This window comes from Enhygromyxa salina, from assembly GCF_000737335.2.
GTDB lineage: Bacteria > Myxococcota_A > Polyangia > Nannocystales > Nannocystaceae > Plesiocystis > Plesiocystis salina_C.
Map to the genome: position 1 here is coordinate 1 of NZ_JMCC02000042.1, position 57,671 is coordinate 57,671.

41 protein-coding genes and 1 tRNA gene (1 of these 42 running past the window's edge) are annotated in these 57,671 nt (G+C 67.3%); 16 read left to right on the top strand and 26 right to left on the bottom strand.

Features of this window, described 5'->3' with window-relative positions:
• Positions 1-1,372: 1,372 nt before the first annotated feature.
• The gene (locus DB30_RS17040) at positions 1,373-2,062 is read right to left on the bottom strand and encodes a cupin domain-containing protein (RefSeq protein ID WP_052550169.1); all 690 of its coding nucleotides are present in this window, start codon (positions 2,060-2,062) and stop codon (positions 1,373-1,375) included.
• Between the two features lie 447 nt (positions 2,063-2,509).
• Complete coding sequence (locus tag DB30_RS17045) at positions 2,510-2,854, bottom strand: hypothetical protein (protein WP_052550171.1); 345 nt, start codon at positions 2,852-2,854, stop codon at positions 2,510-2,512.
• Positions 2,855-2,945: 91 nt separating this feature from the next.
• On the opposite strand from DB30_RS17045, the gene DB30_RS17050 reads away from it, so the two are divergent.
• Positions 2,946-3,200, top strand: coding sequence for a hypothetical protein (locus DB30_RS17050; RefSeq protein ID WP_146659301.1), 255 nt, complete (start codon positions 2,946-2,948; stop codon positions 3,198-3,200).
• A gap of 334 nt (positions 3,201-3,534) precedes the next feature.
• On the opposite strand, the gene DB30_RS17055 is transcribed toward DB30_RS17050, so the two are convergent.
• The 8 genes from DB30_RS17055 to DB30_RS17090 form a co-directional block, all read right to left on the bottom strand.
• Positions 3,535-4,485: an STAS domain-containing protein gene (locus DB30_RS17055; RefSeq protein ID WP_052550175.1), complete on the bottom strand. Its 951-nt coding sequence runs from the start codon at positions 4,483-4,485 to the stop codon at positions 3,535-3,537.
• Positions 4,486-5,018: 533 nt separating this feature from the next.
• The gene (locus DB30_RS17060; RefSeq protein WP_052550177.1) at positions 5,019-6,365 is read right to left on the bottom strand and encodes a DUF4215 domain-containing protein; all 1,347 of its coding nucleotides are present in this window, start codon (positions 6,363-6,365) and stop codon (positions 5,019-5,021) included.
• A gap of 203 nt (positions 6,366-6,568) precedes the next feature.
• Positions 6,569-7,264, bottom strand: a complete 696-nt coding sequence (gene arsH / locus DB30_RS17065; RefSeq protein ID WP_052550266.1) for an arsenical resistance protein ArsH — start codon at positions 7,262-7,264, stop codon at positions 6,569-6,571.
• A 63-nt stretch (positions 7,265-7,327) separates the two neighbouring features.
• Positions 7,328-11,182 carry a VIT domain-containing protein gene (locus DB30_RS17070; RefSeq protein WP_052550180.1) on the bottom strand — a complete coding sequence of 1,285 codons (3,855 nt, stop codon included), beginning with the start codon at positions 11,180-11,182 and terminating at the stop codon, positions 7,328-7,330.
• A 44-nt stretch (positions 11,183-11,226) separates the two neighbouring features.
• Positions 11,227-11,826: a response regulator gene (locus DB30_RS17075; RefSeq protein WP_052550182.1), complete on the bottom strand. Its 600-nt coding sequence runs from the start codon at positions 11,824-11,826 to the stop codon at positions 11,227-11,229.
• Positions 11,827-12,359: 533 nt separating this feature from the next.
• Positions 12,360-12,959, bottom strand: coding sequence for a response regulator (locus DB30_RS17080; protein WP_052550184.1), 600 nt, complete (start codon positions 12,957-12,959; stop codon positions 12,360-12,362).
• A gap of 118 nt (positions 12,960-13,077) precedes the next feature.
• Positions 13,078-13,151 (bottom strand) — tRNA-Pro (locus tag DB30_RS17085).
• A gap of 154 nt (positions 13,152-13,305) precedes the next feature.
• Positions 13,306-14,508, bottom strand: coding sequence for an FHA domain-containing serine/threonine-protein kinase (locus tag DB30_RS17090; protein ID WP_052550186.1), 1,203 nt, complete (start codon positions 14,506-14,508; stop codon positions 13,306-13,308).
• A gap of 55 nt (positions 14,509-14,563) precedes the next feature.
• Here DB30_RS17090 and DB30_RS17095 point away from each other — a divergent pair, with 55 nt between their 5' ends.
• Both DB30_RS17095 and ald read left to right on the top strand, forming a co-directional pair.
• Complete coding sequence (locus DB30_RS17095; protein WP_146659304.1) at positions 14,564-15,349, top strand: HAD hydrolase family protein; 786 nt, start codon at positions 14,564-14,566, stop codon at positions 15,347-15,349.
• 78 nt (positions 15,350-15,427) lie between these two features.
• Complete coding sequence (gene ald, locus DB30_RS17100; protein ID WP_052550190.1) at positions 15,428-16,540, top strand: alanine dehydrogenase; 1,113 nt, start codon at positions 15,428-15,430, stop codon at positions 16,538-16,540.
• Between the two features lie 75 nt (positions 16,541-16,615).
• On the opposite strand, the gene DB30_RS17105 is transcribed toward ald, so the two are convergent.
• From DB30_RS17105 to DB30_RS17115, 3 genes are read right to left on the bottom strand one after another with little or no spacing between them, the layout of a single operon-like run.
• Positions 16,616-17,632, bottom strand: coding sequence for a hypothetical protein (locus DB30_RS17105; RefSeq protein ID WP_052550192.1), 1,017 nt, complete (start codon positions 17,630-17,632; stop codon positions 16,616-16,618).
• 7 nt (positions 17,633-17,639) lie between these two features.
• Positions 17,640-18,467 (bottom strand): hypothetical protein, encoded by an 828-nt coding sequence (locus DB30_RS17110; protein WP_052550194.1) that lies wholly within the window; start codon positions 18,465-18,467, stop codon positions 17,640-17,642.
• A complete protein-coding gene (locus DB30_RS17115) occupies positions 18,464-19,342 on the bottom strand; it encodes a multinuclear nonheme iron-dependent oxidase (RefSeq protein ID WP_052550195.1) in 879 nt (292 codons plus the stop codon). The genes DB30_RS17110 and DB30_RS17115 overlap by 4 nt, the downstream gene beginning before the upstream one ends.
• An 89-nt stretch (positions 19,343-19,431) precedes the next feature.
• On the opposite strand from DB30_RS17115, the gene DB30_RS17120 reads away from it, so the two are divergent.
• Complete coding sequence (locus DB30_RS17120) at positions 19,432-20,688, top strand: radical SAM family protein (protein ID WP_052550197.1); 1,257 nt, start codon at positions 19,432-19,434, stop codon at positions 20,686-20,688.
• Between the two features lie 8 nt (positions 20,689-20,696).
• On the opposite strand, the gene DB30_RS17125 is transcribed toward DB30_RS17120, so the two are convergent.
• Both DB30_RS17125 and DB30_RS17130 read right to left on the bottom strand, forming a co-directional pair.
• A complete protein-coding gene (locus DB30_RS17125; RefSeq protein WP_052550199.1) occupies positions 20,697-21,656 on the bottom strand; it encodes a tetratricopeptide repeat protein in 960 nt (319 codons plus the stop codon).
• A gap of 85 nt (positions 21,657-21,741) precedes the next feature.
• Positions 21,742-22,722 (bottom strand): hypothetical protein, encoded by a 981-nt coding sequence (locus DB30_RS17130; RefSeq protein WP_146659307.1) that lies wholly within the window; start codon positions 22,720-22,722, stop codon positions 21,742-21,744.
• A 193-nt stretch (positions 22,723-22,915) separates the two neighbouring features.
• Here DB30_RS17130 and DB30_RS17135 point away from each other — a divergent pair, with 193 nt between their 5' ends.
• The gene (locus DB30_RS17135; RefSeq protein WP_052550203.1) at positions 22,916-24,499 is read left to right on the top strand and encodes an NAD(P)/FAD-dependent oxidoreductase; all 1,584 of its coding nucleotides are present in this window, start codon (positions 22,916-22,918) and stop codon (positions 24,497-24,499) included.
• A gap of 73 nt (positions 24,500-24,572) precedes the next feature.
• Here DB30_RS17135 and DB30_RS17140 read toward each other — a convergent pair whose 3' ends face one another.
• From DB30_RS17140 to DB30_RS17160, 5 genes are all read right to left on the bottom strand, one after another.
• On the bottom strand, positions 24,573-25,358 hold the full coding sequence (locus DB30_RS17140; protein WP_052550205.1) for a hypothetical protein: 786 nt from the start codon (positions 25,356-25,358) through the stop codon (positions 24,573-24,575).
• 216 nt (positions 25,359-25,574) lie between these two features.
• Positions 25,575-26,285, bottom strand: a complete 711-nt coding sequence (locus DB30_RS17145; RefSeq protein WP_052550207.1) for a response regulator transcription factor — start codon at positions 26,283-26,285, stop codon at positions 25,575-25,577.
• On the bottom strand, positions 26,282-26,851 hold the full coding sequence (locus DB30_RS17150) for a hypothetical protein (RefSeq protein WP_052550208.1): 570 nt from the start codon (positions 26,849-26,851) through the stop codon (positions 26,282-26,284). Before DB30_RS17150 ends, DB30_RS17145 begins: the two co-directional genes overlap by 4 nt.
• The gene (locus DB30_RS17155) at positions 26,848-27,582 is read right to left on the bottom strand and encodes a hypothetical protein (protein ID WP_146659311.1); all 735 of its coding nucleotides are present in this window, start codon (positions 27,580-27,582) and stop codon (positions 26,848-26,850) included. Before DB30_RS17155 ends, DB30_RS17150 begins: the two co-directional genes overlap by 4 nt.
• Before the next feature lie 89 nt (positions 27,583-27,671).
• Positions 27,672-29,231, bottom strand: coding sequence for a serine/threonine-protein kinase (locus DB30_RS17160; RefSeq protein ID WP_146659313.1), 1,560 nt, complete (start codon positions 29,229-29,231; stop codon positions 27,672-27,674).
• A 339-nt stretch (positions 29,232-29,570) separates the two neighbouring features.
• Here DB30_RS17160 and DB30_RS17165 point away from each other — a divergent pair, with 339 nt between their 5' ends.
• The 4 genes from DB30_RS17165 to DB30_RS17180 all read left to right on the top strand — a co-directional run bounded on the left by DB30_RS17165 (position 29,571) and on the right by DB30_RS17180 (position 37,612).
• On the top strand, positions 29,571-30,209 hold the full coding sequence (locus tag DB30_RS17165; protein ID WP_146659315.1) for a peptidoglycan-binding domain-containing protein: 639 nt from the start codon (positions 29,571-29,573) through the stop codon (positions 30,207-30,209).
• A 9-nt stretch (positions 30,210-30,218) separates the two neighbouring features.
• Entirely contained in the window at positions 30,219-34,952 is a 4,734-nt protein-coding gene (locus DB30_RS17170) for a hypothetical protein (RefSeq protein WP_052550216.1), read from the top strand.
• 72 nt (positions 34,953-35,024) lie between these two features.
• Positions 35,025-36,248 (top strand): adenosine deaminase, encoded by a 1,224-nt coding sequence (add, locus tag DB30_RS17175; RefSeq protein WP_052550218.1) that lies wholly within the window; start codon positions 35,025-35,027, stop codon positions 36,246-36,248.
• A gap of 38 nt (positions 36,249-36,286) precedes the next feature.
• The gene (locus DB30_RS17180; protein ID WP_153258350.1) at positions 36,287-37,612 is read left to right on the top strand and encodes a TolB-like translocation protein; all 1,326 of its coding nucleotides are present in this window, start codon (positions 36,287-36,289) and stop codon (positions 37,610-37,612) included.
• Between the two features lie 45 nt (positions 37,613-37,657).
• Here the strand turns inward: DB30_RS17180 and DB30_RS17185 are convergent, their stop codons facing one another.
• From DB30_RS17185 to DB30_RS17195, 3 genes are all read right to left on the bottom strand, one after another.
• Entirely contained in the window at positions 37,658-38,203 is a 546-nt protein-coding gene (locus DB30_RS17185; RefSeq protein WP_052550222.1) for a hypothetical protein, read from the bottom strand.
• A gap of 81 nt (positions 38,204-38,284) precedes the next feature.
• Entirely contained in the window at positions 38,285-40,078 is a 1,794-nt protein-coding gene (locus DB30_RS17190; protein WP_205633007.1) for a DUF2330 domain-containing protein, read from the bottom strand.
• Between the two features lie 122 nt (positions 40,079-40,200).
• Positions 40,201-41,958, bottom strand: coding sequence for a DUF2330 domain-containing protein (locus tag DB30_RS17195; RefSeq protein WP_052550227.1), 1,758 nt, complete (start codon positions 41,956-41,958; stop codon positions 40,201-40,203).
• A gap of 244 nt (positions 41,959-42,202) precedes the next feature.
• On the opposite strand from DB30_RS17195, the gene DB30_RS17200 reads away from it, so the two are divergent.
• The 7 genes from DB30_RS17200 (at position 42,203) to DB30_RS17230 (ending at position 56,043) form a co-directional block, all read left to right on the top strand.
• Entirely contained in the window at positions 42,203-43,414 is a 1,212-nt protein-coding gene (locus tag DB30_RS17200; RefSeq protein ID WP_165703815.1) for an efflux RND transporter periplasmic adaptor subunit, read from the top strand.
• Positions 43,415-43,432: 18 nt separating this feature from the next.
• A complete protein-coding gene (locus DB30_RS17205) occupies positions 43,433-47,158 on the top strand; it encodes an efflux RND transporter permease subunit (protein WP_052550232.1) in 3,726 nt (1,241 codons plus the stop codon).
• 1 nt (position 47,159) lies between these two features.
• Positions 47,160-50,339 carry an efflux RND transporter permease subunit gene (locus DB30_RS17210; protein ID WP_052550234.1) on the top strand — a complete coding sequence of 1,060 codons (3,180 nt, stop codon included), beginning with the start codon at positions 47,160-47,162 and terminating at the stop codon, positions 50,337-50,339.
• Positions 50,340-50,510: 171 nt separating this feature from the next.
• Positions 50,511-51,332, top strand: a complete 822-nt coding sequence (locus DB30_RS17215; RefSeq protein ID WP_146659320.1) for a TlpA family protein disulfide reductase — start codon at positions 50,511-50,513, stop codon at positions 51,330-51,332.
• A 215-nt stretch (positions 51,333-51,547) separates the two neighbouring features.
• Positions 51,548-54,646: a TonB-dependent receptor gene (locus DB30_RS17220; protein WP_165703816.1), complete on the top strand. Its 3,099-nt coding sequence runs from the start codon at positions 51,548-51,550 to the stop codon at positions 54,644-54,646.
• 15 nt (positions 54,647-54,661) lie between these two features.
• A complete protein-coding gene (locus DB30_RS17225) occupies positions 54,662-55,399 on the top strand; it encodes a hypothetical protein (RefSeq protein WP_146659324.1) in 738 nt (245 codons plus the stop codon).
• Between the two features lie 347 nt (positions 55,400-55,746).
• Positions 55,747-56,043, top strand: a complete 297-nt coding sequence (locus DB30_RS17230) for a hypothetical protein (protein ID WP_146659326.1) — start codon at positions 55,747-55,749, stop codon at positions 56,041-56,043.
• A gap of 80 nt (positions 56,044-56,123) precedes the next feature.
• Here DB30_RS17230 and DB30_RS17235 read toward each other — a convergent pair whose 3' ends face one another.
• The 3 genes in view from DB30_RS17235 to DB30_RS17245 are tightly spaced (at most 1 nt apart) and all read right to left on the bottom strand, a layout consistent with a single transcriptional unit that may run on beyond the window.
• Positions 56,124-56,303 carry a hypothetical protein gene (locus tag DB30_RS17235; protein WP_052550244.1) on the bottom strand — a complete coding sequence of 60 codons (180 nt, stop codon included), beginning with the start codon at positions 56,301-56,303 and terminating at the stop codon, positions 56,124-56,126.
• Positions 56,300-56,614, bottom strand: a complete 315-nt coding sequence (locus tag DB30_RS41500; RefSeq protein WP_052550246.1) for a DUF2934 domain-containing protein — start codon at positions 56,612-56,614, stop codon at positions 56,300-56,302. The genes DB30_RS17235 and DB30_RS41500 overlap by 4 nt, the downstream gene beginning before the upstream one ends.
• Before the next feature lies 1 nt (position 56,615).
• Positions 56,616-57,671, bottom strand: partial view of a PEP/pyruvate-binding domain-containing protein gene (locus DB30_RS17245; RefSeq protein WP_052550249.1) — the 3' portion only. 957 nt of this gene lie beyond the right edge of the window; 1,056 of the gene's 2,013 nt are visible here — the last part of the coding sequence; its start codon lies beyond the right edge, outside the window; it ends in the stop codon at positions 56,616-56,618.

Here is a 57,671-nt window from a genome sequence, read left to right on the forward strand (position 1 = left end):
AGGGAGCTAGCGAATCTCGAGAATGACACCATGCGTCAGCGTGACACGCGCGATGCCCGCATGTCAAGCGGAGCTGGAGTGGAGACGAGCGCGACGCGGCGGGCCATACCCGCCAGCGCCAACGGCCGATCATCGACTTGCTGGGCTGGTGTCCCCCCAAGTAGAAGAGGCGTCAGCGATCACGTCCACGCCGAAAATGTTGCGCCAGCTTGCGGCGGAGCCAGTTGAGCATGCGCCCGCGTGTGTGCTGCTCCGAAAGCCGGCATCGATCACGACCAACCGACGGAGGCCCTCGTCGTGTGCAGTCTCAGATCCACACCCTTTCCTGGTTCAACTCGAATGGGGTGCCCACCGCCGCGGGGTGTTCCGCCGTTCAATTTGGATGGGGTGCCGACCGCCGCGGGGTGTTCCGCCGTTGAGTTCGAATGGGGTGCCCACTACCGCGGGGTCTTCCGCCGTTGTGTGCGAATGGGGTGCCCACTGCTGCGGGGGCTTCCGCCGTTCAATTTGAATGGGGTCCGCACTGCCGCGGGGTGTTCCGCCGTTCAATTTGAATGGGGTGCCCACTGCCGCGGGGTGTTCCGCGGTTCAATTCGAATGGGGTGCCCACCGCCGCGGGGTGTTCCGCCGTTCAATTTGAATGGGGTGCGCACCGCCGCGGGGTCTTCCGCGGTTCAATTCGAATGGGGTGCCCACCGCCGCGGGGTCTTCCGGCGTTCAATTCGAATGGGCTGCCCACCGCCGCTGGGAGTTCCGAGCTTCGATCTTCTGGGCCCGCCGCGGACACCAGCTCGCCGGTGGTTGCAGGCAGCCGTCGCCGGTACAGCGAGAGGCTACGACGGCCGACCCACCGCCGTGGTGCGCCCGTCCGATGCGAACGTAGCGTCTCCGCTGGCCGATCTGCGACCTGGAGGGGGCTTCGTTCGCGGATGTCGCGCCACCCGGAGGACAGACGACGACTACGATCGCGGACTTTCCGCCGCCCTCGGGACAGCCGCAAGCTACATCGTCGCATGTCGAAGGGGCCGACCCGACGGCCCGTACATACGTTCGCGGACTTCCCGCCGACCCAAGAGCACCCGCGAGCTACGTCGTCGTAGGTTGCGGGTGCCTCCCGGGCAGCCGGCGCGTACCCCCGCGTACTTCCTGCCGAGGTCGGGGCAGCCGGGGCCTACCCTCGCGTATCGGGGTCGCCGGCCATGGGCGTTACTCCGGACCGCCAGAACGTGCAGGGACCCCAGTCACCCCGCAGCAGCGCAGCCGCCGTGCGCCATCCGCCATCCGCCGCAACGACGAGTTCGTGCCTTTTCCTGGGACCGCAGCGCCCAATCCATCGGGAGGTTCGCGGCAGCAGGGTTCCAAGACCCACGGCCTATGTGGGCCCGGCCTCGAGCAGCAATTGCTTGGCGCCCGCCAAAATCCTGGACTGCTCGGCATACATGTCCCAGCCCCACGTGCGCACCGGGAAGGGATCATTGTCATGCCCGCAATCGGGGCACTTGCGGAGCGCAGGGTCTTCGTTGAATTCCCGCAGCAGCTCAGGCAGGGCCGCCGCAGACATGAACGGATGGTCGAGCTCGGTCGCCTCGGGCGGCGACGCGCCGTCGAACTCGCCCTTGAAGATCTGCGTGCGGCACTTGGCGCAGATCATCGAGAACGCCTCGGGCTGAGGGCCCTCGTCGAGCTGGCGCTGCGTGACCGTGAACAACACGAAGCTGCCCGGCGCGGTCTGATCTTTGAGGAAGCCGTTGACCCCGTGGACGCGACCGCCGTTGTAGAGCTGGCCGGTCTTCAGCGTCGCGCCCTCGGCCACGAACGCGATGATGATCTCGTCAACGCTATTGTGGTGGTAGAACTGCCCGTAGTCCTTGCCGGTCTCGCCGATGAACAGCGCGCCGGTTGGCACGATCGCGCCAGGGTGCAGGTACGGAAACAGCGGCGCCAGCGTGGTGTTGGCCTGCTGCATGTGGTTGAGCAGGTTGGCGTGCAGCGGCGGCCGGTCGGCGCGCGGTGGCGGGATGACGAGCTCGCGGGGTTGGGTGGGCTTGGCTTCGTTGTCCATGGAACGCGTCTCCAACCCTCGATCGGATTGCTCTGCTCGTCATTATCGGGACTTTGGGACCGCCAGGTCAACGACAGAACGCAAAGCGGCCCAGGGAGCGGGGCCCGCCGCCTCCGCTGCTCAAGTACTCGAAATCACTCAGGTTTGGATCTCAGCTCCGCTCGGTGTCCAGAATATCTCCAGAAATTTTTGGTGTCTTGTGTTCGGGACGCTGCTCTTCGAGCTCACCCGAGGTGGGCGCCCGCTGCTCGAGGGCACAGCAGCGATGCGAGCGCGCATACAAGTACCGACCAGGCCACCGCCTTCACCGCCACGTTCGAGGTGATGACCGGAAGCGGCACAACGGTCTTGCGAACAGGCGCACGAGTTGCGCACGACCGCCACCCTTGCATGGTCCACTACGGACTTCACAATAGGTCCATGTTCACTCCAGCACTCACCGTCCTGCTATTTGTAGGCCAGCCCGTCGAGGTAGGCCTGCCTCCATCCAATCCCTTTGTGATCGACCATGTCGAGGTCGAGGTCGACGGCGAAGGCGCCGAGGTCATTGCCTTTGACGAGGGCGGCAACGTGATCGCATCCCTCGCTACATTGAATAGTGCCGAGGGCGTTACCTTCGTGGGTGACTTTGATGACGGCTTCGTCGTCGTTACCCAATACACTTCTGGCGAAGTTGTCGTTGACACCAACCTGTCGCTGCCAGACATCGAGGAGCGCCTCGGAGCCCTCGACGAGGAGCTCAGTGACGCAGGGTGGTCGCCCGGACCCCAATGTGCAGTTGCACAGAGGCATACGATGTCCCTGTTACGTGCCCCTAGATCGACACCTCGACCGCCTTTTGGGAAGTTCCGCGCTGCGAGAGGCCATCGGCAAGGAGAGTTCAATGTCCATTCAAGAGTCAACCTGGAGGCGATTGACGATCGCCGCGATCCTGCTGTTGGGCGCCGCAAATACATACGAACTTGCCGTGATGGGGCACTACACGCAGTCCGTTCTATTTGGCGCGCTGTTCCCAATCTTGGCCTTGGTCGATTACCAGCGTCACCGCGATGTTCCCGCGAAGAATCAGGACCGGCAGCTGATGACGCTGATGATCGCGTTGGTCGGATACGGGACCTTGCTGGCGACCCACTCTTGACGGCCCGACGACACACTCCTTCCTCGCTTCGCGCCAGGGACGCCAGGCCCGGCGCCTCAAACCATCAAATTCACTGCGGCAGGCCGGCATACTGCGAGCGCCGACCGACAACGGCAGGAGCGGCCCCAGATTCAAACTGATTGGCGCTCTAGGCCCGAATCAAGCGCTGCGCGCTCGACTCGGGCCTACTATGTCTTCAAGGGGGCTTTCGAAAGCCCCTCGCTTCGGCGGCGGAGCCCCCTTCGCTCACCCCAAACGCTCGCCTGTCGGCTCGTACTAGCCCCAAATCATTCACCTTTTCCAATTCAGCGCTTGATTTGGGTCTAGGAGCCCGTCAGCCACGCGGCAGGCTGCGCTTGCTGACCACGGCGGGCAGCGCAGCCGCGAGCGTCCGATAGATCCGCAGCACGCCAAAGTCGACCTCGAGGCCAACGAGGATCTGCGCGACCTTCGGCGACACCCCCGAGACCACGCACTCACAACCGAGCAACCCGACGGCTCGGACCATCTTCGCAAGGTGATAGGCCGTCGTGGCGTCGACATCTTGGACGCTGGTCAGATCGAGGATGACGACGCGGGACTTGGATGTCGCTACCCGCTCGAGCAAGGCCTCGGTCACCCGCTCCGACCGCACCTCGTTGAGCAGGCCGATCAGCGTGACCGCGAGCACCCCGTCCCAGACCTGCAAGATCGGCGCGCCGAGGTCGTCGATGACCGCGAGCTGCTGCCGGATCAACTCCTCGGTACGGATGCTCTCGGTGATGTCCATGATGTAGCCGTAGAAGTGACTCGCCGCGCCGGCGTCGTCACGCAGCACCACGGTGTAGTCGCGAACCCACAGGACCTCGCCATCTTGGCGACGGATCCGGTACGGGAGGTGCTCGAACCACTCGGCGCTCACGCTGTTGTCGGCGACCTCTTGCCCAACGCGGCCAACATCCTCGGCGAGGATCAAGCTGGCGTAGGGCAAGCGCCCCGAGGCAAACTCTTCCACCGGGTAGCCCGTCAGCGCCTCGACGTTGGGCGAGACAAACTCGACGGGCCACCCCTCGGTGTTGCGCCAGCGAAACATCACGACGGGGCCCCGCGCGAACAGAGCGGTGTCGGCTGGGCCACCGGATCCCGGGCGGACCTGGTTGCGCGCGGCGTTGCCGGCGAGCCGGTTCAGACCCGCCGCGATCTTGGCGAGCTGGTCGTCGCTGGCGACCACCAGCGCTTCGACGGCCTGGCCCTGGGCGAGCCCGTCAATGAACGACGCGATCTGGTCCAACGTCTCGTCAGCCATGAGTGTGCACCGTATCCGATTCGTTGCTGCGTGAACCCCGGCAATTGCGTAGAGTCTGGAGTCGCGGCAGTACAGCGTTACAGCCGACCTGTTCACCGCGTGTCGACCACTCGTTCCTGCACTGCTACGAGTCGTGAGTGTCATCCCGTGAGTGTGCCCGCGCGTGTGCATCCAACCGGAAATGCGGACACCGGGTGAGGTCGTTGGCTCGACTGCGCCAATAACCAGCTCCGGGTACTGACGCGCAGCCTGTAGCCGCTACGGCCACGGTTGCGGTCCGGCATGACCCATCCAGCGCGCGACTCCTCGCTGCGGCTAACCGTGCACTTTCTTCCGCTTCCATCCACTCGTGCTCGATGGTGTGTACATCAAAGTGGACGTTCAGCCGCAGCGAGGAGTCGCCCTCGTCGTGTTGCATTGCGTCGCGCCGCCTCGCTTGGCCTCTTCGCCGAGGGCTTGCGCCCTCGACGAAAATTCCGGTGCGATGCGACACGATGCATTGCACCCCGGGCTGCTGGCTCAGCTGACGCCGCTCAGCAGCCGCCGACGTTGTTGTCGGACGGCTTGCGCCACGAGCAGTTGTTGAGGCACGCGTCGGTCTCGTCGGCGTTGCCGTCGTCGCACTGCTCCTCGGGGTCATCGACAACGCCGTTTCCGCAGTTGGGGTTGTGCGCGCAGCACAGCGCTTGGACATGCTGCTCGTTGCAGCCATAGCCGGTCGCGCAGGACTCGCGCGAGCTGCCGTAGCCGCAGTTGAGCGCGAGGTCCGTCTCCAGGGTGCCCGGGTTTCCGTACGGCCCCACGGTGTAGTGACCTGCGCCGCTGCCCGAGCGGCAGAAGATCTCGCCAACGACGATGGTCTGGTTGCTCACCGCGTAGTTCCAGTTGGCGTTGCGGTTGTGGTGCTGCAAGGGCGAGCACAGCTCCCAGCCGACCGGACACAGCGTCTCCATGTCCTGCTCGCAGGTCGCGTTGTTCGGGTCGTCGCACACGACAGCGTCGCCGCCCGGGCTGAGCGAGAGCTGAGCGGCGCCGTTTTGACAGGTCGCGTCGAGCGTCTCTTCTTGGCACATCGAGTCGCAGCCGTCGTCGTCTTCGTTGTTGCCGTCGTCGCACTCCTCGACGCCCTCTTGCACGAAGCCGTCGCCACACGTCGCGCTGATGCACGCGCCCACGCACTCGTCGGTGTCGACCATGTTGCCGTCGTCACACTCTTCGTTGCCCTCCCACACGAAGCTGTCGCCGCAGGTCGCGGCCTCGCACGCGCTCGTGCAGTCGTCGGTGTCGATGTCGTTGCCGTCGTCGCACACCTCGTTGCCTTCCCACACGAAGCTGTCGCCGCAGGCCGCGTTCAGGCACATGGAGGTGCAGTCGTCGGTGTCGATGTCGTTGCCGTCGTCGCAGACTTCCATGCCCTGCAGCACGCCGTCGCCGCACGACTCGAGCATGCACCCGGCGTTGCAGCCGTCGCCATCCTCGTTGTTGCCGTCGTCGCAACCCTCGACGCCCTCGTTGAGGAAGCCGTCGCCGCAGACGTTGTTGACGCAGGCGGAGGTGCAGGCGTCGTTGTCGTTCGGGTTGCCGTCGTCGCACTCCTCGTCGCCGCCGACGACACCATCGCCACACACGCCGTCGCCGTCGCCATCGCCATCGCCGTCACCATCGCCGTCGCCGTCGCCGTCGCCGTCACCATCGCCGGGATCGCCGTCGCCGTCGCCGTCACCATCGCCGTCGCCATCGCCATCACCATCGCCGTCACCGTCACCGGTCGAGGTCTCGGTGGTGGTGGTGCCTTCCGTGCTCGGGGCGTCGTCGGTGCAGGCAACCGCGAACGCGAACGCGAATCCAAGCGCAGGTAGTTTGAGTGCGTGTCGTTTCATGCGTCCATGATCCCGCAATCGATCGTTTCGTCACAGATCAATGACTGCGCGCGAGCGCGCTCCGACCAGCAGGATTATGATGTTGAGCGGGGTTCGATTTGGTGTCGAGGGGCACGCGACGCGGTGGACGTGAACAGCCGTCATTCGTTGTGCTGGTGGCACAAATCCAAGGCGTCACGCGAGCCCGTGCGCTTGACCAGCGCTCAGACGCCCAACCCCTTGGTCAGCGCGCCCTGGGCTCGTAGCTGCTTTTGCTCGCTGTAGCGGGTGCTCAATGTTGGCACACGATCACGGATGAGCAGCGTCACGCGAAACAACTCCTCGAGCACGTCGACCACGCGATCCCGGAATGACGACGGCTTCATCCGACCGTCGTCGTCAAACTCTTGCCACGCCTTGGCGACGGAGCTTTGGTTGGGGATCGTGAACATCCGCATCCAGCGGCCAAGGATGCGCAGTTGGTTGACGGCGTTGAACGACTGCGAGCCGCCGCAGACCTGCATGACGGCGAGCGCCCGACCTTGTGAGGGACGCACCGCGCCATCTTCGAGGGGGATCCAGTCGATCTGATTCTTGAACGCCGCGGCGACGCTGCCGTGTTGTTCGGGCGAGATCCACACGTGGGCCTCGGACCACAGCGAGAGCGCGCGCAGCCGCACGACCTCGGGGTGATCGTTGGAGCTGCGGTCGAACACGGGCAGGCCGTGGGGATCGAAGATCCGGACCTCTGCACCAAACGCCGTCAGCACCCGCTCGCACTCGAGCGCGAGCTTGCGACTGAAGCTGACGTCGCGCAGGGAGCCGTAGAGGATCAACACCCGCGGTGGGTGGGTCGACACAGGCCGCTCGAGCTGCTCGAGCACCGATTGGACGCTGTGTTGGGGGAGGTCTTGCTCGATCGTGTCCGCGGTCACGGGCCGGAAGCTAGCGAACAATGCAGCGTCCGTCTCGTGCCAGTATGGTCACGGCCAGCGGGCCAGCGCGACCCGCTGGGTGCCCGGATCCAGGCGCAGCGCGAAGCTGTCCTTGGCGCCGACGGCCTTGACGGTCATGCGCGCGCGGACAGTGTCCTCGCTGCGGCGATCGGGGCGGGTGACCTCGATGAACACGGTGCCGGTGACCTTGCGCATCGTCAGGATCTGCACGATCTCGTCGCCCTCGCGTTGCTCGCGGATCAGCACGCCCTGCGGTCGCAAGCCCGAGAGTCGCTGACCGCGGCGATCCACGAACGCGATCTCGAGTCGCTCACCTGCGCGCGCTGGCCAGCGCAGCTCCGCGCGAAGCTCGGGGTTGCCGTGCAGGCCCTGCTTGGCTGGGCGAACACCTTCGCTGATCGTGCGCGCGGCCTGGTCGAGGGTCTTGATGCCCTTGCTGTCGAGCACGCGCTGGCGGGCGTTGCTCAGCGCGAGGCGGGCGTCGTCTTGCCGGCCGGACTCGACCAGGCACTCGACCAGCGCCGCGGCGTGCTGACCGTCGCTGGGATCGATGCTGACCAGCGCGCGACGGTGCGAGCAAGCGCGCTCGAGGTCACCCGTGAAGGTCAGCGCGTCGGCCATTCGTGCGTGGAGCTTGGTCGAGAAGGGATCGACCTCGATCGCGCTGGCGTACGCGCGCCCGGCCAGGGGATCACCCGCTGCGGCCAGCATGTCGGCGTGGGCCAGCAGCGCGGGGGCATGGTCGGGATCGGCGACAGCCCACGCGGCGGCGAAGGCCAGCGCGTTGGGATCGCCGTCGCGCGCGGCCTCGCGAACCAGCTTGCGGTGGGCTTGGCGATCCGCGGGGTTGCGATCGCGGGCGGCCTGCAGCTCGACGATCCGAGCGCGCTCGCTTGCGCTTGGGCCCGAAGCGGCCCGCACTTGCATGCTGGGACGCCAGTGGCGTCCGCGGTCGCGCGGGGCGTCTTGCCATTCACCGCCACCGCCGCCGCCGCTGCCGCTCCAACCGCCGTTGAAGGGGTCCTCGTCCGCCGCGATCTTGTTGGCGGGCGAGGGCGCCGGCTTGGGCTTGGAGGACTTCTTGGGCGACGGCTCGGGGGCGAACCCGCCGGCTGCCCGGCCGCTGCCGCCGTCCCCAAAGTCGCCGCCGCCGATCGACCCTTCGAACTCCTCCGCTTCGTCTTCGTCTTCGTCGTCCTCGGCGAACGCGGATGGCTCGCGAGACCTGCGTTCGGCGGGGGCCGAGGGCGCGAGCGGATCGAACTCGTCTTTGCTTGGCTGCCCGCCGGAGGAGTTCGATTTCGACGCCTCCTTTTCCGCGGCCTCGCTCGTCGTCGCGTCGGCGATCGTGTTGGGCGCTGCGCCGCTCGGGACCGCGGTCGCGGCCGCCGAGTCGATCACACCGTCCCAGCCGTGCTTGGCTTCGGCCTGGCGGGCGACGTTGAACTCCCGATACATGCGGTCGTTCTCGAGCACGAGCAGGGCGGTGAAGCGCGACAGCACGTTGAACTCGCGCGAGAGCTCGACGATGCGATCGCGGGCGTCCGCGCCCTCGGTCTGGGTCAGGTGGGTGATCTCTTGCTGGGCCCACGTCCGCGGCAGGTGGGCGTGAATACCCGACGCGCCGCTCTTGGAGTACTCGGCGTCGAGCATGACCTGGAAGCGCTCGTCGACCACGCCAGCTGGCCCGCGACCGTGCAGGCGGACGTCGCCACGCAGCTGCGAGGCCGCGCCGTCGGCGAGCTTGCCGAACACCGTGAGCGAGTCGCCCGGCCGCAGCGCGGGGATCGAGCGGGGGTACACATCGGTCAGCCCGCTGGGCAGATCCAGCGCGAGGTCGCGGGCAACGGGCACCTGCGCGCGCAGCCGCAGCTCGCGGGCCAGCGCGTCGAGATCGTCGCGGGCGTCGGCCTGCAGCAGGTCGCCGCCGCTCTGCCGGACCAGGCTGTCGAGCACCAGCAAGTCGGAGCGGGCGCCCAAGGCCACTGCCTGGATCCGCAGGGAGCCCAGCTGCTCGCGGGCGAGCTCGCCGAGCTCGTCGGGGGTCAGCGCGCCGGAGGTTGGGGTCCCGTCGCCAAAGTACACGACCACGCGCTCGACCTCGCCGGCCTCGCCTGTCAGGGCATCGTCGGCGCGCTCGAGCATGTTGCCAAGGTCGCTCGCGCCGGCCAGCGACTGCGCGTCCAAGAAGCGATCGAGCGCGGCCTCGGATCCGCGGGCCCGCTGCAGCTCACCGCCCAGTTGATCGCAGGCGCTGTCGCACGCCAGGACCGTGAACCGGTCGTCAGGCTCGAGGGTCGAGATCATCGCCTTGGTCATGCCCTTGGCCGCGGCCCACAGCTCGGGGGTGGTGCCATGGCTGCGGTCGAGCACGAACGCGTAGTGGACGGGGCGGGGATCCGCGGCGAGCTCGAGCTTGGGCTCGAGGGTGAGCATGAAGTAGCCCTGGCCGTCGCGGTCGCGGTGGGTGGCGGCCTGGACTCGCTGTTGCTCGGCTGGCAGCGGAATGTCGACGCCCAGCTCGTGGGTGGGCAGGTACTCGCGCTCGCGCATGGACAGGCGCAGGCCGCCGCCGCGCGCTTGGGTGCGGGCGAGCTCGGCCATCGGCGTGGCGACTTGGGCCAGAGACTCCGCGTCGAGGCTGGTCCCGTCGATCTCGACGTCAAACTCGAAGTCACCGATCTCGGTCGCCGTGGCCCCGGAGCCGCCCATGGGGTAGCGGTAGCGAAGGGCGTCGCCAACGGCGGGGAGCACCTGCGTGTAGGCGATCTTGATCCGCCGCTCACCCTTGCCTGGGATCGGGAAGATGTTGAGCTTGAACACCCCGCCGGCCTCCCACTGCAAGAGCGCCGGATCGCGGGGCACGGTCGCGTCGACGATCTGCCGGAAGATCTGCCGCGCGCGCTGCTTCTCGAGCATCTCGCCGCGCATCCAGGTGTCGCCGACCAGCAGCTGAAGATCCGAGATCGAGGCGTCGGCCGGCAGCGGGAATTGATAGATGCCCTCCAGGGTCTGGCTCGAGTCGTTGTGGAACGCCTGCTCGATCTCGGTGCGCGCGATCCGGCCCGAGATCGAGACGCTGACCCGCTGCTCGGTCAGACGAAGCGACTGTCGCTCCACGCTCGAGCCAGCCCGCCGCGCGACCAAGCTGCCGACCCCGCGCGGGACATCGCTGGCGAGCTGGGCGCTCTGCTCGAAGGCCGAAGCCCACGCAGCCTGTTGGAGGGGGGCCAAGCTCAGGGTGGGCTCGACCGCCGCGGCGAGGATCTGCGGATCGGGCGGGGTCTGTGGCCGGGTGCTGGGGGTGGTCGGCGTCGAGATGCTCGCGCCCGGGCTCAGCGGGATCTCGCGCCCATCCGTGAACAGCAGCGCCCGACCCTGGATGACCCCAAAGTGGCGGGTCTCGTCGGTCGCGTGGAGCTCGGCCTCTCCACGCTCGACCACCAAGCGATCGTTCGCCGCCCGAACCTCGATCGGTCCTTTGTCATCGGCGAGGACCACCAACCGACCTTGGGTCAGCTCGACGTTGGCGCTGCCGTCTTTGGCGAACCCGAGCCGGCTGTCCTCGTCGAGGCGCAGGCGCTGGCCGCTGCTGAGCTCGAGCTCGACCCGGGTCCCGCGAGGCAACGTGATCCATTGGCCAGCGTGGATCGTCGCGCCCTCACCCATGAACGCGCCTTCGGGCAGATCCGGCGACTGCACCCCCCGCAGCCCGTGGATCTTGGCGACGGTGGCCACCGCCACGTCGCGGGTCGCCGCTTGCTCGGCGCTCCAATTGGCTTCGCCCTCGGCTGCGGCCTGATCGGGGGCGGGTTGGTGACAGGCCCCGATCAAGGGCAGCGCGAGGGCGAACAGCGGCAGAGACAGGTGGGTAGCGCGCACGCGCGGGCAAACGCAGCCGCTCGAAGCGGCCTTTCAGGCCCGGTCTAGAAGTCCCCGAACAGCTCGGAGATGCGCACGTCGAGCGAGTTGGCGATCTTGAACAGCGACGAGACCGAGGCCGACGACTCCGCCCGCTCGATCTGGCTGAGCAGCGAGACCGACAGCCCGGCGCGCTTGTGCATCTGCTTGAGTGTGAGCTGCTTCTTGCGCCGCTCTTCACGGATCCGCGCCCCGATCGTGATGTGCAGCTCGTCTTCGCGGCGGACCACGATGCCCTTCTTGCGGGCGACCCGGGCGATGGTCTCGCGCATGTCTTCGCCCGAGAAGGGCTTTTGCATGTACGCCGAGACATCGAGGTTGATCGCATCGGTCGCGGACTCGAGGCTCGGGTACGCGGTCAGGATGATCGCCGCGATGTCCTTGTCGACCTTGCGGATCTTCTCGAGCAGCTCGAGCCCGTTGATGCCGGGCATCTTCAGGTCGAGGATCAAGATGTGGAAGGTCTCTTGGGTCTTGAGCTTCTCGAGCCCCGCCTGAGGATCGTTGATCGCCACGACCTCGCAGCCGTCAGGGGTCAAGAGCTCCTGCAAGTACTCGCAGACCTTGACGTCATCGTCGATGATGAGGACGCGGAGTCGGGACACATCTGCATGATGAAGCTTTCTTTAGACCCCCACAAGCATCATGGACTTCGCCACGCACGGCCCCTGCGCGACCGGTGCCTCACCGCACTCGCTCGATGCCTGGCCAATTTGTGCGCCGCCGCATGATCTCTCCCCAAAACGGTGCTCGAAGGCTCCGCTCGCCGAGTCCCGCACGCTCCGCTGCGCCAGAGACGACCCAAGATCGAGGCGCGGTCTCGCCCCAGGCGCCCGCGGCACCCGAAGCCACGCGGCCGGTATGTGGGCGCAGCGAGTGACCGCGAAGTGCGAAGGGGTCTGTGGGGGTCTAAACCCGCAGAAGCCCCCTTGGAGGGGGCCACACATGCCGCCGCGAACAGCCAGCCCATTGGGAGCGAGCGAAGCGAGTGACCGCGAAGTGCGAAGGGGTCTGTGGGGGTCTAAACCCGCAGAAGCCCCCTTGGAGGGGGCCACACATGCCGCCGCGAACAGCCAGCCCATTGGGAGCGAGCGAAGCGAGTGACCGCGAAGTGCGAAGGCGGCCGGGGGGGTCTAAATCAAAAATCGCCGAAGAGTTCGACGATGCGGACGTCGAGCGCGTTGGCGATCTTGTACAGCGAAGACACCGAAGCCGACGACTCCGCCCGCTCGATCTGGCTGAGCAGCGACACCGAGAGGTTCGTCCGCCGCCCCATCTGCTTGAGGGTCAGCTCTCGCTTCTTGCGGACCTCGCGGATCCGGGCGCCGATCGTGATGTGCAGCTCGTCCTCACGGCGGACGACGATGCCCTTCTTGCGGGCGACCCGAGCGATCGTCTCGCGCATCTCGTCGCCCGAGAAGGGCTTTTGCATGTACGCCGAGACATCCAGGTTGATCGCGTCGGTCGCCGACTCGAGGCTGGGATACGCGGTCAAGATGATCGCGGCGATGTCCTTGTTGAACTTGCGGATCTGCTCGAGCAGCTCGATGCCTTCGACGCCGGGCATCTTTAGATCGAGGATCAAGATGTGGAAGGTCTCTTGCGCCTTCAGACGCTCGAAGCCAGCGTGCGGGTCCGTCTCTGACACCACCTCGCAGCCATCGGCGGTCAGCAGCTCACGCAAGAACTCGCAGACGTTGGCATCGTCGTCGATCGTGAGGACGCGTAGCCGTGACACGTTCGCAGCATGCCAGGTTTTGGATCTGCGTGCAGGTCAATGCGCCGCTGACGGCGACCTCGCGGCGCGATCCAGAACATAAAAAAATGGGGGCCCGCCTGGCGAGCCCCCTTTGTTGTCGGGGCGAGAGGATTCGAACCTCCGACCTTTCGGTCCCGAACCGAACGCGCTACCAGGCTGCGCTACGCCCCGGAATGGAGCGGGTAGGTAGCATCGCCCCGAACCGTTGTCAAAGGGCCTGCGCGGGTATTTGCAGGCCGCTCGGCGGGTTGTGTTGGCAGCGCAGGATCGAGGGCGCGGCGATCCCGGAGGCTGGGGTTTCAGGTCGAGCTGGGACCCGGCCAGCTCAGAACGCGATGCCCAGCCGGTAGTCACCGACGCAGAACTCGTCGTGGGTCGTGAGCTCGACGGGCTTGTGAATGGGCTGATCGTTGAGCTGCACGCTGCCGTCGCCGGTGATCGGCCGCAGCTGCGGGCGGTTGGGGATCCCGCTCCACTCGACGACGGCGTGCACGCGCAGCACGCTGTCGTGGCGCAGCTTGATCTCGCAGCGCTCGCCGCTGCCGATCCGGTACGAGCCGGGCAAGAACACCCGGTCGACGGGCCGGGACTCACCGGGGTGGAGGATCCGCAGGTTGGCCGCGACCGAGACCGACATGTCGCGATGCAGCACGTGGCCCAGGATGTTGGCGAGCGCGCTGGCGTCGGGTGGACGCGCGGCGGGATCTTTGTCGAGCGAGCGCATGATCCCGCGGACCAACGGGCCGGGCAGGTCGGCGCAGCCCGGCTGCTGTTCGAGCGGGACGATCGGCGACTCCGAGTGACACTTGAGCCACATCAAGGGCTGCTTGCTGAACTCCGCCTTGATCTGCCCGAGCGATCGCTCGCGGTGAAACGGCGAGCAGCCGCTGAGCAGCTCGTAGAGGATCATGCCGATGCTGTAGACGTCGCTGGCGGGCGACAGCTCGCGGGTCTTGAGCTGCTCGGGCTGGCTGTAGTGCGGGGTGCCCACGACCATGTGGGCCTTGGTCGCGTTGACACCGACGACCGGCGAGCCATCCCACGAGCGCGCGAGCCCAAAGTCGAGCAGGCGGATGTGGCCCGAAGTCTCCACGAAGATGTTCTCGGGCTTGACGTCGCGGTGGACGATGCCCTTGGCGTGGGCTTCGGCGAGACCCAGGCAGACTTGGTGCACGAGGCTGACGGCCTGCGGCGGCGGGAGCGGTGACGCGAAGTCGTGCCACTCGTCGAGCGGCTGGCCCTCCAGGAAGTCCATCAACATGTAGATGTGGCCGTCGGGGCGCAGGCCACAGTCGAAGCTCTTGACCACGTGCGGGTTGCTCAGCGATCGCAAGATGGTGATCTCACGCAACGCACGCTGAGCTTGGTCGCCGGCGGTGACCGGCTCCTTGGTCAGCTTGAGCGCCATGGGCTGTTCGTAGCCCGGCACGATGACCTTGTAGACGCACGCAAACGCGCCCTTGCCGAGCACGCTCAGGATCTGGATGTTTCCGGCGTAGACGTCGCCGGGCTGCAGCTCGAGCGGCATCGTGGTACAGCGCTCGCTGACCCAGGGTCAGCCGTCGGACGGTAACACGAGTCGCATGCCAAGCCCACGAGATGAGCAGATTCGCGATCCACGTCCGCTGACAGAGCTCCGGCCCGAGCGCCTCGCAACGCTGCGGGTCATCGCCACGGACGTCGACGGGACACTGACCCGCGCGGGCAAGCTTGGGTCGGATCTGCTGGAAGCGCTCGCGCAGCTGAGCGCAGCTGGGTTTCGCGTGATCCCGATCAGCGGTCGGCCGGCCGGCGAGGTCATGGGGCTGTGTCGCTACCTGCCGGGGGTGAGCTTCGGGGTGGCAGAGAACGGGCTGCTGGAGATCGAGCCCGATCACGCGCCGCGCTGGCTCGGCGAGGTACCCGATGTCGAGCGGCTGCGCGTCGTGGGTGAGCACATGAACCAGGCTCACGGCGCGGGGTTGCGCCTGACTGGGGATGCCTTTTGTCGGCTTGGGGACGTCGCGTATGAGCGCGATGGCCGCGACGAGACCGAGCTGCTCCGGCTGCGCGAGCTGGCCGAGGCCGAGGGCGTGCACCTGATCTGGTCGAACGTGCATGTACACCTGGCTGCGCAGCGACCCGACAAGGGCGCGGGGCTGCTGCGGCTGCTGAACCAGCGCGGGATCGATCCGCTGAGCGTGGTGACGGTGGGTGACGCACCGAATGACGGCGGGCTGTTCGAGGCGGATCGCTTCGGGCTGACAGTCGGGACCGCGGACGTGGTCGCGCAGCGGCGGTGGTTCTCGGCGCTGCCAGAATTCACAACGGCCGAGCGCGAGGTCGATGGGTTCCTCGCGCTCTCGGGCTGGCTGTGCGGTCGGGGGTAGGCGCAGGGGCTTGCACGCTACTTGCCGCACACCCGCGGAGGCTTCTCGCGTGGCGTTTCATCCTATAGTGCGCGCACGATGAAGATCGGCGTCCCGAAGGAGATCAAGAACCACGAGTACCGCGTCGGTATGCAGCCCGCGGGTGTCCGCGCGCTCGTCAACGCTGGCCATGAGGTCGTCGTCGAGCACCTTGCCGGTGACGGCAGCGGGTTCACGGACGAGGCCTTCGAGGGGTCCGGGGCGCGCATCGTTGCGACCGCCGCGGAAGCCTGGGGCGCCGACATGGTCGTGAAGGTGAAAGAGCCGCTGCCCGAGGAGTACGGGTATTTTCGGCCAGGGTTGATCCTCTACACCTATCTGCACCTGGCCGCGGTCCCGCGACTCACCAAAGAGTTGATGGCCAACAAGGTCCGGGGGATCGCGTACGAGACGATCACCGATGACGTGGGTGGGCTGCCGCTGCTGCGTCCGATGAGCGAGATCGCTGGGCGCATGGCGCCGCAGGTTGGGGCCTGGTCGCTCGAGCGGGCGAACGGTGGGCGTGGGTTGTTGCTTGGCGGCGTGCCGGGGACCCGGCGCGGGCGGGTGACCGTGATCGGTGGCGGCATCGTTGGAACCGCGGCGGCTCGGATCGCGATTGGGCTCGGGGCCCAGGTGACCGTGCTCGACGTGTCGCAGGCGCGGATGGGCTACCTCGAGGATGTGTTTGGCAACAACCTCGAGACCTTGTTCTCAAACCCAGAGAACATCGAGAAGAAGGTGCTGACGGCGGACCTGGTGATCGGGGCGGTGTTGGTGCCTGGGGCGGCGGCGCCAAAGCTGGTCAGCGAGGAGCTGGTCCAGGGGATGAAGCCAGGGTCGGTGATCGTGGACGTGGCGGTGGACCAGGGCGGGTGCATTGCAACCTGTCGGGCCACGACCCATCAGGAGCCAACCTATGTGGCGCATGGGGTGGTGCATTACTGCGTCGCGAACATGCCGGGGGCGGTGCCGCGGACGAGCACCTACGCGCTGACGAACGCGACCTTGGCGTACGCGCTGCAGATTGCGAACAAGGGGGTCGAGGAGGCCGTGCGTGGATCCTTGCACTTGGCTCGCGGGGTCAATACTTGGGATGGGGCTTGTACGGTGGAAGGCGTCGCTTCGGCGGTTGGGGTCGACTTCACGACCTTGGAGTCGCTGATCAACTGATTCGCTGCGCCGGGTTCGTTCGTGGTGGCTCGTCGCGCTGGCGAGGCACCGCGGGCGTATCTGCGTGCAGGAAGCTCAGTTGCGCGAGTAGCTGAACCGATAGGTCAGCGGCACCGGCAGGCGATCAGAGGTGATCTTGTGGTGGACGGTCAGCTTCTTGCGGTCCGCCGAGAGCACGTAGACAATTGTCCGGGCCCCGCCCCGGCCCTCCATGTGTTGGATCAGCTTGCCGTTCTTCCAGCGGAGCCGGACTTGCAGCTTGCCGCCTTCGATGTCGGTTGACTTGGCCGTGCCGCCGTCGATCACACAGCTCGCGTTGAAGCCGGACTCGAAGGTCGTGGTGACCTTGTCGCCAGCGACGACGATGTTGACGGTGCCCTCTACGGGGTTGGTCGCTGCCAGGCGCTTGCGCGCGAGCCCACGAATGGCGCCGTTGAGCGCGTTGACCGTGGCCTCGAGGGCGGTGTCGAAGTCGGCGCGCTGCGAGCTGCCGCCGACGTAGCGGAAGCTTCCGTGAAAGTCGGCGCTGGTGATCGGAGCTGGGCTTGCAGGCTTGGCAGGGGCTGGGCTGGGCGTTGGCGTGGGCTCGACCACGGGGGCGGGCGGGGGCGCTTGCGCTGGGTCTTCGCCGGCCGGTGTGTCGGCTGTTGGTTGCGTGTCGGCTGTCGGTTGCGCGGGCGAGCCGGGCTTTGGCGCTTCAGCGGTGCTGGAGGCCGCTGTACCGCCGGATGCGGATGCGGATGCGGATGCGGATGCGGATGCGGATGCGGGCGCGGGCGCGGGCATGGCCGGGTCCGTCGGCACGCCTTCGGTGGGCTGTGCTTCGGGCGGCGAGCCAACCTCGGCGAGCGCCAGCGCCTGGGCCCGGTCGCCGGAGTCGACGGGCTCTGCGGGGGGCGAGGCGATGGGCTCGTCACTGCCGGTCTCAATCGCGTCGACCCAAGGATCGTCGAGCGGATCGGCGACCGGCTTCTGCTCGTCCTTGCAGCTGCTGAGCAGGGTCAGCGCGACGCTCAGTACCCAGGCAGTTTGGCGCGACCGGTTGTTCGTTTTTCGGGCCATCGGCAGCTTGGCAATCTCGACGTTGGGCATGGGATGGTCAAGCTCCTTCGAACGCCATGCGGTCGCTCACAGACGCTTGGGCTCGCGGCTCGGACTGGATCAGCAGCCCCTCTGCGATCAGATCATCGAGCAGCTCGTCGGCCTCGTCCGCTTCGGCGCCCAGCTCGATCGCCGCCGCGACCAGCTCGGCCCGCGGACGCGGTGGATCTGCGGCGATCAACAACCCCACCAACGCCGCGGACGCGGTCCCGATCGCCAGCGAACCGTCGCCCTTCGCCTCGATCAACAAGTGCTCCCGCCCGCCTCGCGGCGGCTTTTGTGGCCACGGCTTGCGCAGCTTCGTCAGCGCCTGCAGCGGCTCCGGCCCAAGCCGCGCGCGGGCGCGCTGGTACCAGGCCAAGCTGCCCGCGGGGACGCTGACGGGCGCCAACCCAGGCGCAGACCCCAGCCCCGGGTGGCGCTGTCGATCGACCCGCCGGGCGCTGGCCATCGCGGTCTCGATCGCTCCAATCCCGTGAAGCTTGTCAGACGCCCCAAGCAAGTAGCGCCGCCCAAACACCAGCGCCATCGAGCCGCGCTCGAACACGCAGGCCCGAAACGCTGGCGAACTAAAGTACTGATCCACCGCCTCGACCCCGAGCAGCGCCGCGCTGACCGGATACTCATCCAGGATCACATGCAGCGCCCGAGCCCGGCGCATGTCGTCGGTTGCGAGCCCCCGCGGATCCACCCCGCGCAGCAGCTCGCGCTCGCGCGGTGACAATTCGTCGAGCGGCGCCGGGCCACGAACGACGCCGGCATAGACCGGGTCGAACATCATGCACACCAGCGCCTGCTGGATCCGGCGTGGATCGAGCTTGCTCATGCGAACCCCTTGCGGCCCGCGACCAGCTCCCGGGCCCGCTCGAACAGCGGCACGACCTCGGGGATCGAGTTGCGCTCGCACTCGACGACGATCGCCCGCAGGTTGGTGGCCCGCGCGATCGCAGCGCGGGCAATTTCCCAGGTCTCTGGCAGCACGTGGGTGCCGTGATCATCTTCGACCCAGCTCAGCCCGTCGGCGAGCAGCTCCCGCCCGCCCGCGATGTGCAGCTCGATCACGCGGTCCCACGCGAACCCGTCAAACCCGGTCGTGGGCGCGTGTCCGCGAGCGCGCTGGTACATCGCGAGGTGAGCACAGTCGAGCAGCAGCCCGGTGTCCGCCGCTTCGGCCACGCGCGAGAAGAACTCGAGCAAGTGCAGGTCACCCACGAACACCGCGCCCGGCGGGTTCTCGGGCAGGACCTCGCGGCCGGTCGCCTCGCGCAGCCTGGTGATGCCCGCGGCCATCGGCGCGATCGCTTCGGGCACCAACACCGGCGGGAGCAGCAACATCTGCCCGCGGTCGCGCGCGCCAAAGTGCCACAGCCCAGCGTCGCCACACAGCCAGGCGGGATCCAGCGCGGCGATCCCCTGGCGGACGGCGTCGAGCCAGGCGTCGTCGAAGTCCTCGGGCTCGTCGAGGTTGATGTCGAGGAAGTGGTAGGTGCTGGGCCAACTACGCGCGGCCCAGGCTCGCGCGTCATCGTCGAGGCCCTTGACGATCTCGACCCCGACCTCGAGGAAGTTTGCGAAGTCGGGGTGCTCGCGGCGCAGCGTGATTGGATCCAGCGCGCCGTGCTGCTGCCGCGCGCCATACTCGGTGCTCACGCCCAGTCCCAGGGTTGGCAGCGCGCCCACGCGCTCGAGGAAGCTCGGCATCGCTGGCTGTTTGTATGCGATCTCATCCGACGATGCATGCGGTTCGTTCGGGGTTCAGCGCTGCGAGGATTCATGATATTCGCGGCTAGGTGGCGTCGGAACCGGATCCAGAGGCGTTCTTCGCGGAGCTCGCCGCGACGGCGCTGGCGACGGCCAAGGCCGCGCCGGAGCTGGTCGATGTCACGCCGCTGATCGGCCGCGGCTGGTGCCTGGGCTTTCGCGTGGCCAACGAGCGGGCCGACATCGTAGAGGTCAACGCGCTCACCGAGCCCAGCAGCCAACAGCTCACGTACTCGTACCGGCCGGCCAAGCTCGACTCACCCACACGCGAGCGGCGGCTCGACCGTGTCGGTCTGCTGCTGTGCAAGGCGCTCGAGCGCGTGCCGATCGAGGGTGAGCTCCCGGAGATCGCGGTCGAGATCGAGGCCGAGGACGAGCCGCCGCCGCGCGAGAACATGAGCTTCTGGCTCCCGGGCGAGTGTGATCGCGGCTGCATTTTCTGTTCGGTCAGCGTTCAGTCGAGCACCGATGGGCGCGCGCTGCGGCTGCCGCTGATGCAGTCGGGCACGGCCAGCCGCGAGCGTGAGGATCTAGAAGCCAAGCTGCGGGCCCACGCTAGTCGTGCGGCCGAGATCTGCATCGAGTGGTCGGGCAAGGACTGCCTGTTGTCGCCGCTGTTCGACGACGGCCTGCGCCTCGCCCACGAGCTGGGGTATCGCGACATGGGCATTCAAACCCCAGGATCGCGCCTGCTCGAGGACGGCTTCGTTCAGTTCTTGCGCGAGCACTCGGTGGTTCGCGCGGGGCTCACCGCCCACGCGGGCGACGAGGCCACGTTTGACGAGGTTGGGGGCAAAGCGGGGGCCTACAACACGTTCTGGGCCGGGCTCGAGCAGCTGCTCGCCAACGACTTTCGCGTCTCGCTCGAGGTCCCCTGCGTGGCCAAGACCGTAGATGGCTTGGCGCAGCATGTGGCCAAGCTCGTCAGCTACCCGTGCAGCATCACCTGCTTTTTTTGGTACCCGGACGAGGACATGGACGGCACCTTTCCCACGATCGGCATGCCCTATGCGCGCGCGATCGCGGCGCTCGAGCAGCTGCGCGAGCGGGTCCCCGCGCAGCGCGTGGCGATTGACGGGATCCCCGAGTGCGCGGTGGCGTCGGATCTGCGCGAGCACTTCTTCTGGAGCTACGGCGGCGGCCACATGACCTTCATCGACTTCGAGCGGGTGCCCGCGTGTGCCAGCTGCAGCGCCCGGGATCGTTGCCCCGGCGTGCCCCCGGTGTACCTGCAACATCACGAGTTCGAGTATCCCCCGCTGCCGGATGTTGCGCCCGCGCAGTGAGGTGAGCTTCAGTCCGCGCTGGCACCCGCGACGCGATCGAGCAGCCACAGCTCGTCGATCGTCTCGAGGTGGGCCCGCAGCCGCTCGATCAACGCAGCGTCGAAGTCGCCGCTCGACAACGCCTCAGCCAAATACCAAGGCGGTGAGTGCAACGCGGGGGCATCGTATTTTTCTTCTCCGCGCGCGACGGCGGCCTCCCGTCGTTCGAGCACGTCCTGGAACACCTGACACGCCCGCCCCTGATCCCCGCTGCGCCACAGGCAATAGCCTCGCTGTTCGCGGGCGAGCTCCCGCCGCCAGGCCTTGCCCTCGCCAAAGTCGGCGGCTTCGATCGCGGCGTAGGCCGCGACCGCCTCGGTCCACTGTTCGAGATCGTGCAGGCAGTGGGCGCGGTATAGACCCGCCCATGCATCGCCCGGCTCGAGCTCGAGCGCTCGGTCGAAGTGCGACAGGGCGCGGGCCGTGTCGCTGGGGGCGTCCATGTAGCAGACGAAGCCGGCGAGGTAGTGGAGATCGGCGTCGGCGTCATCGAGCTCGAGTCCCCGAAGGACGGCGCTCGTTGCGATCTTCATCAGCCGCGGCCGCGCGCGGTCGTTGGGTTCGAGGTGCCAGCCAAGTTCAACGGCCGTCAGCGCTCGGGCATGAAACAGCCTGGGGTCGTCGGGGCCAAGCCGCTCGGACTCGGCGTAGATACGCGCAAAGATCTCCCACTGCTGCAGCGGTCGCGGTCGCCAGGTCAGGCCGCGCTCATCGAGGTGGATCGCCAGGCGACGCAGGCGGTCGCCCGGGTCGTAGCGCGGATCGGCACACTCGCGGATGAACGCGCGCAGGTCGAGCGTGTGAAGTTGATCGACGCGGCCGTCGAGCGCGAGCCAGGCTTCGATCCGCGCGTTGAAGTCCTCGTCGGGTGGTTGCGGTGGCTGCTTCGTGTCTCGTGGCCCGCGCCGCGTGGCGCGAGACTTGGGCACCGGGCCCCCACTCGTGCGAGCGTGGCGTGACATGGATCGGAACCTCGCGTTCGAGTCTACACCCAGGGCGCGCGCGGCCGCGGGGCTACGCGGGCTGTGACGGCGGCGTCTGTCGCTTGGCCAGCGCCGCGACCACGGCCTTCAGGTTGCTCGAGAGCCCGTCGCGCGCCGCGAATTGCTCGTAGGCCCGGGCCGGCTGCTCGAGTTGTCCCTCGAGGTGCTGGCGGCGCAGCGCCACATAGTCTGCCCAGATCGCGGCGGCGGGGGTGGGGACCGCCTCGTTGACACAGGCGAGCGCCGCCGAAGCAGGGGGATGCTCGTCATCGTCGGGGGATGGGCGGATCACACCAGCACGGATCGCGTCCGCCGGGTACAGCCCGTGGGTATGGAGGCCGAGGTGGCCCAGCGCGCTGCGGTCCGGCACACCTGGGGGCGGCCGGTTGGCGAACCTGCTCGCTAGGTAGCGCGCGCGCGGGCTTGGCAGCTCCGGGACGAAGTCGCTCAGGTGGAAGCAAGGCACGTCGGACCACGCGTCCACAAACGCCGAACCTTGGCGATCGAACGCGTACAGCAGCAGGTGCGAGCCGCCAACCTGATCCGCCAGCCCGGTCTCGAAGAAGTAGGCGAGGTGGCCAAGCTTGCGCAGCCCCGACCACACGATCAGGTTCGACATCTCGCAGTTGCACATGCCGCTGACGAGGATCGTCATCTTGCGCTTGATGAAGTCGTCGTCCTCGAACGAGTCGCGGATGTCGAGGTCGGTCTCGCGCTGGGTCACCAGCACGCTGCGGGTCAGCTGGATCAACGCCCGCGCGTGCTCGATCAGATCGTCCGAGCGCGCGCGCATGGGCTCGGTGATGTGGGCGATCCACAGATCGAACAGCCGTTGTTCGAGGGCGGGGATCGGCGGCAGTCCAGCGAGCCGCCCGGCCACGCGGGTCTCGGCCCGTGCGGGTCCGAGCTTGGCGAACGCGTCGAACAAGCGCTCACGCTCGACGTCGAGGCGCGCGAGACAATTGCGTCGAAGCGCCGCGCCGACGCCCCGGGAGGTCCATTGACGCGCCATGGCGCGGTCTAGCAGTGCGCCGCTGCGCCAGCAATGAGCGGCCGTGTCGGCGATCGGCGCTGGAGTCGGCGTTGACACCGGATGCTCGAATTCGATCGCGCGTATGCGGATGAAGCGAGTGCTGGCGATCACACCTTCAGCGATTGGCATGGGGGCGTACGACCGCCAGAAGAATCGAGTACCGTCCGCGTCCGTGCCCAAGCTGGTCGACGTGCTCCTCGATCCCGACGCGTTCGCCGACGCGGAGCACCTGCGTCGCGCTGCCGCTCGCAAGGCCAAGCTGCGCCCTCGCGAGGTCCGCCACGTGGTCGTGCGTCGGCGCAGCGTCGACGCACGCGGTGGCCAGGTTCGGATCCGTGCGCAGGTGGAGGTCTTCACCCACGAGCCACCCGCGGCCGCGCGGCCCCGAGCGTGGGAGCTGCCAACGCTGACCGGTGAGTCGCGCGTGGTCATCCTTGGCGCGGGCCCGGCTGGGTTGTTCGCCGCGCTGGCGCTGGCCCGCGCCGGGGTCCGATCGCTGATCCTCGAGCGCGGTCAGGCGGTCAGCCAGCGCCGCCGCGACGTCGCCGATCTCAGCGCGCGCGGGGTCTTGCATGCCGACAGCAACTACTGCTTTGGCGAGGGTGGGGCGGGGACCTTCAGCGACGGCAAGCTGTACACGCGCGCCCACAAGCGCGGTCCCGTCGAGGAGATCCTCAAGGTGCTCGTGGCTCACGGCGCGCCCATGGATCTGCTGGTCGACGCGCGCCCACACATTGGGACCAACCGGCTGCCTGGAGTCGTGACCAGCCTGCGCGAGCAGCTCGAGCGTGCCGGTGTTCAGGTTCAATTTGGCGCTCGCGCGGTCGGCCTGCTTCACAAAGATCGCGTCGTGACCGGCGTCGAGCTGCACGGCGGCGACCGCATCGACGCCCAGGCGGTGATCGTCGCAACCGGACACTCGGCCCGCGACGTGGTCCGCTTCGTGCGTGACGCTGGCGCACAGGTCACCTTCAAGCCGTTCGCGCTCGGGGTCCGGGTCGAGCACTCGCAAGCCGCGATCGATCGGATCCAATATGGCGGATGGGCGGGCCACCCGGTGCTTGGCGCGGCCAGCTATCGCTTGGTTCAGCGGGTCGGGGACACCTCGGTGTTCTCGTTTTGCATGTGCCCCGGTGGCCACATCGTCCCGGCCGCGACCGATCCCGACGGCCAGGTCGTCAACGGCTGGAGCCCTTCGTCACGGCGGGGCCGGTTCGCCAACAGCGGCTTCGTGGCCGAGGTCGGCGCGCCGCAGCTGCTCGAGGCCGGGCTCGATCCCGCGGATCCGCTGGCGGGGATCGAGCTGCAGCGTCGCTACGAAACGGCCGCGTATTCAGCCGGCGGCGGGGCCTTCGTGGGTCCGGCCCAGGGCTTGCTCGATCTGGTCCAGGGCCGCTACACGCCAGATCTACCGGCGTGCAGCTACCCGCGCGGGGTGACGTCCGTGCGCCTCGACGAGCTGCTGGGCCCGTTCGCGGCGCCGATCCAAGCGGCGCTGCGGCAGGTCGCGCAGACCATGCCGGAGTTCCTCAGCCCCGAGGCGCTCGCGGTCGGGGTCGAGAGCCGGACCAGCGCGCCCTACCGGATCGAGCGCGACCCCACGAGCCTGCAGTCGCCAAGCCTGGCGGGGCTGTATCCCTGCGGTGAGGGTGGTGGGTTCGCCGGCGGGATCATGTCGGCGGCGCTCGACGGGGTCCGCGTCGCCCAAGCCTGGCTGCAGTCCGACGCGGCGGTCCGCGAAGCCCGTCCGCACTAAACGCGGGCGCGCGCACCCTTACCAAACGCGACAGGGGGCGCGACAGGGGGCGCGAGTTGGTCCGGCTCGCCCGTCAGTTCAGCACGCAGGTGTCGGCACCTTCGGCGCTGCAGTTCGCGTCTTCGTTGCAGTAGCACGCGCCGGTGTCGACGTTGCAGATCCCCGCGCCCTCACAGTCCTCGTCGGCTTCACACGGGGCCTCGGGCGGCGCGCAGTATTTCGCCTCGTCGTCCGCGATCCCCGAGCAGGTGGTCCCGGGCTGCAACAGACAGTCGGTATCGTTCGTGCACGGCTGGAAGCAAGTCGGCAGGTCCGCGATCGGGTGGCACTCTTGGGGGTCGAGCAGCCCGCCTCCGCAGTCGTCATCGCTGGCGCAGCCGCCGAATTCACACACGCCCTGGCCGTTGCAAGTCCAGTTGTTGGGGTACGCGTCGCCGGGACAGTCGTCGGCGCCCATCGGGCAGCAATCGATGTCCGCCTCGCAGCCCATGGCGCAGAAGCCCGCGTCGCCGTCGCCGTCGCCCGTGGTGTCGCCGTCCCCGTCGCCGGAGTCGCCGTCGCCGTCGCCGGAGTCGCCATCGCCATCGCCGGAGTCGCCATCCCCATCGCCGGAGTCGCCATCCCCGTCGCCAGAGTCGCCGTCGCCGTCGCCCGGGTCGCCATCCCCATCGCCAGAGTTCTCCTCACCGGACTCCCCGTCACCGTCGCCATCACCGTCGCCAGAGTCGCCCGTGGTGTCGCTGCCGTTGCCGCTCTCGCCGAGCACGTCGTCGCTCTGGCAGCCAAGCAGCACGAAGGGAATGGACAGGGTCAGGGGCAGAAACAAGGTCAATTTACGCATGTCGGAGGTGCCTTTCATGTCGCGCCCACCGTCGCGGGCCGACCTCGAGAGACTACGGACGCTGCGGGCTGCGAGCGAACGCGCGGGGCCACCCCAAGCGGGGAGATCTCTGTCAGTACGCGAATTCAACTAGTGGTGGCTGATCTGCGGATCGCGTGGCCACACTCCCAGATCGAAGCTACGTCGATATGGGGGAGCCGCTGGACCCTGCTTCCCCCGAAAAGGGGGAGGCTCTCAGCCGTCGAGCTCGGCCACGCAGACCTGCCATAGCTGCTTGGCAGACGCGAGGTTGAGCTTGCCGAGGATCGCCTTGACGTGGCTGCGCACGGTCTCGGCCGCGAGCCCGTGCACCGCCGCGACGCTGTTGTAGTCGCGGCCCAACAGCAGATCCGGGACCAGCCGGGCCTCGGCGGGGGTGAGCTGGCCCTGCGCGACGACCATGCGGGCCATCCGATCGAGAAAGCCGGGCGCGGAGCTGGGCTGATCTTCGCCGGAGGGATCCGTCGTCATCAGGACCTTGAGCCAGGAATCGTGACGCTCGCCCATGGTGGCAGGATCGAGCCAGCGCCGCAGCTCGGCGCTGCGTTGCTTGGCCGAGGCGATCGCAGACTCGAAGCCTTCGGTGGTGAAGGGCTTGCGCAGCAACCGGTGGACGCCCAGCGACAGGGCCAGCTGCGCCGCGGACTCGAGCTCGTCGCCGCCGACCAACACCATCGCGCAGGGCAGCGGCGGGAGCCGAAGTTGGCCGACCAGCGCCAACCCGTGCCCATCCGCGAGCTGAACGTCGACCACGGCGGCCGCGAAATCACGGGTCGGGTCGCGCAGCAGCTGGCGCGCCGCCGCCAGCGTCGCGACCTCGACGGGGGTGAACTCCAGCCGCGTGCACAGCCGAGCGATCATGCGTCGCTCGGGCTGCGCCTCGATAACCAGCAGAACTCGCGTCATATCCCGCACTTGTTGGTGATCGCGTTGCAGTTGGCGTTGCAGCACTCGCCCGGCTCGCACAGCTCGCCGTCGAGCAGGCAGCACTGCGAAGTGTCGACGACGCAGGTGTCCGGCACACACACCAGCATGCCCTGCGGGAGCTGATAGGGATCGGCGCAGTCGAGCTCGCCGAAGTCGGTCCCGTCGCAGTCTTCGCCTGGTTCTTTGACCCCGTTGCCGCACGCGGGCTCCAGCCCCGTCTCGCCAGTGTCTGTCTCGGTGGAGGTGGCGTCGCCGCCGGACTCGGTCTCGGTGGAGGTGGCCGCGGAGGTGCCCGAGTCGTCGCTGTGCTCGGCGCCGTCCGGTCGGCACGCTGGCGGGATCTCGCTGGCCACAGCGACGCACCCGTCGTGCTCGGCCTCGCACTCGCTGCAGTACGGGCGCGAGGGATCGAGCGCCTCGCAGGTCGCGTCGCCGAGCTGCCGGCCGCAGTGATCTTCGTTGGGGATCCGACACGCGAACAGCACCACCGCGAGCGACAGCGGCCACGCCACACGCCACGACAATTGGGCCAGCGCGCGCCTCACTGGAACCTCCAGCCCACGCGCACGCCGACGCTGCGTCGATCGCCAAACGGCGCCACCAAGAGCCGAGCTTCGCGTCGCTTGTTGACGGCGATCGCGGTCAGCACCGCGCCCGTGATCGCACACGCGAGGCCGCCCGCGATCAGGCCGTAGCCAACCGGACGCGTGGTGATGAGGTCGAGGGGGTTGTCCTGGTCGATCTTCGGTTCAGGCACGATGAGCCCGATCGCGGCGCCGACGGATCCGGTGCCAAGCACGAGCAGCGTGACGCCGCCCGCCAACATGCCCGCGTGCCCGCGCGCAGGGGGCGTGGCGTGGGTGGGTGATCCCTCGGGGGGTGGCGCGGTGGTGGGCGCTTCGACCGGTTGCGCGTCGGCGAACGCCCGCAGCGCGACGACCACCGGCTCGAGCTCCGCTTCGACCCGCGCGACCAGCTCGGTCTCCGTACACAGCGAGCACTCCAGGCGCGTGGGCGCATCGATCACCGAGCCGTCCGCGGCCCGGAGCTCGAAGGTCGCGGCGTAGCCGGGCGCCTCGTCGCCAAGCTCTTCCACGACGACGCTGAGCAGCGCGTCGTCTTGTTCGCCTGGCAGCACCTGGGCATGGCGCAGCACGATGTTGGCCCGCTCCTCGATCCGCCTGCGCAGCACATCGGCGCTTGATCCCGCGCCGCTCGTGTCGATCTCGAGTCGTGCCGCGATGGGTTCGAAGCTGGCCGGCTTGGTGTTCGCCACCTCGGAGCTGGCCGGCGCGGAGCCGGTGGCAGGGCTTGCGAGGGCCGGGCCACAGAGCGCTTGGAGTGCGACGGCAGCGGCCAGTGCGATCACCCGGCGAGGCGCTTGCTGCATAGGGTCAGCCACTTTGTCACCTCAGTGTCGTTGAGGTGCTTCCCGGTGCGCAAGCAGTCTTCAAAATGACCCAACTCCATGTGCGCCTGGGTCTCGAGCTTCTTGCGGTCCCGGTCGCGCGCCCAGCACTCTCGCTGGCGCGTTGCCTGCAGCACCTGCTCCCAATCATGCGCGCGGCGCCCGTCGAGCGCGCGGGTGCGCTCTCGCTCGCAGCGGGCTGTCTCGTGCGGGGGCTGAACGTCTGCCGCGGCGGGCTTGGGTGGCTCGGCGACCGGCTGCGCGAGGTCGTTGGCGCTTGCCTGGTCGTTCGCCGGGGCGTCGGGCGCTGGCTCGGGCCCAATCGGTTGTCCAGTCGGCTGCGGCTGCGGTTGCGATTGCGGCTGCGGCTGCGGCTGGTCGTCTGGTGGTGGTGCAGCTGCCGGCGCGGCGTCGACGATCTTCGTGCCCGCGCTTCGTGGCCCCAAGAACGCCCACCCAACCCCAAGCGCCACGAGCAGCACGACACCCAGCCCAGACCCCAGCAGCAACGCGCGCGAGCGTGGCTGGCCAGCGACGCGGACCGCTGCCCCAGCCGCGACGCCCGGCATCTCGGAGTACGGACGCGTGGCCCGCGAGGGCCTGGCCGGCGGTGCGCCTGGCGTGGCGACGAAGATCGGAGAGGGGGCTCGCGCGGGCGCGGCCTCGAGCTCGGCGAGCACCCTGGTCAGGCGCTCGACGAACACCGCAACCGAGGGAGGCCGCCGGCTTGGATCGATCTCCAGGCAGTCCGCGATCAGCTGATCGAGCGCGGGCGGCAACTCGGGGCGAAGCTCGAGCACCCGCCGGGCCGGCTCGTTGCCCTTGAGCGCCATCAACATCAGCGGGTTGTCGGCCTCGATCGGCAGGCGCTTGGTCAGCAGCTCGAACAGCATCACGCCCAGGGCGTAAATGTCGAACAGCACCGTTGGCGCCGCGCCGTCGACCTGCTCGGGGGCCATGTACTCGGGGGTGCCAAGCGTCATCCCAGCCAGCGTTGAGCGCTTCTCGACCACGCCCGCGGCGATGCCAAAGTCCAGGACCTTGACGGACTCGCCCTCCGGCAGCGACTGCACCATCACGTTCTCGAGCTTGAGATCGCGGTGGATGACACCTTGGGCGTGGGCGGCCCGCACACCAAAGCTGGCGTCGCGGATCAGCCGGCACGCGCGGACCGGGTCGATCGGCGACTGCGCCCACAGCAGCGCATACAAGCTGCGTCCATCCACGAACTCCATGACGAGGTACAAGCGCTGATCCGGCAGCTCGCCAACGTCGAACACCTGAATGACGTTGGGGTGGCCGGCGGCCGAAGCTGCGCGGGCTTCGGCTTCGAAGCGCTGGCGCACCGCGGCGTTCTTGGACCACGATTGCGTGAGCACCTTGATCGCCACACGCCGTCCAACTCGAACGTGCTCGCCCACGTAGACGACGCCCATGGCACCGCGACCGACGACTTCGCCGACGCGGTAGCGATCCGCGATCAGCTGGCCTGGACGCAAGCGCTCGGAGTCGGGCACCAAGGTCCGCCACGATAGCGCATCCCGGATCCAAAAGCTGACGCTGCGCCGGGCCGCTCGCAATCAGCTGATGTCACCATTTTCGCTGGCGTGCGGGGGCCGACCTGCGTCGAGGTCGAGCGTGGGTGTGCGCGACGCGGCGTGTGGGCGACGCTCGGACCACGCAAGTCACCGTCGTGCAGGATGGGCGGCTGCTCGGAGTCGTCAGCACGCCCGCGCCGCTTCGCGCGGGCTCGGAACCAGCCCTCAAAACAAGCCCACGCCCACCGGCCAGGATCCGAGCGAGCCGCGATCAGTCGATGATCACGACGCCGCCGCGTGTGGTATCGGTGGATCGGCGTGGCCCACTATCACACGGTCAAAGCTGGGGAGTGCATCTCGAGCATCGCCTACGCGAGCGGGTTCTTCCCCGAGCAGGTCTGGCAGGCGCCAGAGAACGAGTCGCTGCGGGCGGATCGTGGCAACCCCAATTTGCTCGTGCCCGGGGACGCGCTGTTCATCCCGGACAAGACCCGGCGCGAAGAGTCGGTCCCCGTCGATCAGCGCAGCCGCTTCATGATGCGCGGGGTGCCGGCCAAGCTTCACCTCGAGGTTCGTGATGACGGCCAAGCCGTCGCCGGGGCGCCCTACACCGTGACGATCGACGGTGAACCCCACACGGGTGTGACCGATGACGCCGGCGCGATCGATCTGAGCATCTCGCCAACGGCCCAGCGGGCCAGCGTCGAGGTCTACCTGGCCGACGGCGACACGATCGCCTACCAGCTCGCGCTTGGGCAGCTGCGTCCAATCACCGAGCTCGACGGGGTCCGGACCCGGCTCGACAACCTTGGGTTCGACTGCGGCGGCGAGCGGGGTCCGTTGGGGCCCAAGACCCGCGGGGCGCTCGCGCGCTTCCAGGCCGTTCACGCGCTCGAGGAGTCGGGCGAGCCCGACGCTGCGACCCAAGCCAAGCTCGAAGCCGAGCACGGCAGCTGAGAGACAGCCATGCGCGAGTATCCCCGTCCCATCGTCGCCGCCGACTTCGTCGATCCGATCGTGGTCCCGCCCGTCGCCGCGCCCGATCTGGGCCAGGCCGCGCGCTCGGTCAGCGACAGCCCGGTCATCAACCGCCGCGATCGACCCCACTACCGGGTCAGCTCGCTGATCATCCAGAGCCAAGCCAAGCCCGCGTTCAGGTCGAGCAGCTTCAGCGCGCGCGACCACGCCGACGTCGCCCGCGACGGGGCGCGGTTCTACTTTGCGCCCTCGGCCGAGCACGTCACGATCAAGTGGGAGGTGCACGGCCCCGACGTCGTGGTCGAGGCCAAGCTGCAATTGTTCGTTCGCGGCCGCGCTGCGCCTGTCTGGGATCGGGTGTTGACCCCGCTCGAGCTCCGCACCAAGTCGCTCGATTGGGACGGGCGGATCCCGCTCGCGGAGCAACCAGATGGCGAGTTTCCGCGCGAGTATGTCAGCGCGGCGTACAGCGTCTACAAGCTCAAGCTCTCGGTCGTGGGTCCGCCCGGCGCCAAGTGCCGCCGCGCCGAGGTCTGGACTTACTTCGACGTTCGAGTCGCCGCAATCGAGCTGGCCTGGGGCGATCCAATGGGGTTGGCGCCCGCCCGTGACGACATCGCCGCGCCCGATCAAGCGACGATCCTCGGGTTCGAGCGGCAGATCCTCGGCGAGCTCGATCAGGTCGTGCAGGGCGCAAACTTTCAGGCCGATCAAAAGGTCCTGCTCGACATGAACCGGTTCCAAGTGCTCATCGAGGGCTCCGCGGCGCGGTTCTCGGCGTTGCGGACCCGCTGGGGGCTGGGCCCGCGTCTGCCCATTGTCGCAACCGTCAAGCTGCTCAAATCCGATGACACAAACACAGACGCCGCCCCGCTCGCGGTCGCAGGCGCCCAGATCGTCTGGGATTGGTCCGATCCCCGCTGCGAAGTGGCCGGCCATGATCAGCAGCGCGCCGAGGATTGGTGTCGGCCCAACGCCGCCATCGAGACCAAGCAATACCTGACGGATCTGTTCACCCGCAACCGCGCGGCGCTCACCCCAGAGTCGTTCAATTGCCCGGTCAAGTCTGGCGGCAAGCATGGCGACGCGGCCGCGCCGATCTTGCAAAAGCCCGACGGCGCCCAGGATGCTGACTATGTCGCGTCGCCCAATCGCGGCTGGGCGCTGCAGAGTCGGGTCGCGGCGGCGGCGGTCAACTCGGCGACCCCGGTGTGGTTTCGGCCGTCGCGGATCGCCGGTGACACCTACCAGGTCCGCGTCTATCTGCTCACCGCCGAGCAGTGGGAAGACGCCGATTGGGGCCGCCCGTCGCCGCAGCTGTGGCAGGCGGCCCAAGCCGCGCACTTGCCAGCGGCGCAGTCTGGCCGCGTCGAGGTCCGTCACAAGGTCGATGTTCGGTCGTTCAAGACCGGCGGCATCAACTACGCCCAGCCCGACGTCAAGAGCATCTACGAGGTCGAGGGTGGCACCGAGCTCGGCATCGTCGAGGCCGCGCTCAACGAGGCCCAGTACGTTGACGCCGGCAACGAGCGGGCGATCGTCGACTATCTACTTGGCGAGGGGCTCGCGGGGGTGTCCTATCCAGAGCTCGCCGCGCGGGTGGTCAACGGCGCCCAGACCGGGATGGCGCTCGCGTTTCGGACCGCGGTCACGTTTGATCAGGACGTTGACCAGCTCCTCAACCATCAGCCCTTGCACACCTTGACCGTCAACGACGCGGGCGCGTTCGCGGCCGTGCGCGAGACCGAAGCGCTGCAGGCGGTCGCCCCGGGGGTCTGGCGCGGTCAGATCGTCGACAAGCGCCCGCCCAACCAGATCGATGTGCTGACCTTGGCCGGGGCGCAGCCGCCGATCGAGCAATTGGTCTCGAACGCGACCCACACCCAGTTTGTGCCAAACGCGAGCGTGGCCAACCTCGCCGCCCGCGCTGGCATGGTCAATCGCGTCAAGCCGATCGTGACCGGTGGATACGCGAACCTGGTGCCGCAATTCGGGTTTGGGGCGATCGGCAAGCCGTGGGCCGAGCGGCGCAGCACCTATTACATCACCCAAGCCGCGCTCAACGACGTGGCGGTGATGTTCCTGTTCGACAACCTGCGCAGCACCGACGCGTTCCCCTCGGGCACGGCATACGCCGAGGCCGGGACCCCGCGGCTTGGCGTGGTCGCGGTTGGCTACCCGGCGCCGGCCCCTGGCGCGCCCCCGTACAAGGGCGCCGAGGCGATCATCGCCCACGAGCTTGGCCACAGCTTGTTCTTTGCGCACGCCATTGCGACCAAGCTGGCCCCGGCGGTCGCCGCCCTCGTGGGCCAGCCAACCTGGACGCCCAACTTTCATCAGCTCGTCAACGATGGCAATCGCGCCCAGCTGCTGGCCGCGCTCAACATGCCCCCGCCGGCCCCTGGCACCCACCCCGACATGACGGCCCTGCGCATCAAGCAGGCCGCGCAGCCGATCAACGCGCCGCCGCTCGAGGCCCTCGAACATCAGGACAGCGTCGCTTGCCTGATGAACTACGACGACGACAGCAACCACTTTTGCGGGCTGTGCATGCTCAAGCTGCGAGGCTGGAACATCTCGCACCGCCACGGAATCGACGCGCCCGATGGCGACGTGATCTTCGTTCCGCGCCCGGGCAGGCCCACTGCGCGGTTCAGGGTCGTGCTTGGCAGCGACGGGCGGACGACCGGCTGCGACTACACGTTTCGTTGTGAGGCGGACTATGTGAGCTTCTACCCGGTCGCGGTCGGCGGCGCGGCGCATCCGGTCGCGCCCGGGGTGGGGACCAGCGTCAACTACACCGCCGCGCAGATCGCCGCTGGGGTCACGCTGTGGGTCGAAGCGAGCCGACCCAGCGGCACCGCGAACGAGGTCGAGTTGAAGCTCGAGGCCCTCGTCAACCCCCTGGGCAACCTTGGCGCCGACGCCCGCGTGTCCAAGCACAGGATGACCGCGGTCCAGGTTCATCTCGAGGTGTTTCATGCAAAGCGCGAAGCCAACGCGGTCCCGGCCGCGCTCACGGAGGACCACAAGCAACTCCCCGGGATCTTCGTGCATCGCCAACAAGCGGGTCGCCACGGTCGCGTGCGGGTCCGTGTGCACCAACCAATTCCCAACGACTTGGACTGCGATCTGTCGCTGAGCTCGGTCGGAGCGAGCCTGAGGATCCTGACCGCAGACGACGCCCGGGCCGGGGCCACGGGCGCGCGCGCGTGGGGGGCGTCGAGCCGGCTGATCCCACCGCAGGGCCAAGAGCTGTTCATTCAGGGCTACGCCACCAGCGCGGCGGTTGGCGACACCGCCCTCGAGCTAACGATCGGCGCGCAGGTCGGCGACAGCGTCAGGGCGACCGTCGTCGAGATCACCAGCGTCGACGTCAGCGTGCCCGCGACGCCGGTCCAGCGCGACCGCACGCTGCAAGGATATGCCCCGGCCCGCAACCCGACCGTGTTCACGGCCCAGGCCAATTGGGGCGTGGACTTTCAGCCCGCGCAGACCTTGGTGCTCGTCTCAGGATCGCTGACCTGGGACGCTCGCGCGCAGCTCCGCGTGACCATGCAGCCGGCGCCGGGCGAGCTGCCGGGCGGCGTGCCGATCAAGTGGCGGGTCGAGCGGGCCAGCGGCGACCACGAGGATCACCGCAATGTCGTGCGTCGATCCGAGCGCCCCGTCCCCGCGCTGGTGTACAGCACCCACACCTGTGATCGGGCCAAGCTCATGGCCGACGCGACCGGATCGTTCTGGGTCCGCGCGGTGGTGGATCCCCACGGCGACGGCGCGATCGGGCAGGGCGGGGATCCGCTGCCGGGCTTCTCGCTCAACCTGGTGCTCGTCAAGCTCGAGATGACGCAGAACGACTCCGCCGCTGGCTCGCGGGTTCACACGGATCCGGTCGGCGCCGGGCCCCAATGTACGCTCAACGCGGGTGTCTTCAACCACCCCGATCCTCGGCTGCGCGGGATCAACTTGTCGGCCCGGATCCGAGCTGTTGGGGGCGGCAACGACGGTCGGCGGGGTCTGGCCAAGCTGCAGTGCGGGTGGATTCAGAATATTGTGCCTTGTCGCAGCAATCCGCTGCGCAGCGTGCGAACCGCCGATTATCTCGATCTGGCGACGAATCTTCACCACGCGGTCGACAAGATCTTCGTCGCCAACAACGCCAACATGGACTACTTGCCGGGCGGACCCGTCCCGGTCATGGCGCAGCTGCCGATCCTCGACGGCAATTTACCGCTCGCGGCTCACAACAACCACGGCGCGGGCGGCATGCGGCTCTCGACCAGCTCCGACGTGGACCGGCGCAACAAGAACCCTGGCCTGGAGATTCGGGTCACCGCCAACGACTCGCCCAACGAGGCGATCGAGACGGTCAAGCTCCCTGGGCACCCCTCGCGGGTCCTGCAGTCCATGGATTGGGAGCTGTGCTTCTCGGCGTATTTGTGTGCGTGGTCAACCGACGCGGATCGGGCGATTGGCGTGCTCAACCAGACAGATTGGGACATTCGGCAGAGTTGGCGGTTCGACTGGACCGGCAACCCGCCAGCGTTGGTTGGCGGTACGGCGCAGACGCCAGCTGGGCCGGCGCCAATCGCCAACGCGCCGCCTGCATTGATCGTGAACGTCACAGGCAACGTCAACGGGCTCACGCCCGCGGCCCAGACCACCCTCGAGGTCGGGCAGCCGGCCGTCCACCACTGCCAAGCCGACGATTGTCGCGCCTGAGGGAAGGAGCCCGCAGCGTCACAGCGAGCTGCGCTTGCCATTTTGTCTCGATCGGCTGACAGTCCCGCCCACATGCGACGCAGGAACTTGTGGATCACCGCCATTGTGCTCAGCCTGGCTGGATGTGTCCCCTCGACGCGGAGCGCCGAGCTGGCGCCCGTTGATCCGGCCACGCCCGCGGCCGCGAGCGAGCTCGCAGACACGCGCTGGCAAGCTCTGCGAGAGCGCGCCGACGCGATCGGGTGGACCGATGAGACCCGGGAGCGCTTCGTCGCCGCGCTGCCCAAGATCGAGACCCACCTGCACCTCGACGGAGCCCTGAGCCCCAAGACCATCGCCGCGCTCGCCCAAGACCAGGGCTACGCGCCGCTCATGGATCGCAGCGAAGCGGAGATCGCCGCGCTCACCGTCGTCGACACGCCGCGCGAGGATCTGGCCACGGTGCTCGAGGCGTTCTTCACGATCTACCCGCTGCTGCACACGCCAGAGGCGCTCGAGACCGTCTCCTATGACCTCATCGCGAACGCGCACGAGCAGCAGATCCGCTACCTCGAGGTTCGCTTCGCGCCTGTGTTGCAGGCCGTGCCCGAGCAGGGGTTTACGATCGAGGCGGTGCTCGAGGCCGTGCTCGCGGGCCTCGAGCGAGGCCGGCGTGACTTTGGGGTCGAGAGCGCCGTGATCGTCTGCCTGTTTCGTCCGCTGCCGGTCGAGGTCAACGCGACCATGCTGGAAGCCGCGATCGCCTTTAAAGATCGCGGCGTCGTGGGCATCGATCTGGCCGGTGACGAGAGCGAGGTGCCCTTGACCACCTTCGCGGATCTCTACCGCCAAGCCGGGGACGCCGGGCTGTATCGCACCGTGCACGCCGGCGAGGTCGCGGACAGCGACGATCTGGCCCTGGCCGTCGAGCTTGGCGTGGATCGGATCGGCCACGCCAGGTACCTCGACGCCGACCCAGCCCTGCTCGAGGAGGTCCAGCGGCGTGGGATTGCGCTGGAGATCAACCTGACCTCCAACCACCGCACGGGGGCAATCGCGACCCTCGCCGAGCACCCGGCCAAGCGCTGGTTCGACGCGGGCGTCGCAATCAACGTCAGCACCGACGACCCTGGCGTCTTCGGCATCACGCTGACCGGCGAGTACCTGCTGCTGATCCAAGAGCTGGGGTTTTCGGTCGGCGATCTCATCGAGCTGCAGCGGCGGACGATCGCTACATTGTTCATGTCCGAGGCCGACAAGCGCCGCCTCGAAGCGCGCATGCTCGCGGATATCGAGGCGCTGCTCGACGCCGTCTGAGTCGCGTTGTACCGTGCCCCGCTAAAATGCCACGCTCCATGGACGCCACACCCACCGATCCTCGGCCGCGACCGGACCTCATTCGCCCAGCGGCGGGTCTGCGGATGCGAAGCTGCCTGCTCGTGATCGTATCTGCCACCCTTGGCGGAGGCGTGGGCTGCAAAGAACCAACTCCAGGACCAGCCGCTCCCGTTGTCCCGGACGCGCGCGTCGAGGACCCACAGACCACGCCAAACCCCGCGGTCGTCGTCGAGACCACGCGCTCTCCCGCGGTCGCGTTGGAAGATCGGGAACAGCTGTGGTCTCGGCTCACGCAGGCCAAGCTCGAGCCGCGCCAGATCGAGACGCCCGTCGACATCTTCTCGTACCTAGCGCTGAGCCCCGACGGCTCGAAGATCCACGCGTACCGATACCGCGAAACCGTGGATCACACATTGTTGTCGGATCTTGTCGAGATCGACGTCGCCAAGGGGGGCGCGCCGCGAGTGCTGGCCGACACGGGCTCCGACGACTACTTTCTCGAATATGCGCAAGCGGTCGAGGACACAAAACTCGTTCTCTACGCCAGCCGGTCGGTCGTGAAATACAAGACGCACCGGATCCTCAGGTTGGAGCTGCCCGCGGGTGGCCCAACAGCGGTTGTCGCGGGTGACACGGCGGCGGGCGTCGTCGACTGGTTTGCTCCGACCCCCGACGGGCTCATCTACGAGCGTGATCGAACCTTGTTCGCGCTGCCGTGGGGGTCCAATCCGGTGACCTTGGTTCCGCAGGCCGCTGAGGATCTCGGAGACCTAGAGCCGGTCGCCGAGGGGCGGGCGATGTTCGCCCGCATTGAGAATAGGGAGGAGGAGACCGGCACCTACTTCATCGTCGCCTGGGAAGCCGGCTTCACCTCTCCCGTGGTCCAGCGGGTGCTGCAAGAAGATGGCAATCGCTCGGTCGACATCTTCGGTCCGTGGACGGAGCAGGAGGCCGTTTTTGTCGAGATTCACGATAGCAACGGTGACGGGAAGGCGGACTATCTAGACGAGAACGCCGACACCTTGAGCGCGGTGAGTCTCGCTGACGGGACGGTGCGCAAGCTGGCCGGCGGGGCCCTCAACGTGAGCTGGGTCAAGGGCCATCCCAGCGGGCTCGTGATGTATGTTCACGAGGACCTCGCGCGAGCGACCAGCAGCCTGCGCGTCCTCGATCCCGTGTCGGGCGCCGAGCACGAGCTCGGCGTGGTGAAGGGCCAGTTCGGCGACTGGTCGATCAGCGCCGACTGGACGCGGATCGTGTATGCCGTCATTTCCGACACCAACGACGACGGAGACTACTACCCCTGGGACGATCAGAGTCGGCTGTATGTGTCGTCACTTTGACTCTGACTTTGACTTGGGCCGAGCGCCACGCCCGGGTGTGCGGCGCTACTTGCGGGCCTCGAACGCCGCCGTCGCCTTGCCGACATCACCGAGCAGCAGCACCGCCTTGCAGCTCGCCTTCACGCCAGCGCTGACGTCCTTGCTCATCGCCGCGGCCACGCAATTGGCCACCTTCGAGTTGTCCGCGGCGACCGAGATCTCGCTGGTGGGTCCGCCGATGTAGGACCAGCCGACGTCGATCGCAGCGCCCTTGGGCGCGCAGGCGTCGAGCGCTGCGTCGGCGTCGACCAGGCTGGCGATGATGTAGCCGCTCGCGCGGCTGCTTGGCTCGGCGAAGGTGCAGTGCAGGTTGCGAGCCTCGAAGCCGCCCTCGCTGACCACGTTGGCGTCGAGCTTGGAGACCTCAGGTTCCGGCTCGGGCTCGGGCTCCGCCTCTGGCTCGGGCTCGGGCTCGGGCTCGGGCTCAGGGGCGTCCGCCACCGGGGCATCGGCCACGGGCGCGTCGGCCGTCACCGGGGCTTGGGTGGTCGCGCCGCGATCACAGGCGAGCGCGGCGGCAGCGATGGCGATGGCAAACCCGAGGCGGTGCATGGCGCGAGTGTGCCACGTGTACTCGTTTCACGCAGGAGCGCTCTGGCGGTGCGCAGCCGGGCTTGCGGCACCGGTCATGGACTACCCGCGAGCTCCCTGCCGACGCCAAGGCCCGATCAACCCGAGCACCAACAGCCCCAGCGCGAGCCCGATCGGCGCCCGCCCGTCTTGGCTCGAGCACCCGCAGCTGACGTCATACGGCAAGTTGTACCCGGGCCCGGTCTCGGTGCCGTCGCCGTCATCCGCCGCCCCAGATCCGCCGCCACCATCACCGTCGCCGTCCCCACCACTGGTCCCCGTCCCAGACCCCCCGGTCTCGCCACCGTCGGCCAGGCACTGAACCGAGCTCTGATAACTCTCGTACGCCGCCGCGATCGCGGCCGCGTTGTCCGACTCGACCTGCGGCGGCCCCATCTGCGGGACCTTCTCGACCCGCAGCGCGTTGGGCATCTGCTCCCACCCCGGATAGCTCGCGCCCTCGGGCACGCACACCGGCATCTGATCCTTCTCAACCGCGACCCGAAACACCGAGTCCCCGCCGCACAGCACCTGCTCGGTCGTGGTCACGATCGTGCTCGTGACATCCGGCAGATCCGCGTTGGCGTGAAAGGTGGGATCCAGGGTCATCTCGCTTGGCGAGATCGTGGTGTTGAGCCGGGTCAGCTTCGGCCAAGTGTCGAGCAGATCAACCGCGTGCAGCCCCGGTTCAATGATCCGCTCGAGCACGCCAGCCGAGAACGCGAGGTCGTCCCAGGCCATCAGATTGATCTGATCCGCATAAAAATCAATGTTGTTCCAAAATTCCGTGGCGTCGACCCCATCGGGCGGCGGAATGAACTCGAGCAGCAGCGCCTGGATCAACGGGTGAATGTTGAGGGCCTGATCCGCGATGATGTCGATCGCCGCGATTGGATCCACACCCACGAACGCGGTCTCGTCCCAGGTTGGCCTGTAAATGTTGAAGGTCTCGACCTTGTTGGGTGACCCCGCGTACTCGGTTGCAAACGCGTGGCCGCCGGCCTCGTCCACCGCCATGCTGAGCAGCCCCACGTAGCCCGCTGGCGAGCTCTGCTTCCAATTGTAGGCCAGCGGGTTGAGCACCACGTGATCGTAGTTGCTGGGCGCCCAGCGATCTTGGCCCAAGAAGTACGCGCGGATCCCCATGTCGTCCTTGGCCGCGATCCGCGTGAGCCGAATCGGCACGCACGGCTCGGTGCCCTGAAACTTGAACGACAGCGGGTGAATGGCCTGCACGTCGGCCCCGGCCGCGAGCTTGACGGCCGCGAACAAGAACCCCTCGTCCAGATAGCTCTGCAGGATCGGCGCGGCGTTGGGGTCTTGCGCGTAGTCGTTGTCATTGAGGAAGTCGATCACCTCTTGCGCGGTGCCGCCTTGCAAGACCACGACCTCGAACGCGCCAACGACCGCCTCGAGCACCACGTCGGGCCCCGGATCCCCGCCAGCGTCAAACTTGGGCTCGGACCCACCGCTGTCCTCGCCGCCCTCGCCGGCCCAGGGGTCGTCTTCGTCGCAGTCGTATTGGGTCTGGACCTGCCAGCTTGGCGCGAGCGCGTTGCTCATCGCGGTAAACAGCGGATCCGAGCCAACGGTGACCTCGGGCAGGGCCTGAATGGGCAGCACCCAGGCGAAGCGCTCGGCCTCGCCGGTGTACTCGATGCGGACCTGGACCTCGATCGTCGAGCCATCCATGATGAACAGGATGTCTTCGCCGCGCTGGTCGACCGGCATCGGATCCGGCAGGTTGTCGCAGAAGGTGCCCCCGCAGGCCTGGGCGCTGCGTGGGGCCCCCAGCAGACCCACGCAGAGCAGCATGGGGGACAGGGAAAGCAGCGAGGTCTGGCGTGACGTATTCATGGGCGAGCTCCCTCGAGGGAGCGCCCATGATAGCGACACCTCATCACAAATAGCCATCGAGCCGGCTCGATCATCCACAGTTCATCCCCCCGGAAAAACGCAGTGACCGAGCCGGCCCGACGCTAACTCTGTTCCGCCTGCGCGCGTTGGCGGCGAATCAAGCCCAGGCCCAGCAGCCCAAACGCGAGCCCCAGCGGGCCGCCGTCTGGGCCGCTGTGGCAGCCACACCCGACGACGCGGCCATCATCGTTGGATCCTGGGTCGCCCGTGGTGGCACCGTCACCGCCGCCGCTGTCACCCGTGTCACCGCCGTCGTCACCGCCGGGACCGCCGGCACAATTTTGCTCGACCTGATGGGCGGTCCAGTCCGCGACGATCTGCTCTGTGTAGTTCTCGAGCACCTGCGGCGGGCCCATGCTCGGGATCTGTTGGATGAAGCGCACCGGGTGCTGACGCAGCAGCTCCGGCCATCCCTCTGGATCCTCGGGCATGCACACAGGCAGCGGATTGACGCCCCACGGGACCAAGTAGCGCGAGCCGTTCTCGCCGCACAGATCCAGGCCCTCGGCGGTCTTGTCATTGGAGACGTCGGGCAGATCGGGCGCCGGCATGAACACCGGATCCACGGTCATCTCCTCGGGCGAGATCGTCGTGACGAGGCGGGTCAGGTACGGCCAGGTGTCGAGCAGGTCGACCGCGTGCAGGCCCGGGCCAATGATGCGCTCGGACAGCGCGGCCGCGAACGCGTTGGCGTCCCACGCGGCTTGATCGATCAGCTCGGGGAAGTCCGCGATGTTGTTCCAAAAGTCCTGAGGATCCATGCCCTCGGGCGGCGGGATGTACTGCATTAGCAGCGGCTGGATCAGCGGGTGGACGTTGAGCTCCTGAAGCGCGATCAGGTCGATCGCGGTGATCGGATCGACACCCATGAACTCCGACTCGTCCCAGCCAAACCCAAAGATGCCGTCTTGGTTGACGAGGTCGGAGTCGCCCGCGTAGTCGGTCGCAAACGCGTGCCCGCCGGCCATGTCGACCGCCAGCGCGAGCTGCTCCGTATACAGGGCGCGCCCGTTGGCGAGCCCCCCGGTGTGGTTCCACGGGAACGCCAGGGTGTTGAGCTCGACGTGCAGGTAGTTGTGCGGGGCCCAGCGCTGCTTGTTCAGAAAGTACACGCGCACGCCCATGTCGGGCTCGGCGGCGATCCGGGTCAGCCGCAGCGGCACGCAGGGCTCGTCGCCCAACATCCGAAACACCAGCGGGTGGATGTCTTCGACCTCGGCGGCGGCGGTCAGCTTGACCGCGGCGAACAAGAAGCCCTCGTTCAAGTACTCTTGCAAGATCGGCGCGGCGGCGAGGTCTTGCTCGTAGCCATTTTGTTGCAGGAACTGCATGACCCCAGCCACGGTCCCGCCCTGCAACACCACGACCTCGAACGCACCCACGGTCTGCTCGAGCACGATGTCGGGGTCGCTGGGGCTGCTCGCGGCGTCGTTGCTGGGCACGAAGCCGCCGCCGCCCCAGTCGCTGGGGTCTTCGTCCTGGCACGCGTACTCGAGGTTGGTCAGCCAGCGCGGGGCAGTGGCGACCCCGAGCTGGGTAAACAGCAGGTCCGAACCAACGCTGATCTCGGGCAGGGCCTGCAGCGGCACCAACCAGGCGAAGTGCTCGGCTTCGCCGGTGTATTGGATGCGCACGTGGACCTCGATCTCGGGCCCGTCTTGCACAAACAACACGTCTTCGCCCCGCTGATCCACGGGCATGGGGAGCCCGCCGTTGTTGTCACAAAAGGTGCCGCCACACGCCTGAGCGGAGCTGGGCAGCAAGGCGAGGGCCGGCGCGGCCAACAACAAGGGGGCGAGGTAGCGAAGCTTCGAGCTCATGAGGGTCTCCTGCGTAGATTGGCCTACATCAAAAAACGGACATTAATGCCGCTCATCTGCAACGTTTCGACCAAAGCTGTCATTTCTAACGGAGGCTGTCATGGTTCCGTGGTGTGCGCAAGCGCAAAGTATGGGCGAAACAGCGAAGTTTGGGGTCGTGTCCAACCGCTCGGCCTCGCGCAGCGACCGGGTGGGTTCGGGACAGTTACGCTGCTTCGTGCTACCTGGCACCGCGAACCCCGTCATGACCGTGCCTCACCGTCCATCCGCTCGTCGCCGGACTGTCGCGCTCACTTGCTCGCTGCTGGCCCTCTCGCTGTTGGGCGTGTCGGCGTGCAACGGGGCCATGGGCGGCGGGCCAGGGATGGGCGGCAAAGGTGGCGCGCCCGAAGAGCAAGAGGAGCGCCCCACACCCGTGCTGCTCGCAACCGTGGAGCTCGGCACAATCCAGGGTCAGATCCGCGCAGCCTCCACGATCGAAGCCGAGCTGCAGGTCACCGTGCACGCAGAGACGACCGGCCGGATCACCGCGCTGCAGCTCGAAGAAGGCGACGAGATCAAGTCGGGGCAGCAGCTGGCGCGGATCAGGCGTGACGCGCAGTCGCTGGGGTTCGAGCGGGCCGAGACCAGCCTCGCCGACGCCCAGCGCGAGCTCGACCGGGTCGAGAAGCTGCTCAAACAGGGCATCGCCAGCCAGAGTGAGTACGACCAGGCCAAGTCGAGCGTGGACCTGGCCAAGCTCGACAAGCGCGACCGTCGGCGCGACCTGTCCAACACGGTCGTCAATGCGCCCTTCGATGGGATCCTGACCCGCCGCTTCGTCGACGAGGGCGCGTTCGTGACCAGCGGCGCGCAGATCTTCGAGATCACCGACTTCTCGACCCTGGTCGCGCGCGTGTACGTGCCCGAGCGCGAGCTCGATCGCATCGCCGTTGGCCAGCCCGCCGAGATCGTCGGCAAGGCCGCCAAGAACCGGCAGGGCACCGGCGAGGTTCGCCGCATCGCCCCGGTCGTCGACGCGACCACTGGCACGGTCAAGGTCACGATCGGCCTGCCCGACACGCTGGTGGGTGGAACCACGGGGTTCTTGCCCGGCATGTACGCCGAGGTCACGCTGACCACGGAATTTCACGAGAACGTGCCGCTGGTGCCCACGCCGGCCCTGGTCCACGATGAAGAGCAGACCTTCGTGTTCATCGCGGAGGGCGATCGGGCCAAGAAGGTGCTGCTCGAGACCGGCCTGACCGACGACGACTTCGTCGAGGTCATCAAGGGGATCGAGGTCGGCGCGCGGATCATCGTGGCCGGGCAGTCGGGACTCAAGGACGGCGCGCTGCTGCTCGAGGTCGACGCCACCGGCAAGCCGGTCAACGGCGACGCCGCGGCCCAGCCAGACGCCGAGCCGCCCGCGAACACTGGCAAGGCCACCCAAGAAGGCGTCGCCAAGGCCGGCTGAGTTCTTCGATTGGCTGCCATGGCAGACGACACGGACACCGGCAAACACCAGACCGTTCGCGAGGCGCAGGCCAGCATGTCTGGATGGCGGACCCGGCTGCGCTCGATGGATCGCCTGCGGTTCACGGTCACCCGACCGGTCGCGGTCTTGATGGTGTTCTTCGCGGTGATCGTGTTTGGGCTGTTCTCGGCCCGGATGCTGCCGGTCAACCTGATGCCGGACATCAGCTATCCCAAGCTGACGGTCCGCACCGAGTACGAGGGCGCGGCCCCGGCCGAGGTCGAGAACGACGTCGCCCGACCGCTCGAGGAGGTCCTGGGGGTCGTCACCGGGGTCACGCAGATCTCCAGCGTGTCGCGGGCCGGCTACGCCGACGTGATCCTCGAGTTCACCTGGGACACGCCGATGTCCGAGGCCAACCAGGACGTGCTCGAGAAGCTCGACCTGATCAAGCCCAACCTCCCGGACGACATCAAGACTCCGCTGATCCTGCGCTACGACCCCAGCCTGGATCCGGTGTTGGTCCTGAGCCTGGTCGGCGAGGGCGAGGCCTACGAGGGGCTCGCCGGGCTCAAGTCGCTGCGCCGCGTCGCCGATCGCGAGGTCCGCCGCTTGCTCGAGCCCGTAGACGGCGTGGCCTCGGTCAAGGTCCGCGGCGGCCTCGAAGAAGAGATCCACGTCGATCTCGACGAGGACGCGCTGCGCCGGACCGGGATCTCGAGCCAGGACGTGATCACGCGGCTCGAGTCCGAGAACATCAACCTCGCGGGCGGCAGCATGCGAGAGGGGCGGACGCGCTATCTGATCCGCACCGTCAACGAATTCGACGAGCTCGACGACATCCGCGATCTGGTCGTCGCCAGCCGCGAGGGCCGCGACGTGAAGCTGCGCCACATCGCCACGGTTGGCTACGGCCACAAAGATCGCGAGGTCATCACCCGCATCGACGGCCGCGAGGCCGTGATGATCGAGGTCTACAAAGAGGCCGACGCCAACATCGTCGACATGGCCCAGCGGGTCCGCGAGCGGATCGAGACCCGGGTCGGCCCCAAGCTGCAAGGCGAGTACGGCGTCGGGCTGGGCGTGGTCTCGGATCGCTCGCTGTTCATCGAGTCGAGCATCGACGAGGTCCGCAACACCGCGATCTTGGGCGGCATCTTCGCCGTCATCGTGCTGTTCTTGTTCCTGCGCGAGGCCAAGGCCACGGTGATCGTGGCGCTGTCGATCCCAATCTCGATCCTGATCACCTTCGCGCCGCTGAAGCTGGCCGGGGTCAGCCTCAACATCATGTCGCTTGGCGGCATGGCGCTCGGGGTCGGGATGTTGGTCGACAACTCGATCGTCGTGCTCGAGTCGATCCACCGATGTCGTGAAGAGGGCGATCCGATCTTCCGAGCGACCCTGCGCGGGGTCTCGGAGGTCGCGTCGGCGGTGATCGCCTCAACCCTGACCTCGATCGCGGTGTTCTTCCCGATGGTGTTCGTCGAGGGGGTCGCCGGGCAGATGTTCGGGGACCTGGGCCTGACGGTCGTGTTCTCGCTGCTGGCCTCGCTGGCGGTCGCGCTGTTCTTCATTCCCATGCTCGCGTCCCGGGAGATCGCCGCGTACGACGACGCGCGCAGCCTTGGCGCCCAGCTGCGCCTGCGCTGGACCCGGTGGACCAGCATCAGCGAGGCCCGCGAGACCCTCTTGGCGTTTCGCTGGTGGAAGATCTTGCTGCTGCCCTATTACCTGCTGCGCCTGGTCTTGCACCTGCTGCTCGAGATCGTCGCCAAGCTGATCTCGACGATCTTTGGGCTCGTGGCGACGTCCGCCGTCAACATCGTGCGCGGCATTTTTTGGCTGCTGGGTTGGGCGGTCAAGCCGGTCCTGTGGGCCTTCGATTACCTGATCAACGCGCTCACCAAGATCTATGGCTCGGTGATCCGCTGGTCGCTGCGGCACCCGATCATCGTGGTCTCGCTCGCGCTTGGTGGGTTTGCGGTGGTGCTGCTCGGGGCCGGGCGGCTCGACTCGGAGCTGATCCCCGAGGTCCACCAGGGCGAGTTCACCGTGGAGCTGGTGTTCCCGGTTGGCACCCCGCTCGATGAGACCGACGCGATGGTCGAGCCAATCGAGAAGGCGCTGGCCGAGCGCGTGCCGCATCTGCGCGCGTCGGTCACCACGATCGGCAGCGAGCGCGACAGCGACGACGCTGGCGAGCGAGGCGAGCACACCGCGAAGATCGCCATCTCGCTGCTCGCGGGCGGCGGTCAGCAGGCGGCCGCGAACCAGGCGGCGGCCGCGGGCTCGGGCGCAGAACCAGGCGCAGAACCGGGTCCACGAGCGGGCGGGGATCCAGCTGGGGCCGAGCCGCCCGAGCAAGCGCCGCTCCAAGCGGGCTCCCCCGAACAGGCTGAAGCCGAGGCGCTCGAGGTCGTGCGCGAGGTCGTGCGCGACATCCCGGACCTGCACACCAACATCGCAAGGCCGGTGCTGTTCTCGTTCAAGACCCCGGTCGAGGTCGAGATCCGCGGGCATGATCTGCAAGAGCTCGCAGAGGCGACCGAGCAGGTGCGGGCGCGACTCGAGGGCATCGAGGGCCTGCGCGACGTCAAGGCGTCGATCCAGCCGGGCAACCCCGAGGTCCAGATCTTCTACAATCGCGACGCGCTCGCGCGCCTCAACCTCGACATTCGGGCGGTCGCCGAGCTCGTTCGCGCCAAGGTCCAGGGCCAAGAGGCGACCAAGTTCAACCGCCTCGACCGCAAGGTTCCGATCCGCGTGCGCGCCAGCGGCATGGACGAAGCCAGCGTCGAGGAGCTGCGCAACTTGGCCGTCAACCCGCCGGGGGCCGCCGCCATGGCTGGCATTGCCATGGGTGACCTGAGCGCCCAGACCCCCCCGATCCCGCTCTCGGCGGTCGCCGAGATCGAGATTGGGCGCGGGCCCAACGAGATCCGCCGGATTGGCCAGCAGCGCGTGGGCCTGGTCACCGCCAACGTCGAAGGGGTCGGGCTTGGCAGCGTCGCCGAGCACATCCACGCGGCGCTCGATGACCTTCAGCTCTCGCCCGGGATCACGACCGCGGTCACCGGCCAGAGTGAAGAGTGGGAGACCTCGAGCAACTCGTTGTATCTCGCGCTGGGGCTGTCGGTGTTCTTGGTCTACGTGATCATGGCCTCGCAGTTCGAGAGCCTGATCTACCCGCTGATCATCCTGGTCTCGATCCCGCTCGCGTTCGTTGGCGTGGTCGTCGTATTGCTGGCGATCGACATGCCGATCTCGGTGATCGCGTTCTTGGGCGCGATCATGCTGGCGGGGATCGTGGTCAACAACGCGATCGTGTTGGTCGACTACATCAACCAGCTCAAGGCCCGCGGCCACGCGACCGCGCAGGCGATTGAGCTGGCTGGCACCATTCGCCTGCGACCGATCCTGATGACCACGCTGACGACCGTGCTGGGCCTGATGCCGATGGCGCTGGGGCTTGGCGACGGCGCGGAGATCCGCCAGCCAATGGCGGTGACCGTGATCGCCGGGCTGAGCTTTTCTACGCTGCTCACGCTGGTCGTGATCCCAACCCTGTACCAGCTGGTCGACCGCCTGACCGGCAGCGGCGACGGGCTGACGCCGGGCGAGCGCCTCGACGCCGAGATCGCCTCGGTCGACCAGACGCTGCTGGTGTCCGAGGCCGTCGAGCTCGCGTCGCGCGGCAAAGCCTCAGCTCAGCCTGCATCCACAACCGACCCTCCAGGAGCCTGACATGGCCGGACATCACCTGCGCGAGAACCCCGTCGTCCGTACCGCGCTGACCCGTCCAATCACCATGCTCATGGTGTTCGCCAGCGTCTTGGTGCTGGGGGTGATCGCGGTGCTCAACATCCCGCTCGAGCTGATCCCCAGCGGCGCGTCGGCGCCGTTCTTGTCGGTCGAGATCCCCTACGCAAACGCGACCGCGCAGGACGTCGAGGACAAGATCACCCGCGCGCTCGAGGCCGAGCTGGCGACTACGCCCAAGCTCGATGAGATCAGCGCGACCTCGAGCTCGAGCCGCGCGCGCGTCAACATGGCGTTTGATCAAGACGCCGACATGGACGTCGCCTACCGCGAAGTCCGTGATCGTGTCGCGCGGGTCCGCGGTGACCTGCCCGACGACGTCAAGCAGATCTACATCCAGAAGCACTCGGCCGAGAACATGCCGGTCGCCTTCTATGGCGTGTCGTGGCCGGCCGGGCTCGACAACCCCCGCGACATCGTCGAGCGCCGGCTGATGCGAAGGCTCGAGCGGATCGAGGGCGTGGGCATGGTCAACGCGTGGGGCCAGGCCGATCGTGAGATCCGGATCGAGGTTGACCGCGAGCTGGCCGAGGCCGCCAACCTCAACATCTTCCAGATCGCCCAGGCGCTGTCGTCGTCGCACTTCAACATGGCCAGCGGCTCGCTCGAGGAGCGCGACGGCAAGTACCTGCTGCGCTCGATGGCCGAGTACCAGTCGCTCGAGGAGCTCGAGGACGTCGTGGTCGGGCCCAATGATCTGCGCCTCGACGACGTCGCCAACGTACTCTACGACTTTCCCAAGCAAGAAGAATTCAACCGCTACAACGGCCGCGAGTCCATGGCGATCATGGTGATCAAGGAGTCGCAGGCCAACACCGTCGAGGTCTCGCAGCGGGTCAAGGCCGAGATCGACGACGCCATGAACGACCCGGCGCTGGCGCCCTTCGCGATCTTGCCGATCTTCATTCAGGGCGACACGATCGTCACCGGCCTCGAGCAGGTCGTTGGATCGGGGATGCAAGGCGGGATCCTGGCGATCTTCGTGCTGCTGTTCTTCTTGCGCCGGCTGCGGCTGACGGTGGTGATCGCGCTGGCGATCCCGCTGTCGATGTTCATGTCGCTGCCGTTCATGTACTTCTCTGATCAGACCATCAACCTGGTCTCGCTGATCGGCCTGATGATCTGCATTGGGTTGGTCGTCGACAACTCGGTGGTGGTCGCAGAGAACATCGCGCGCTACCGCGGGCGCGGGGTCTCGCGCTTCGCCGCCGCGCTGCACGGGACCAGCGAGGTCGCGCTGCCGATCACGCTGGCCACGGCCACGACCATGGTCGTGTTCTTGCCGGCCGCGCTGCTGAGCTCGGGCTCAACCCAGTTCTTCATGATCCGCATGGTCACCCCCGTGTGCGTGTCGCTGCTGGCCAGCTTGTTCGTCGCGTTGGTGTTGATCCCGATGGCCGCGGCGTTCTTGCTCGACCGCGAGCTGTTCGCCGACGCCGAGCCAGGCACGCTGCGCGGGCACCTGCTGGCCGCAGACCAGTGGTGGAAGGCCAAGCTGAGCTGGCTGTACGAGAAGACCTTCGGCCGGCTCAGCGTGCTCTACGGCAAGCTGTTGCGGCTGAGCCTGCGCCGGCGCATGGACGTGGTGTTGATCGGGCTGCTGGCAATGGTCTCGCTGGCGATCCCGGCCAACCCCGAGACCGGGGTCAGCCGCGCGGGCGATCAGAACATGGGCGGACGTCAGATCCGGGTCGGCTACTCGATGCCGCAGGACGTGACCATGGAAGAGGCCGACGCGTTCTTCCGCGAGCTCGAGGCGTGGTTCGCCGACAACCGCGAGGCGTGGAACGTCAACGGCGAGTTCTTGCAGGTCGAGCCCGGCCACGCGAGCGTGCAGTTCTTCTTCAGCGCGCCGCGCGACGGCGACGCGCCGTACCGCGAGACCGGCAAGGAGATCTTCGAGCAGATGCCCGAGCCGCCTGGCTGGACGAAGCGCTCCGACTTTGCGCAGTCCGATGGCGGGGCCAAGAACACATTTCCCGTGTTCATCTATGGCTCTGACCACCGCTCGGTTCAGGACGTCAAGACCCTGGTCGCCGACGAACTCGCCAAGCTCGACGGGGTGATCTCGGTGGTCGGGGCCCAGCGCGACGACACCCAACGCGACGAGCTGGCGCTCTCGCTCGATCCAGTGATGGCCGAGCGGCTTGGGATCTCGGCGGGCATGGTCGGCAACACCGTGGCCTACGCCCTGCGTGGGAGCCCGCTGCCCCGCTTTCACGGCGAGGACCGCGAGATCGACGTGTGGATTCGCTACGAGGAGGCCGACCGCGAGGAGCTCGACGACCTGCTCGAATTCAAGGTCCCGACCAACGCAGGGACCTCGGTCCCGATCCGCACGGTCACCCAAAAGCACGTGCAAAAGAGTGAGACGGTGTTGGTCCGCAACAACAAGCGGGTCGCCGCGCTGGTCGAGCTCGAGCTCGAGCCCGAGGATCGGCAGCAGACAATTGCAACGATCCAGGCGTTCTTGGCCAGCTACGAGCTGCCGGCTGGGGTGTCGTTCGACAGCGACCAAGAGGCCCGCAGCATCGGGGACGGGACCCAGGACCTGATCATGGCGATGGCCCTCGCGTCGGTGTTCATCTTCTTGATCATGGGCTTCTTGTTCGAGAGCTTCGTGCTGCCGCTCTCGGTCTTGCCTGCGATCCCGCTCAGCTTCGTTGGCGTGTGGTGGTTCTTGTACTTGACCGACAGCGACCTCGATCCGCTCGCGGGCATCGGGCTGTTGTTGCTGCTTGGCGTCGTGGTCAACAACGCGATCGTGTTGGTCGACTTCATCAACGGCGCGCGCGAGCAGGGTCTGGACCGCACCGATGCGATCGTCGAGGCGGGCATCCAGCGGTTTCGGCCGATCTTCATGACCGCGTTGACGACCGTGGGCGGGATGCTGCCGCTGGCGTTCGCCGACGCGCCGGCCGAGGGGATCCCGTACGGGCCGTTTGGAAAGACCCTGGTCGGGGGCATGACGACCGCGACGATCCTGACCTTGGTGGTTGTGCCGGTCAGCTATACGGCGTTCGACGATCTGCGCGAATTGGTCCAGCGGTGGTTTGCTCGGGTGTTTCGCAAAGGTGGGTCAGACCAGCCGCCCCCTGTCGCGTAGTCGGGCGGTCAGCTTCGGCGCGATTTCGCAATGGCTCGCGCATCGAGGTCGCTCTACATCACCAGGTTTTCACGAGTGAAGTGCTGGCGTAGGGCCGCCGTGGATTTTCCGGGAACCAGGGCCAAAATACCGATTGATCTTCTGTGAGCGGTCCGCGCAGACTGACACGCAATGACAAAGGAAGTTGTGACTCGGTTTTCAGTGAGCCTGGGTGTGGTGCTGGTCGGCGCTGGGTGTGTCGCCGAGGACGACGGCGCAAACCCATTTGGCGATGGTGTCGACACCTACATCACCTATGGCACGGACAGCGGCGACGGAGACGGCGATCCGTCTGGTGATGGCGACGCGGACACCGATCCAACCGGCGATGGTGACCCAAGCACGACGGACAACGGCGACGGAGATTCCGGCCCGGGTGACGGCGACGGCGAGCCCACCACCGGCGACGGCGACGGCGATCCCTGCAACGGCGACAGCCCCTACATGGGCGGCTGGGACATTGGCTGTTGCCAGAACCAGGTTGCGCCCGGCGGCTGGCAACCCGGCCAGATCGGCCCCGGCACCGTGGTCCCCGACTGGACCTTCAACGACCAGTTTGGCGACGCGGTCCGCCTGTACGACTTCTGCCACGAGGCCATCTACTTCGAATATGTAGCCCTGTGGTGCGGCTCTTGCCAAGCGATGGCACCCGCGGTCGCGGGCCTGTTCAACCAATACGACGCACAAGGTCTCATGACGCTCAGCTACATGAGCGAGAACGGCTCGGGCGGGCCCGCGGCGCAGGCCGACGTGGTCGCGTGGGCCAGTCAGTACGGACAAGACGGTCTGGTCGTGTACAGCAACCACCAGGACGTCTGGTACCCGTTCGGCGTCAGCCAAGGCGGCAACAGCTGGTCGATCTCGCTGCCTGGCACGATGCTGCTCGAGCCCGGCATGAAGATCACGAAGATGGGCGTGCCCTCCAATGCCGAGATCCAGGCCGCGCTCCCGTAGGCTGGTTCACCCCGAAAACGCGCGTTGTTCTGGACCGGCAGAACAGCGTGCGTTTTTCGTTGGTTGGTCGTGGTGCAGACCGCAAAACCGTCGCCAGCGAAATATGGAGACAGAGTTAGACACAACCCGCGACGGCACCAGCGTTGTAGCCGTCGTGGGAGCAGCACCGAATGCGAAGAACTCTCCGGTTAGCGATCTTCCTGTCCGTCGCCGCGGTGACAACTTCACAGGTTGCCATTGTGCCGACCGCCCAGGCGGCGAACGACGCGGTGCTGACCGGGGTGATCCGCAATCCCGAGACCGGCGAGGGGATCGAGGGCGCGATCGTCATCATCACGGGCGAGAAGCTGCAGGGCGAGCGGACCATGACAACGGACGCGACCGGGTTTTACCGGGTCCCCAACCTTCCGCCAGGCACCTACGAAGTCACGATCAAGTACCTCAATAGCAGGGACAAGCACCGCAAGAACATTCAGCTGCGGGCTGGCACCACGACGCGAGTCGACTTCACGCTGCGCCTCGTCGAAGAGGAGACCGTGGTCATCGTGACCTCGCCGCCCGTCGACACCGCCTCGAGCTCGACCGGCTTGGCGCTTGACCGCGAGATGCTCCGACGGGTCCCGATCGCCCAGCCAACCGGGAAGGGCGGCGCCAATCGTTCGTTCGAGTCTGTGGCCGAGGCCACGCCGGGGGCCAGCTCGGACCTCTACGGCACCTCGGTCGCGGGGACCAGCTCGCCAGAGAACAAGTACTATGTTGATGGTCTGTCTGTGAATGATCCAGGGTTTGGACTGAACGGTACGGCGCTGACAGTCGAATTTCTGGAGGAGGTCCGGGTCGAGGCCGGTGGCTACATGCCCGAGTTTGGCCGGGCGACAGGCGGCATCATCAATGCGGTGACCAAGACCGGGTCCAATCAGTTTCATGGCGGCGTGTGGCTGTTCTATACCCCCGGTGGGCTCGAGGGATACCGCAAGCCACCGGTCCGCGAGGGCGTGACGATTCAGGCCGAGCGGCAGCTGCTGTGGCTGGGCGACACCGGCTTTGACATGGGCGGGCGAATTGTCCGGGACAAGCTGTGGTTCTATGGCGGCGTCAGCGTCTCGCACACGAGCTACGACATCAAGACCACCTGGAACCGGCGGGCCCTCAACGAGGACACGGGTGAGGTTCGGACGGACCCCACCACGGGGTTTAGCATCACGGAGCGGATTCCTGGCACCGAGGTTCATCGCAAGGCCCAAGGCACAACAGTGCAAGCGCTGGGCAAGCTGACCTACACGCCAGCCAAGAATCATACGCTGGAGCTGCTTGGCATCTATGCGCCCACGCTCTCGGGTGGCAACGGCACATACGGCTTGGACGCGAGCACGGGCAGCCCCGAGGTCTCCTCGGTGTTGGGTACCTACGGGACCTTGGCGCACCGCTATCGTGATGACGCCACCGACCTGCAGCTCGAGTGGAACGTGCTGGCCGACGACAACCGCTGGGACATCACGACGATCGTTGGCTGGCACCACCAGGTCAACCAAAGCATGCCGGTTGACGGCAGCAAGCTAGGGACCGGCGAGGGCCTGGCCGGGGTTCCGGCGACCGTGTATCGGCGCAGCAGCCCCGAGTATCACTCGGTCACGGACTTTGTCGACTTGCCCCCGAACGCGGCTGACAACGCCTGTGATCCTTGGGTGGACCCCGTTGACGCCAGCAATCGTACGGTCACATGCCCGGCCACCGCGTTTCGCGTGGGCGGCCCCGGGTTCTTGTACGACCGCCGGCTCAACCGCCTGCAAGTGCGCTCGACGGCGGCCCGGCTGCTGACCGGGGCCGGTCACCACCTCATCAAGTTTGGCATCGACTTCGAGTACATGCAGTACGACAGCGAGCGCGGCTACTCGGGCACCACGATCTACCGCGAGAGCCCGAATGGGGCCTACTTCGTAGACTATCGGCGCTATGGCTATCTTACCGGGCCCGACGAGGTTCAGGTATTGCCCTCGTTGCAGTGGAGCGTGTTCTCGACCACGATCGGCGGGTTCGTCCAGGACAGCTGGTCGATCATGGACAAGGTCACGCTCAACGCCGGCCTGCGCTACGACGCGCAGCAGCTGTTTGGTGGCGACGGCCTGCTGTCGCTGGCGCTGCCCAATCAGGTCTCGCCGCGGCTTGGCTTGATCTGGGACCCCACGCAGGTCGGCAAGGCCAAGATCTTCGCCAACTACGCTCGCTTCTATCAGAGCGTGCCGCTCAATCTGGCCGACCGCGCGGGCTCGGGTGAGCCCGGCGTGCGCCGCTTGTATGACGCCGATCTGTGCAATCCAGCCGACCCCGAGAGCGAGGCCAACGTGTGCCAGTCGGACGCGAGCCGGCTGGTGGTCGGCGGCGCCGCGGATCCAGATCGCTATTGGTCGGCGTTTGGCGCGGGCAAGACCGCGATCGACCCCGACTTGAAGCCGCAATCGAGCGACGAGATCGTCGCCGGTGGCGAGTACGAGATCATCCCGGGCGGCAAGATCGGGCTGAACTACACGCACCGCTGGCTCAGCCGCGTGATCGAAGACATGAGCCGCGACGAGGCGACGACCTACTTCATTGGCAACCCGGGCTATGGGATCGCCAAGGACTTCCCCAAGGGGCGACGGGTCTACGATGCGGTGATCCTGTACTTCGACAAGCGCTTCGCGGGCAATTGGATGGTCTCGGGCAGCTACACCCTGGCGTGGCTGCGGGGCAACATCGCAGGCTTGTTTCGCCCCGAGACCGGCCAACTCGATCCCAACATCAACTCGGACTTTGACCTGATCTCGCTGCTCGCCAATCGCTTTGGGCCGCTGCCGGGCGACCGCCGGCATACGCTCAAGGTGTTTGGCGCAGGCGAGATCGCGCTGGGTCAGGGGCACACCCTGATGCTAGGCGGCGCGTTTCGGGCGTCCTCTGGCGGGCCCACCAACGTGCTTGGCTCGCATGAGCTGTACGGAACCGGCGAGGCGTTCTTGGTCCCGCGCGGGGACGGCGAGCGGCTGCCCTGGGTGTTTCGGATAGACACCAACATTGGCTACCGAAAGTACTTCACCGAGCACCTGACCATGGACTTGACCATGGACGTGTTCAACGTCGTCAACTTCCAGGCCGTGACCGGGATCGATCAGAACTACACATTCTCGGACGTGGTCCCGATCCCGGGGGGGAGCCTCGAAGACCTCGACCGTCACACCGACGCGGGCGGCGATCCGATTGACCGAAACCCCAACTTTGGCAAGCCAACCGCGTTTCAGTCGCCGCGGCTGTTTCGGTTTGGCGTGCGCCTGAACTTTTGAACGGAGTGACCCACGATGACTCGACCCACGATGTTCTGGATGGTCTTGTTGCTTGCGACCGGCTGCGCGCAGCCAGTCATCAACTGCACGAGCGCGCACGGGTACTTTGCGGTGGAGTATGTGCTCACGCAGGGTGACCCGGCGTCGAGCTGCGGGCAGCTCGAGGGTGACGTGCTGGGCATGCAGACCTACCCGCAACCGGGCGGCAAGAACGGCACGCCCGACTACCGCAACGCGATCGTGGCGATCCGCCCAGAGTCGCTTGGGGCGATGATCAAGTACGCGACGGACCGCGGCGCCATTGACGGCGATGATGTGTCGCCCAACGCGAACGCGCTTGGCAAGTTTGGTCAGGGGTTTCCAACCGACGACGACTTTTGCCTGGTCGATCGGGTTCAGCGAGCGTCTGTCTCGCTGCCGGAGATCGAGGCGGTGCCGGATGACCCGAACACGCCGGACGAAGACGAGAGCCAGCCCGCGCAGCCGGCCGCCGAGATCGCGTACCAGTGGAGCCGCGCACGCTTCGTGGTCTCGGCCGACGCCCAGGGGACCCAATTCGAGGCTGACCTCGAGTACACCCGAGACGGCTGCACCGCTTCGTATCACGCGGTTGGTCTGTACCCGGCCGTGAGCTGCGAGAGCGACGCCGAGTGCGACGACGACAAGAACGGGATCAACCCCGACTTTGCGGTCCGGTGCAACACCGAGCTTGGGCTCTGTGTGCTGGATGGACCGTTGCCGGCCTACGAGTGAGACCGCGGAGCAAGCAAATGCGAAATGTGACGATGTATCGAGCGGGTGTTTGGCGTGGGTGTTTGGCGCTGACGACCGCGCTGGCGCTGGCGCTCGCGCCGGTCACGGTGAACGCCGCCGAGCCACCGCGCGCGGATGAGGTGGAGGTCGGCGAACCCGAGCCGGCTGCTGAGCCTGCTGAGCCCGATGTTGCCGAGACCGCGGGCGAGTCGGGCGAGTCGACGCTTGCTCCGCCAAAACTCGAGTCAGCGGCAGCGCCGGCTCAGGGTCCCGCGCCAGCTGCCGAGTTGCAGCCACCCCCGGTCGCAGCGCCCCGGGTCGCAACCCGGACTGTACGCAGGACTGGCGTGGGCCTGCTGATCACCGGTGGTGTGGTGGCAACCACCGGCATGGGCATGACGATCGCGTTCACGATCCTCGGCGACCAGCTGCAGGAGCGAGAAGACCCGGCGATCGCGGACATCGAGCAGCGCGATGACATGGCGCGGATCGGCGGGGTCTTGTTGGTCTCGGGTCTCGCGTTCGTCGCCGCTGGCGGGATCGTGTTTGCCAGCGCGGCCAGGCGCAAGGGGCTGACGCGAACCGAGGCGAGGATTCGGATCGCGCCAGCGGTGGGCGGCGTGCTCGTGTCCGGGCAGTTTTAGTCTGGGAGGGGGCGAGTGGGTCCGCCGCGTGGGTCCGCCGAGTGGGTCCGCCGAGTGGCTCTGTAAGTCGCGACTGAGCGCTACCCCGGAATCAGCTTGATGTGCTTGCCGTGCTCCGCCCGCATGTAGGCCGCATATTCCTCGGCCGCGCCTGGCTCACCGCGTTCAATGCGAACGTAGAAATTGCAACGCTCGCACGATACACAGTTGCCAGAATAGTGGTCCCACAGCTGCTTCATGTGTTTGGGGCTCAACTTCATGGCGTGCTTGGTTCCTCCAATGGTCGAAGCGCGCGCTGAGCCGCTGCCTCGAGCTCGGCCTTGGCCTGGTGCCAGTGTTGCTCGGCGTCGCCCGCTCGCCCCGCGGCCATCCAGATCATGTAGGCGCGCTCCCGGATCTGCGCCTCGTCGATCTGCGGCAGCGCCAGCAGCTGCGGACATTGCTGCGAGGCCGGGTTGTAGGGCGGGGTCACAAACCAGCTCTGGCGCCCAACGGGCACCCCTCGGTGGCGGTAGCAGCCCGCGCGCAGCGGGCAGCCGTCGCCCGGGCACATGGTGATGTCGTAGGGCACGTCAGTTCCCCAACCCCGGGTGTGGGCGGGCCTGCTTGATCCACAGCACCGGCTCGTCCAGCGTCTCGACGTCGTCGAATTTGAACTCCACGTCCATGGCGTACCACCCGTCTTCGTTGGGCGGATACACGTCGGCGAAGAAGCTGTGGATCTTCGCCAGCGCGGTCCCCAGCGCGTAGAGCTCGGCGTTTGTCAGCACGTTCTCGCCCGCGGGTACCAGGTTGGAGTGCGTGACAAACACGACCGGCTGGCCGGGAAAGTCGAAGTGGTAGATCAGCTCGTCGGTTGTGACGCCGGGATCGGGTGAGACCACCGACGCCTCGCCCTCTTGCACGTTGATGTAGAAGCCCGGCTCGGCGCCGGTCTGATCAAAAATGTTGGCGGTCAGCGCGACGCCGTTGGCCTCTTCGTCGGGGAACGAATTGTGGCACAGCAAGGACATGCCCACGGCGGTGTGCTCGATCGACCGATACTCGCGCTCTTCGAACGCGCGAAAGTACCAGACGCTCGCCCAGACCTTGCGGATCGCGTCTTCAATTGGTTCGTCGAGCGAGCCTAGCGAACCCGACGCAGAGGTGTACAAGCCCGCGCCCGTGAACCCCTCGAGATCCTCGGCGTTGGTGCTCGAGCGAAACCGCATGCGAACGCCGGGGTACTCGGCCTCGAGCTTGGCCGTGAGCGCAGCCATGAACGCGGCGTTGATCGGGGCCGCGCGCATGTCATCGCGCAGGGCCTTCAGCATTTGGTCGCGGGTCGCGGCGTCACCCGTGAACGCATCGTCCGCGAGCATCTGAGCAATCCGCAGGTCAAAGCCGTTCTCGACCAAGAACTGATCATAGAAATACACGGGTATGGCGAACGCCTTGGGTGGGTTGAGCTCGGGCCCGATCAAGGGCAGCACCGCGAAGTTGCTGGCCTTTCCGCCGAACGCCGGGATCGCCTTGTCGATCGCGTTGGCGACGCTGAGTGCTGGGTCGAGCACGTCCTCGATGTCCGTGATCTGCGTGACCGACAGATCCTTGGCGGGCACGCCAACCATCTCGGGCCGGTTGGCCTC

What these genes read in the sequence shown, in the direction of transcription:
- DB30_RS17225 (WP_146659324.1), top strand. Translation starts at nt 54,662, where the DNA reads ATGACTCGACCCACGATGTTCTGGATGGTCTTGTTGCTTGCGACCGGC.
- DB30_RS17195 (WP_052550227.1), bottom strand. Translation starts at nt 41,958, where the DNA reads ATGAGCTCGAAGCTTCGCTACCTCGCCCCCTTGTTGTTGGCCGCGCCG.
- DB30_RS17210 (WP_052550234.1), top strand. Translation starts at nt 47,160, where the DNA reads ATGGCCGGACATCACCTGCGCGAGAACCCCGTCGTCCGTACCGCGCTG.
- DB30_RS17130 (WP_146659307.1), bottom strand. Translation starts at nt 22,722, where the DNA reads ATGGCGCGTCAATGGACCTCCCGGGGCGTCGGCGCGGCGCTTCGACGC.
- DB30_RS17180 (WP_153258350.1), top strand. Translation starts at nt 36,287, where the DNA reads ATGGACGCCACACCCACCGATCCTCGGCCGCGACCGGACCTCATTCGC.
- DB30_RS17190 (WP_205633007.1), bottom strand. Translation starts at nt 40,078, where the DNA reads ATGAATACGTCACGCCAGACCTCGCTGCTTTCCCTGTCCCCCATGCTG.
- DB30_RS17170 (WP_052550216.1), top strand. Translation starts at nt 30,219, where the DNA reads ATGCGCGAGTATCCCCGTCCCATCGTCGCCGCCGACTTCGTCGATCCG.
- ald (WP_052550190.1), top strand. Translation starts at nt 15,428, where the DNA reads ATGAAGATCGGCGTCCCGAAGGAGATCAAGAACCACGAGTACCGCGTC.
- DB30_RS17110 (WP_052550194.1), bottom strand. Translation starts at nt 18,467, where the DNA reads ATGAGCAAGCTCGATCCACGCCGGATCCAGCAGGCGCTGGTGTGCATG.
- DB30_RS17060 (WP_052550177.1), bottom strand. Translation starts at nt 6,365, where the DNA reads ATGAAACGACACGCACTCAAACTACCTGCGCTTGGATTCGCGTTCGCG.
- DB30_RS17200 (WP_165703815.1), top strand. Translation starts at nt 42,203, where the DNA reads ATGACCGTGCCTCACCGTCCATCCGCTCGTCGCCGGACTGTCGCGCTC.
- DB30_RS17090 (WP_052550186.1), bottom strand. Translation starts at nt 14,508, where the DNA reads ATGCCGCTCGAGCTGCAGCCCGGCGACGTCTACGCCGGAAACATCCAG.
- DB30_RS17095 (WP_146659304.1), top strand. Translation starts at nt 14,564, where the DNA reads ATGCCAAGCCCACGAGATGAGCAGATTCGCGATCCACGTCCGCTGACA.
- DB30_RS17215 (WP_146659320.1), top strand. Translation starts at nt 50,511, where the DNA reads ATGACAAAGGAAGTTGTGACTCGGTTTTCAGTGAGCCTGGGTGTGGTG.
- DB30_RS17055 (WP_052550175.1), bottom strand. Translation starts at nt 4,485, where the DNA reads ATGGCTGACGAGACGTTGGACCAGATCGCGTCGTTCATTGACGGGCTC.
- DB30_RS17235 (WP_052550244.1), bottom strand. Translation starts at nt 56,303, where the DNA reads ATGAAGTTGAGCCCCAAACACATGAAGCAGCTGTGGGACCACTATTCT.
- DB30_RS17145 (WP_052550207.1), bottom strand. Translation starts at nt 26,285, where the DNA reads ATGACGCGAGTTCTGCTGGTTATCGAGGCGCAGCCCGAGCGACGCATG.
- DB30_RS17185 (WP_052550222.1), bottom strand. Translation starts at nt 38,203, where the DNA reads ATGCACCGCCTCGGGTTTGCCATCGCCATCGCTGCCGCCGCGCTCGCC.
- DB30_RS17040 (WP_052550169.1), bottom strand. Translation starts at nt 2,062, where the DNA reads ATGGACAACGAAGCCAAGCCCACCCAACCCCGCGAGCTCGTCATCCCG.
- DB30_RS17050 (WP_146659301.1), top strand. Translation starts at nt 2,946, where the DNA reads ATGTCCATTCAAGAGTCAACCTGGAGGCGATTGACGATCGCCGCGATC.
- DB30_RS17205 (WP_052550232.1), top strand. Translation starts at nt 43,433, where the DNA reads ATGGCAGACGACACGGACACCGGCAAACACCAGACCGTTCGCGAGGCG.
- DB30_RS17105 (WP_052550192.1), bottom strand. Translation starts at nt 17,632, where the DNA reads ATGCCCAACGTCGAGATTGCCAAGCTGCCGATGGCCCGAAAAACGAAC.
- DB30_RS17140 (WP_052550205.1), bottom strand. Translation starts at nt 25,358, where the DNA reads ATGAAAGGCACCTCCGACATGCGTAAATTGACCTTGTTTCTGCCCCTG.
- DB30_RS17045 (WP_052550171.1), bottom strand. Translation starts at nt 2,854, where the DNA reads ATGCCTCTGTGCAACTGCACATTGGGGTCCGGGCGACCACCCTGCGTC.
- add (WP_052550218.1), top strand. Translation starts at nt 35,025, where the DNA reads ATGCGACGCAGGAACTTGTGGATCACCGCCATTGTGCTCAGCCTGGCT.
- DB30_RS17115 (WP_052550195.1), bottom strand. Translation starts at nt 19,342, where the DNA reads ATGCCGAGCTTCCTCGAGCGCGTGGGCGCGCTGCCAACCCTGGGACTG.